We start from the raw sequence: 57,671 nt of genomic DNA, 5'->3' as shown, positions 1-57,671 counted from the left end.
AAATCGGCAACACAACTGCAAGAATTGTATCAAGCGGATGCATTTCGTTCATCCGATCATGATCCTGTGATTATCTCGTTTAAATTTGCTCCAGCAAATGCGTTACCTGTGGCCAGCTTTGAGCAACAATTAAATGGCAGTGTATTGCACGTTCAGTCAACTTCAACTGATAGTGACGGCCAAATTGTTCAGCATCAATGGGACTTTGGTGATGGCACTGTGGCATCTGGCGTGACGGCTTCGCATCAGTATTTGCAATCAGGCGATTACCAAGTGCAATTAACCGTTACCGATGACAAAGGTGATGTTGCGACGAGTGTTAGCAGCATAAGTATTGTCGAGCCTGTCAACATGGCCCCCATTGCGCAAATTCAGCGAGTAAATTTATGGTTTATGCAGTTATTTATTTCAACTAGCTATGACCAAGACGGTGTCATTAAGCGCCAGCAATGGGCCTTTAATAATGGCCGCAAAGCGCGCGGACCTGTGGCCTTTAGTTTCAGCCGTCGTGAACATACCGTTGAGTTAACTGTGGTTGATAATGACGGTGAAACAGGCTCAGCAACGATGCGCTTTAGATAATAAGATTTGACTGATTATCGATGAGTATCTATTTGAGTTAGTCTCAGTAAAAAGGCGCATAACGCGCCTTTTTTATTACGTAATTATGCCAAATGATTTGTGGCTGGCATGTAAAAATTCCCCTGCAGTTAATAAGAATGATAGGCAATAGGCAATCACTAGCAACATAGACGTCGAAATTGTAGTTAAATACAACTATTTGGCATTAAAAAGTCCAATAATGACTAGTAAAATGGTAGTCGCTAACGTAAAATTTCAGTCTTTATTTTTAACCTTAGTTTTAGCTCTTTGTGGCTTTTGACAAGAGTTAAACTACCGCGTCGTCACTATTGATTGTTAATAGTCGACCAGACGCCCAATCGCATTGATATGCACAAATGCAGTGGATGATAACATGCAGCAGTTAACCGAGATCGTAGAACAAGCCTTAGAGGTCATTGATAAGGCCAGTGATCTAAAGACATTGGATGATATCCGTGTCGATTACCTTGGTAAAAAAGGTAAAATCACTGACATGATGAAAATGATGGGGTCATTAAGCGCAGAAGAAAAACCTGCCTTTGGTGCCGCAGTCAATCAAGCAAAGCAAGCCGTTCAACAACAGTTGACTGAGCGTATCGACGGATTGAAAGCATCAGAATTAGAAGCTAAATTAATTGCTGAAAATATCGATGTCACTTTACCTGGTCGTACGTTAGATATTGGTGGCTTACATCCGGTTACGCGTACAATCGAACGTATCGAAACATTCTTTGGTGAACTTGGGTTTGTTGTCAAGCAAGGTCCCGAAATCGAAGATGATTTCCATAATTTCGATGCGTTAAATATTTCTGAGCATCATCCTGCTCGTGCCGATCATGACACGTTTTACTTTAATCCAAAAGTGATGTTGCGCACCCAAACTTCTGGCGTGCAAATTCGCACAATGGAACATGAAAAGCCACCGCTACGGATCATCTCTCCAGGCCGAGTTTATCGTAACGATTACGACCAAACACACACGCCAATGTTCCACCAAGTTGAAGGCTTAATGGTTGCAGAAAATGTTAACTTTGCTGAGCTTAAAGGTATCTTGCATGACTTTTTGCGTAACTTCTTTGAGCAAGATTTAGAAGTGCGTTTCCGCCCATCTTATTTCCCTTTCACAGAACCTTCTGCCGAAGTGGATGTGATGGGTAAAAACGGTAAGTGGTTAGAAGTATTAGGCTGTGGCATGGTACATCCAAACGTACTGCGCAGTGTGGGTATTGACCCTGAAAAATATTCTGGTTTTGCTTTTGGTATGGGCGTTGAGCGTTTAACCATGTTGCGCTACGGCGTAAATGATTTACGTGCCTTCTTCGAGAACGATTTACGTTTTCTTAAGCAATTCAAATAACGGAGCAAAAATTAGATGAAATTCAGTGAATCTTGGCTTCGTGAGTGGGTTAACCCATCAGTAAGTCGTGACGCATTATCACACCAAATTACCATGGCCGGCCTTGAAGTTGACGGTGTTGATGCTGTGGCTGGCGATTTTAGCGGCGTGATTATTGGTGAAGTGGTTGAATGTGGCCAGCATCCTGATGCCGATAAACTACGCGTTACCAAAATTAATGTTGGCGGCGATGAACTTATCGACATCGTTTGTGGCGCACCAAACTGCCGTTTAGGCTTAAAAGTTGCGGTAGCCATGGTCGGCGCAATATTGCCTGGCGATTTTAAAATCAAAAAAGCCAAATTACGTGGTCAACCATCAATGGGCATGTTGTGCTCGTATGGCGAGTTAGGTATGGACATCGAAAGTGATGGCATTATCGAATTACCACTAGATGCGCCTTTAGGCGTAAATGTGCGTGAATACTTGCAATTAGATGACGCCATTATTGATGTTGATTTAACAGCTAACCGTGCTGATTGTTTAGGCATGGCAGGGCTTGCGCGCGAAGTGGGCGTATTAAATCGCCAAGCAGTGACCGAGCCTTCTTGGCAAGCCGTTACAGCGACTATTGACGCACCGTTTAGCATTAATGTTGTGGCGCCAGATTTGTGCCCTCGTTACTTAGGCCGTGTGGTTAAGAACATTAATGTTAAAGCTGCTACGCCATTATGGATGCAAGAAAAGCTACGTCGCAGCGGTATTCGTTCAATTGATCCAATTGTTGATATCACCAACTTTGTGTTGATCGAATTTGGTCAGCCAATGCATGCGTTTGATTTAGCTACCTTAAACGGCGGCATTACTGTGCGTTTGGCAGATGGTGTTGAAAAGTTAACTTTGCTAGATGGTAACGAAATTACTGTCCCCAACGACACCTTAGTGATTGCCGACGATAAACAAGCTGTTGCATTGGCAGGCGTGTTTGGTGGTGAGAGTACCGGTGTGAGTGAAAACACCCAAAACATCCTTTTGGAATGTGCTTTCTTCTCACCACTAGCCATTATGGGTAAATCACGTCGTTTAGGCTTACACACAGACGCGTCACACCGTTTCGAACGTGGTGTTGACCCTGAGCTACAACATAAGGTGATGGATCGTGCTACTCGCCTAGTATTAGATATCTGTGGTGGTGAAGCAGGGCAAGTGATTGAAGCTTTGTCTGCGGAGCATTTACCAACAGCGGCTAATATCACTTTGCGTCGTAGCAAGTTAGATAAAACCTTAGGTCACTTTATTCCTGACTCTGACGTGGTTGAAATACTAGAACGTTTAGGTTTTAGCGTGCAAACCAACGCTGATGTATGGAATGTGACCACTGCGACTTATCGTTTTGATATGGCGATTGAAGAAGATTTGATCGAAGAAGTGGCGCGTATTTACGGCTACAACAACATTCCTAACGTTGCCCCTATGGCTGCGTTAAGCATGTCTGATCACCAAGAAGCTGATATCTCGCTTAAGCGTGTGCGCAGTATGTTTGTTGCACGAGGTTTCCAAGAAGCGGTGACCTACAGCTTTGTTGATCCAAAAATGCAGAATATTGTGCACCCAGGCGAAGAAGCCATGGTGTTGCCAAACCCGATTTCAGTTGAAATGTCAGCCATGCGTTTGTCGATGTTTACTGGATTATTGACTGCTGTAGGTTACAACCAAAGCCGTCAGCAAAATAGAGTACGTTTATTTGAGACCGGTTTACGCTTTGTTCCTGATGCACAAGCAGATTCTGGTGTTCGTCAACAAGCTATGCTGGGCGCGGTTATTTCTGGTGTTCAAAATGACGAACATTGGTCAATGGAATCGAAAACTGTCGACTTCTTTGATTTAAAAGGTGATTTAGAAGCAATAATCGGCTTGACAGTTGCCTCTACAGAATTTAGTTTTAAAGGGGCAACACATCCTGCGCTGCATCCAGGTCAATGTGCTGAAATATTGAGAAATAATCGAGTCATTGGTTACATCGGTGCTATCCATCCTAGTTTGGAAAAGCCGTTTGGCCTCAATGGTAAAACAATTGTTTTTGAGTTAGAACTGGATGCATTATTGCACGCCCGTTTGCCGCTAGCCCAAGCTGTATCTAAGTTTCCTGCCAATCGTCGCGACATCGCGGTAGTAGTAGATGAAACTGTTTCTGCAACTGATGTTATGAATTTGATAAGAAAAGTTGGCGAAAATCAGTTGGTTGGCTTAAACTTGTTCGATGTATACCAAGGTAAAGGTGTTGAGCCTGGCAAAAAGAGCCTAGCCATCGCACTTACGTTACAAGACACTACTCGCACACTTGAAGATAAAGATATTACTGAGGCTATGGAATCAGTGGTATTGGCTCTAAAGACCGAGTTCAACGCATCGTTGAGGGATTAAAGTATGGCACTTACCAAAGCCGAAATGGCAGAACATCTTTTTGAAACATTAGGCATTAACAAACGTGTGGCTAAAGAGATGGTCGAGTCTTTTTTTGAAGAAATTCGTGAAGCACTCGAAAGTGGTGAGCAGGTCAAGTTATCTGGCTTTGGCAACTTTGACCTTAGGGACAAGAATCAAAGACCGGGAAGGAACCCGAAAACTGGTGAAGATATTCCGATTTCCGCACGTCGTGTTGTTACCTTCCGTCCTGGACAGAAGCTAAAATCACGAGTTGAAGCGGCAAACTCGGGTAAAAAATAATTCACTAGTTAATACGCCAATCCGATCGGATCTGTATTACGAAGAGCCACTCTTAATTGAGTGGCTCTTTTGTTTTTGAGTTTGACGAATACCGTTTATCGTCTGTATTGATTATGGATATTATACCCATTCCAATATTTATCTGGTCATTCAGTGGGAGTGTTGTGCCTTTTAGGCAAGTAATAGGATTGTAGGCATAGTTGTTCTTCGTCAAAATCATATTAAGTCGTGCTGATGGTACAAAACCCGCCCTTGGGACTCACTTAAGCTTTCCATTTTTTGTGGCATTGTTTTATGAGGGACAAGCATTAATTCAACAATGCGCCTCAAACTGAAAAAATCCAGTGACTCTGATTGAGCACGTAATTAATGGAATTGGTATTTCAAATTGTTATATCGGATAATCTTATTGACGCTGTCTTATGCGTCAGAGCGATGCTATAGGTGATACTGTCGTTTTGTTATTGTTGATTATAATGTTGGTTTGCACTCCTTAATCACGAGTATAATGACATTGTTAGCATATTATTTTTTGCCGTGGCTCACGGTCAGTTTATTTGGAGATTCTTTTGGCACGACAAGCAAAATATTTTGACACTCGTTTTAAGCAATCATTACTGCATCCTCGTTACTGGGGAACATGGTTAGCCATCGCCGTGTTGTTTCTGTTTGGTGTTCTTCCCGCAACTGTAAGAGATCCTATTGCGAAATTATTGGCCCGCGTGGTGATGAAAGTAGCTAGCAAACCAATACGAATCGCAAAGGTTAATATTACGCATTGTTTCCCTGATAAGTCGCCTGACGAAGTCGATGAGTTAATTAAACAAAATGTTGAGACTTTTGTGATTACCTTATTGTCACAAGCTGAGTTGCTTATTCGGTCTAAAGCCTACTTAAAACGCCGTATTCAACTTAATGGCTTTGAAAATGTGCAAGCTGCTCGAGATGCTAAGCAACCGATCATTTTTATTATGCCGCATGTCTGGCCGATGGAATACGCGGGCCTGAGAATCAACTTAGAAATTCCGTTAGTGACTATGGTTAAAGCACATCGAAATGGATTATTTAATTGGTTTAGTAATCGAATGCGTAGCAGTCAAGGTGGACGTGTGTATATGCGTGAAGCAGGGATCAGAGCCTTGTTAGCCGAATTAAAAAACGATAATAGTTTTTTCTATTTGCCTGATGAAGATCTCGGACCTGATAAAAGTATATTTGCGCCTTTTATGGGCACAGTGAAAGCCACATTACCGGTCGTAGGGCGCTTAGCTCAAGCAGGTAATGCCCAAGTCATGCCAGTTAAGATTGGTTACGATCAACAAGCTAAGCAATTTATTATGACTGTGATGCCAGCGATAAATCCCCAAGAGATGGTTGGTAAAGAGAACGAAGCTATTGCATTAAATAAAGTGGTTGAGCAAGTGATTAATGCTTATCCAGAACAATACATGTGGTTTTTAAAACTACTTAAAACTCGCCCTCCGGGTGAAAAAGAGTTTTATTAATCATATACGATTTGAATGCATTATTATCGGTTATGATCTTCTACTCATTCGTTGTAGTGTGTATCAGTTGTTTAACGACAATCATGACTTTGATAATATTACTAAAAAAGACGCCTCGGCGTCTTTTTAATAAAATGGGCTAAAACGTTACTGACCGGTGGCAGACTTGCTGGCTTTGGTATGGCGCTCTAGTAAGTTTTGATTAATATCGGCCATCGACAAACCTTGATCTTCTAGCAACACGATTAAGTGATACATCAAATCTGATGCTTCATTAACAAGCTCTTCTTTGTCATGAGTGGCTGCGGCAAGGGCTGTTTCAAGGCCTTCTTCACCGACTTTTTGGGCAATGCGTTTAGTACCACGTTCAAATAGTGAGGCAGTATAGCTTGAATCAGCACTTTGGCCTTTACGGGAAATAATCAGTTTAGTCAGATTATCGATAAAAGGATGCGCGTTACCATCTTTCCAGCAGCTTTCTGTTCCTGTATGACAGGTTGGGCCGTTAGGGATCACTTGCACTAAAAAGCTGTCGTTGTCGCAGTCTTTGTCGATAGCGATGAGATCAAGCGTGTTACCAGAGGTTTCGCCTTTGGTCCATAAACGTTGTTTAGAGCGACTAAAAAAGGTCACTTGTTTAGTGGCTAAGGTTTTCTCTAATGCCGCTTGATCCATATAACCTAGCATAAGTACTTTGCCCGTTAGGTGGTGCTGCACCACTGCTGGTATCAAGCCTTGTTGCTTGTCCCAATCTACGCCTGTGCTATCAAATTTGATGTCTGTCATTTGTAATCTCTTTTTGGGTGAGGCTATGTTTAGTCTCGTAAAAATCTAAGCTTATAAACGAATCGCGATGTTATTGGCGTGCAAGTATCGTTTTAACTCACCAATATCAATGATGCCTTTATGGAACACACTTGCTGCTAATGCGGCGTCAACTTTGGCAAGTTCAAACACTTGTTTAAAGTGCTCCATAGTGCCTGCACCACCAGAAGCAATTAACGGCACATCGCAAATAGCGCGTACCATGCTAAGTTGTTTGATGTCATAACCACCGCGCACGCCATCTTGGTTCATGACGTTCAATACAATCTCGCCACAACCGCGCTTTTGCACTTCTTCAACCCAATCCTGAGTATACCATTGAGTGTCTTTGGTCGCTGCTTCATCGCCGGTAAACTGTTTTACTTTGTAACTGTCAGTTGCAGCATCATAAAATGAGTCAATGCCGATAACGATACACTGGCGGCCAAACTCATCTTGTAGGCGTGATATCAAACTCGGGTCGCTTAATGCAGGCGAGTTAATTGATATTTTATCCGCACCAAAAGCAAGTTTTTCGCGTGCTTGCTCGATGGTTTTAATTCCACCGGCGACGCAAAACGGAATATCAATTTGTTCAGCAACGCGGCTTACCCAAGATTTATCGATAACCCGGTCGTGTGCACTGGCGGTAATGTCATAAAACACTAACTCATCAGCGCCTTCTTCGGCATAACGCGCGGCGAGGGGAACGATATCACCGACAATTTCGTGGTTGCGAAACTGTATACCTTTAACCACTTTGCCTTCGCGAACGTCAAGACACGGAACTATGCGTTTGGCCAGCATTGTATTGCCTCCTCGACGGTAAATTGATTAATTAATAAAGCTTTGCCGATAATAATACCCGATGCTTTACTGTCGCGAACTGCGGCAACGTTATCGAGCGTAGCAATGCCACCAGAGGCTTGCCAAAGGAGAGTAGGGTAAGTCGCGGCAAGTTCAGTGTAGAGCTGCGTATTGGCGCCATTTAAGGTGCCATCACGGCTGATATCAGTCACCAAAGCATGCTTAAGGCCGACGGTTTCAAATTCTGCCACTAACGACTCTAATGACTTACCACCACCCGATTGCCAACCCGATACCGCGACAATTTTTTCGCCGTTATCGTTGATGTTAACGTCCAGAGCCAAACAAATGGCTTCACTGCCGTATTTTACAAACCAGCTTTTTACCAGCTCAGGCTCTTTAACCGCAAGAGATCCAATGACTACACGCTTAACACCGATAGCTAATAATTCTGCGACTTGCGCTTCAGTTCGAATACCGCCGCCGACTTGAATATCAACATCAAGCCCTGCAGCAAGTTCAGCGATTAATTGGGTTTGGCGTTTATTAGGATCTTTTGCACCGGTTAAGTCGACGATATGCAGCAGTTTTGCCCCTTGGGCTTGATAAGACTGCAATTGTGCCAGAGGGCTTAAGTCAAAGGTGGTTTGCTTGTCATAGTCACCTTGGTACAAACGCACAACTTGGCCGTCAATTAGATCAATGGCAGGAATAATCACTGTGGTGTCCCCATGTTTAAGAAGTTCTGCAAAATTTGTGCGCCTACTTTGGCACTTTTTTCTGGGTGGAATTGCACCCCAAAAAAATTACCTTTGCCAATGGCGGCACTGAATGACTCGCCATAAGTGCTACTGGCTAGGGTATATTCACTGATTGGCGCACGGTAGCTGTGAACAAAATACACGTAGCTGCCATTTTCAATGCCGACAAATAATGGATGATCGCTCACCTCAATTTGATTCCAGCCCATGTGCGGCAAGGGCAGACCTTTGCTGTCTAAGTCACCAATATCAGTCGGCACTAGGCCTAAACAGGTGATATTTCGTTCGCTACGACCACCATGTTCATTAGACAATGATGCCAGCATTTGCATGCCTAAACATACGCCCATAACGGGTTGCGTTAAGCTTTTAATCAGCTCAATTAGGTGTTTTTGTTTTAAGGCGTCCATGGCCGCACCAGCGGTGCCAACACCTGGCAATACCACTCTTGCTGCGCTGCGGATCACATCAAAGTCAGCGCTGACTAAGACATTGGCGTTAAGGCGCTCAAAAGCAAACCGTACAGAGCTTAAATTGGCACAGCCGGTATCAATAATCACGGTAAGATCATTGGTAGCGTTTGAAGCGTTCGATACTTGTGTCACATGAACTCCTTACAGCACACCTTTGCTTGATGGCAGTATGTCACCTTCTACTTTCACCGCTTGGCGAAGCGTACGGCCTAACACTTTAAACAGTGCTTCTACTTTGTGGTGATCGTTATCGCCTTGCGAACCAATGTGTAAGGTGCAACGTAGGCCATCAGCGAATGAGCGGAAAAAGTGTGGCACCATCTCGATAGCCATTTCACCGACCATTTCACGATCAAAGTCAGCATTGAACTTTATGAATGGGCGACCAGAAATGTCCATTAGGCACTCGCCGCTGGCTTCATCCATGGGTAAGCTGAAACCAAAACGAGCGATACCGCGCTTGTCGCCAAGGGCCTGACGAATCGCGTCGCCAATGGCCAGTGCGGTGTCTTCTACACTGTGGTGGTCGTCAATTTCTAGGTCGCCGTCAACATGCACGTCCATTTTAAAGTTACCGTGGGTTTGAATTTGATCCAGCATGTGGTCAAAAAAGCCAATTCCGGTTTCAATCTTTCCCTTGCTTTGATTATCTAAGTCTATGGTCACTTTGATGTTGGTTTCTTTGGTGGTACGCACTACTGTTGCCACGCGACCTTTACTTAATAAAGCACTGGTTATAGCGTCCCAGTCGAGTGTTTGACGATTATATTTAAAGCTTTTAATACCCATTGCATTGGCAAGTTCAACGTCGGTCTCACGATCGCCAATCACTGCTGAAGTGGTAAAATCTACTTTGCCTTGGGTTAAGTAGTCTTTTACTAAACCTAGTTTAGGTTTACGGCAGCTGCAGTTTTCATCATTAAAGTGTGGACAGATAACCACATCGTCAAATACTACACCTTGGCTTGCAAAAATTTGCATCATCATGTCGTGCGGGGCATCAAAGTCTTCTTTTGGAAACGAAGGTGTGCCTAAACCGTCTTGGTTGCTGACCATCACCAAGCGAAAACCGGCTTTTTGCAATTTAAGTAACGCTGGGATCACTTGTGGTTCAAACACTAGTTTTGCCAAACTATCGAGCTGCTTGTCGATGGCAGGCTCTTCCACTAATGTACCATCGCGATCGATGAATAATATGTTCTGTTTCATGTTCAATGCCTTAAATAGGGTGTAATTTTATTTGTTTTAATCTGTTGGTTTTATCTATTCAATTTGATTTATGTGTTTATCAATAGGTTAATCACAGTATCTATTGATACGGCTTTAACTTTTATGCTACTGACTCTGACACCGCTTTTTCAAACAAAGCGATAATCAAATTGGTTTGTTGTTCATTGGTAAAGCTAAAGCGAATTGCATCAGCAAGGCGTGGATCTTTGTATGCACGGGCAACCACGCCGGAATCACTTAATCGTTTGGCTGCAGCGCTAACATCGTCAAATTTTGCTAACACATAGTTACCATTAGCAGGCAGCACTGTAGCGCCATAGGCGGTTAACGCAACGCTTAAGCGTTGGCCTTGTTCAATTAAACTGGCGACTTGAGTTCGCATAGTATCGATGCCAGCAGGACTTAAGGCTCTTACCGCAAGTTCAGATACTGGCAAAGGTACTGGATACGGTGCGATAACTCGCATCACTAAATCGATAATGGCATCACTCGCAAGCATAAAGCCACATCGAGCACCAGCTAAGGCAAATGCTTTTGATAAGGTACGCAACACCACAAGGTTAGGGTACTGATCAAGTAAATCAGCCACGCTGTAGTCTGGGCAAAATTCAATGTAAGCTTCGTCGACCACTACAATCGAGTTTGGCGCCGCTTGAATGGCTTGTTCAATCTTGTCTTTAGCAAGTACGGTGCCGGTTGGATTATTGGGATTACAAATAAACACTACTTTTGCATTGCCTATTTGGGTTGGCCACGCGTCCGGTAACTGATAGTTGTCGGTTAAACTTAGCGCTGTGACAGCCACATTAAAGGTTGCGGCACTAATTGAATACATGCCATAAGTCGGTCCAAAGCAAGCAATACTGTCGACGCCAGGGATACAAAAGGTGCGAATGAGTAATTCAATCGCTTCATCAGCGCCACGACTGGCAATTATGTTACTGGCTTTCACACCGGAATAACTGCTGTAAGCATTGATGAGTTCAGGTGGCTGGCATTCTGGATAACGGTTCACTTTATCAAGGTCGCTATTATTAAATGGCGATTCATTGGCATTGATCCAAATATCACCTCTACCGCCAATACGTCTGGCACTTTGATAAGGTGTTAACGTGAGTAATTCGGGTCTGGCCAAGGTGTTTGGATCAAAAGTCGCTACTTGGGTCTGGCTCATGGCTATGCTCTCTACTTTCAACTCTAATAAGGTGTTAACTGAACACGACAGATTTTGCTCTAGGCTTAACAGTTACATACTGGCTAAACGGATTGCGATAGCATTTTTATGCGCATCTAAAAGCTCATTCTCTGCTAATACCATGACACTTTGCCCCAAGGTTTGTAATCCCTGCTGACTGAGTTCTTGCACTGTAAAGCGGCGACTAAAATCGGCTAATGACAAGCTAGATACCGAACGGCTGTAACCATAGGTCGGTAACACGTGGTTGGTGCCACTGGCATAATCGCCAACCGATTCAGGGGTGAATGCGCCTAAAAACACAGAACCCGCACCGCGAATTTGCTGTAGTACTTCCCGAGGTGCAGCCGTTTGAATAATCAAATGCTCCGGGCCATACAAGTTAGACACTTTAGCGGCCGCATCCATATCACTGACAATAATACTTCTGCTGCATTTAAGCGCTTCTGCGGCGATGTCTTTACGGCTCAATGGTGCTAATTGCTCAATTAATGCTTGGTTGACTTGCTCTGCTAGTGCTAATGAATCGGTCACTAGCATCACTTGCGAGTCAACACCATGTTCTGCTTGCGACAATAAATCGGCTGCTACAAAAGCTGGATTAGCATCTTTGTCAGCAATCACGAGTACTTCAGAAGGACCCGCTGGCATATCAATTGATACGCTAATACGGCTGTCTTGTGACACTAAGCGTTTCGCCTCAGTCACGTAACGATTACCCGGACCAAATATTTTATCAACGTTTGGTACGGATTCTGTTCCAAAAGCCAGTGCGGCTATGGCTTGCGCGCCGCCGACTTGGAAAATATCGGTAATGCCGCAAACATTGGCTGCATAAATAATTGCATCATTAATTGGCGGAGGGCTGACTAATACGCGTTTGCCACAACCGGCTATTCTTGCCGGTAAGGCTAGCATCATGACCGTTGAGATTAATGGTGCCGTACCGCCTGGAATATATAAGCCAACACGCTCGATAGGCTCGCTTCTGAGTTCACAACGAATTCCTGCTTGAGTTTCAATATCTACACCCTGAAACACTTGCGCCTTATGAAAGGTTTCAATGTTGTTGACCGCTTGTGCAACTGCTTGCTTAACGTCGTCACCCACTCGTGCACACGCTGCAGCAATGGCGTCAGTTGATAACGCTAATTCTGTTAGCTCAACACCGTCAAATTTTTTGTTATAAGCCAATAATGCGCTATCACCTTGAGCGTTAACTTGCTCAATAATGTTGCGAACACCTTGCTCAACACTTGCGTCACCCACTAATGGAGAACGCGCTAAGGTTTGTCGTTGCTGTTCGGTAGATAAAGGAGCCCAATCGAGAATTTGCATTTGTGTTACCCCATCATTTTTTCAATAGGCATGACCAGAATTGAGCTTGCACCTAGCGCAGTTAATTCTTCCATTGTGTCCCAGAATAAATCTTCAGTACTTACAACGTGAATTGCCACCCGATTAGTGTCGTCATTTAGTGGTAATACGGTTGGGTTTTCAGCTCCAGGGAGTAGGGCAACGATTTGATCTAAGGTTTCAATTGGCGCGTGCAATAAGATGTATTTACTTTCGCGAGCACGGATAACGCCATTAACACGCGATAGGATTTTATTGATTAGTGCTTGTTTTTCAGTTGATTGAGTTGTATTAGATTGAATGATGCACGCCATTGAACGGTAAATCACTTCAGTTTCATACAAGCCATTCGCTTCAAGGGTGGCACCTGTAGAGACTAAATCACAAATACCGTCTGACAATCCTGCTCGTGGCGCTACTTCAACCGATCCCTTTAGCATACAATCGCTGTAGTTAATGCCTTTTTCTTGCATAAAACGGCGCAGTAAATTCGGGTAAGAGGTCGCAATGCGCAAGCCTTCAAGTGAGTTGGCATCTTTGTATTCAAACTCATTGGGTACAGCTAATGATAGACGGCATGAACCGAAATCTAACTCACGTAATTTAGTGCATTCAGCAGGCTTGTTTGCGAGTTGACGCTCAATTTGCTCTTCTTCAAGAACGTTCTCACCGATAATACCTAAGTCAACAACACCATCCATTACTAGGCCTGGAATATCATCATCACGAACGCGTAATAAATCGATTGGCATATTGTCTGCGTGTGCGATCAAGCGTTGCTCATTTACATTAAATTTAACCCCACAGCTTTTTAGTAACTGTTGAGACTCTTTTGATAAACGGCCTGATTTCTGGATGGCGATACGTAAACGTTTTGACTCACTCATGTGATACTTCCTTATGTATTAAATATAAAATTCTGTAAATTTAAAAGCTTAAATAAAAATATAAATTTAGAAAAACAAAAAACCCCTGAAATTCCTTCCAGGGGTTTATGTGAAATTTTGTTCACCACCAGAAGGATAACATCCTTCGGCAGTAAGCATCCGAAGGCTACCGCATATGGTGATGATGGTGGAATGTAGTCACTTGGATGTTCATATTAATTACTCTTTAAGTATGTTTGTTGTAATGGTTGTTGTTGACTATCTATTAACCATTACGTTTACATTAATTATTCGCTAAAAACTATACGATTAAACTTAACCGTATTTATAACAGTTTGCAATAGTCGATAAACATAAAATGCGATTTACAGGTCAAAATTTTTGCATAAGTTATAAGTTTAATGTCAAGTTACCTAAATAAGCCAATAACAAGATATTTATTGGTTATTAATAAAGCGATATGAGTTTATTGGTTCACCGTTAGGACAGCAGTCAGCAAAATTTACAGAATGGTGTTATCTGTGAGTTAACTTTTTTTGTAACCATTGAGTCGTTGATTATCTAATGATAGTAAATACTATGTTGTATTAATTTTACTCATTCAATACATCGGAAAGGTCATAAGCTGATGATAAAATAGGTCGAAATTGGAGTGAAAAGTGAATATTGTTAATGGTTTATTTGTTTTTTATTGAATCGATACACTATACTTTGTTGCTAATATGGCTTCAGACCTTACACTTCTTTAATGGATGTCATTAAAGGATGTTCATTAAAGTCATTGAGTATATTTAACTAAGCTCATAATATTATATATTGCTTTATTAGTGATAAAACAACGTTCTCGGGGTATGCATTGTATGAAGACCATTGACCTAGCTGCGCTTAGGGAAGTTATGGATTTAATGCTTGATGCTGTTTGTGTAGTGGATAAAAGTGGTTGTTTTGTATTTGTGAGTGCAGCGTTTGAAGATATATTTGGTTATGCACCAGCTGAAGTCATCAATAAACCAATGATTGATTTTGTTTATCCTGATGATGGACTAAAAACACTTAAAGTTGTTGAAACACTAATGAGCGGAGTGCATCAGCGGCGTTTTGAAAATCGTTGGGTCCGCAAAGATGGCAACATAGTTGATATTCTGTGGTCTGCAAGGTGGTCAGAAGATCATCAGTTTAGGATTGCGATTGCTCACGACATCACTGATCGCAAAAAAATGGAACAACAACTTCATTACATTGCAGGACATGATCCATTAACAGAATTGCCCAATAGAGCATTGTTATTTGAACGCTTGCAAACGTCATTAGGGTTAGCGCGTCGTGAGGGAGCATCTTTATCATTACTGTTTATTGATATTGATGGATTTAAGCATATCAATGACAGTTATGGCCATTTGGTTGGTGACAAACTGTTAAAGAGTATAGCTCAACGTTTACGCCATTGTGTTCGTAAATCTGATACGGTTGGGCGCTTTGGCGGCGATGAGTTTTTAGTTGTACTAAACTGTATTAATTCCCTAGAAAAAGTGCTTGTTATTGCTGAAAACATTCGTTCTGAACTCGATAAACCTTATCGGTTTGATGATCTCGTTCTGCAGCTATCCCCTAGTATTGGTATGGCACGTTATCCTGATGATGGTGATGATGAACAGCAATTGATTCAATATGCAGATAAGGCTATGTACAGTGCTAAAAATGCGGGTGGAAATAGAGTCAATGTCAGTTGATATAGTGCTAACTCTGCTGGTTACTTAGCCTATATCGTCAGTTTGAATCATACCCTTTTTAAGCAAAAAAACCGCATCTAACCCGCATCCTCTCTCAGCACACCTAGTGTTTAATCTGTTTTGTTTATCATGAATTGATAACAGCATACTGATATTGTTAAATTATCACATAGAGTCACTCAGCAAGTCATTGAGGCAATCTCATAATGGGCATTTATGGATAAATAATATTTGACGATGTCAGCTGTAATTGTATTTGAGTGCTGATTTCACCTTTTTGACTGGCCGTTAGTTGGCTTGAGTTATCAATGGCAGCCAGCGCCGATCGCTTATCAAATCCACTCCACACAGTAATAGTATTTATAATCGATTCTAGTCTTGTTGCGGGGTCATTAATGAGTTCGGCTACATTAAACGCTTGCTGAGGATCTGTTTGATTCAGCTGAGCTGAACGTTGATTTAATGCAATATCTTTGTTGTTATCAGACAATGGATTAATCAATTGTAAAAAATCGTTTTCAGAATATTCTACCAGGGCATAGCTAGCGTTAATAATAATATCGCGTTGCACTCTAGCCTCGTAGTTATCAAGTCTGGCTAACATCATGTTAGGTTCAACACTGGCGATTTCTGCTAGGGCGCTATTGAAATAGTCTTGGTTTAAATTGTAGCTTTGTTTTTGATTATTTAAAAAAATCAACGCGGCCTCTGGATCGGTTTCTGCCATTTTGCGTGAAATAATGAAAACGCCACTGGCGCGTTGTTCAACGGCAATGCCATCCAACCAATCAACAGCTTCTTGAATATTCTTTTCAACTAGCTGATATACCATCGAGGTAATCAGATAATTTGTCGACTCATTCAATGGTAACGATGCAATAAGATTTGCAGCCTCATTAGGTGATTGTTCAATGTAATAATACATAGTATTTAAGTACATTTTTAAGGTCGATTGCGTTTCAGGTTGTAACTTTAACCATTCAAATGCCCCTATTGCATCTGAGCTTGCCCATGAATCGACAATCGACATCATTATCGATGACTTCATCGGCTCTACTGCTAATAAATCAATCTCGTTTAACGCCTGCTGTGGATTAACGGTCGCTAGACCGCGCAAATAACTGTCGAGTAATGATTCGTATAGCTCAGTGGATTTTTGGTGTTCTAACCATGAGATCACGTTCGAAAATTGCATTTTTCCAGCGATTTCTAAAATTAAACCGTATAAGTCTTCGTGTTGCGTTTCTTGGGCAACGAGCAATGCTTCAAGGGGATCTTGTTCAGCCAATTGCATGATACGAAAAATCGACATGTAAGGTGTTTCATCGCTGTTTAATGACGCCTTAAAGGCATCGCGGTCTAGAGAGTTTTGCGAAGGATAATTTACTGAATGCAAAGCTAGTTTGTCTGCCGATAGCGAATTTAGCGTGTTGGTTTGTTGAGTTTGAGTCAACTCCTCTGGGGTTTTAGTTGTGTCTATGACGTCGCTCGGCCAGATCAGTGGATAACTGATAAACCCGATACACCAACTTATTACCACCACGATTAACCATTTCATTACTGCTTTTCCTTAAGCTTACTGTGTTTGCTCGATTCACTCTCATTTAGGTTACGTTATTATGATGCTGTTAATATTGCAATAAATTGTTCCGCCACAGATATGATAGAATGACTGTTAACTGACTAACTTTTATATTGAATTAATCATTAGTATCTAGACTATGTGGCCCCAAGCGAGTATTAATGCGTAAAAATGACAAAAAAAGAGACAATCAAATAAGGCTAGGGTTAACGGCCGTATGCGAACATGCATTAAATGCCTATCCTGGTTTTGCGTGGATTACCCATATTGTTGACTATGATTTGTATCCTAAGAGCCTTCAGATAGTGTGTATATTTGATACTGAAACACAACTAAGACAATGTAGCCAAAATGGTGATAAAGCCGCATTATTAGACTTAATTAAGTGTACTTTAGCTAAAGATGGCATTGAGTTTAAAAATATTAATCAACATGTTAGCTTCGATACAGAAACCGCCTGTGAGCAGCAACATAAGGGAAACTGGGCATTGCGATTAAATGAAAGAAAGCATAGTGCTAGCTTACACTAATTGATTGTGTCTGCTGCTTTTTATCTGTTAGCACACCTTATAAGATGATGTTGCATATCATTCATTGATTGAATTAAGATTTTCCATTTCAACATTTCCCGTACTAGCTTGTTTAAGTTTATTTCTACTATCCGCAAAAGCGAGATCTAGCGCTTATATCGCCTGAGTAAAAGCCGTTATCCTAATACCAAGTAAATTTGGGGTTACCGACTTATGTTTCAGGTCTTTTCAGATTTTGCCTCTTGGCTTGTTTACAGTGTATTGGGATTGTCTCCAGAGACAAAACTCGGCGATGCCCTGCATTTTTTTGCTGAAGATGTGACTAAAATTTTTGCTTTGTTATTGGTGATGATTTATCTCATTGCTTTAATGCGAGCATCGTTAAATGTTGAGCGAGTCAGAGATTATTTAGCCGGCAAGCACAGAGGGCTAGGTTACCTAATGGGATCGGGTTTTGGTGTGGTAACGCCATTTTGTTCTTGCTCGAGTATTCCGGTATTTTTAGGCTTTACCTCTGCGGGGATCCCATTGGGGATCACCATGAGCTTTTTGATTACCTCACCCTTAATCAACGAAGTGGCGATATTGCTGTTAATGAGCCTCTTAGGGCTTAAGTTTACCTTGTTATATATCGCCGTTGGCATGAGTGTCGGTATGCTGGGCGGCTTGTTTCTTGACAGCATTAAGGCTGAGCGTTGGTTACAATCATTTGCAGCAGAAGCGTTAAAACGTGGTCAGCAGAAGGCTGGCAATACAGTTGATGATAGTGCCAATGTGCAAGCCATGTCGTTAAGGCAAAGGCATCAATTTGCCAAAACTGAGATGCTAGATATATTTGGCCGAGTGTGGAAATGGGTCATTATTGGTGTGGGCTTGGGCGCCGCATTACACGGCTTTGTCCCAGACGGTTGGATTGCCGCGCATTTGGGTGACGGACAATGGTGGTCTGTTCCTGCTGCTGTGTTACTCGGTATTCCGCTATATTCGAATGCGACCGGAGTTATTCCGGTCATGGAAAGCCTGATTGTTAATGGTTTGCCAATTGGTACTACATTGGCATTTTGTATGAGCACGGTGGCTGCCAGTTTTCCTGAGTTTATTTTGCTAAAGCAAGTCATGCAATGGCGATTGCTCGTCATCCTATTTTGTTTACTGTTGGTTGCATTCACCTTAGTGGGGTGGATATTTAATGGGGTTGCACCGTTTCTATTGTCTGCTAATTAATTAGGCTAGTCGCAAGGAGTAAAAAATGAAAATCATTAAAGTCTTAGGTTCTGGTTGTAAAAAATGCCTTGAAACTGCGGAACTTGTTCAAGCGGTTGCGGATGAAAAAGGGGTCACGATAACAATCGAAAAAGTCACCGATATGGCACAAATTATGGCTTATGAGGTGATGAGTACACCAGCAGTGGTGATTGATGAAAAAGTAGTCCACAAAGGCAGTAAACCCACCAAGGAGCAAGTGGCAACGTGGATATAGAAGATATGTTTTACGGATGATTTTGTGATGCCTGATATATTGTCATTTGACTTATTCGGTCAAAATCGGCAAAAAAAGTCACGAGCATAAGTGTTAAACGCAAGGTTACCAATGAAAAAGTAGTATTTGAATTCACCCCTGAACACCACATTCAAAACCAGTTCTCTGAATTACTAAAAAATAAACTTTTGATTATATTTTATACGAGTCAAGAAATGCTGAGTCACGCTGGTGGCCAGCATTTTTGTTTCTGGTCTAAATTTAGTCAAATCATCGATATTGTTTATACAACTGCCTTTACAACTTTTGGTGATAAACAGTTGGAACATGATGCCGTTATAAGCATAATAGCCCAAATCACACTACATCAGCATTAGCGCGATAATTTGAGGATGCTTTGAGCTCTACATTGACCCAATCTGTAATCCATGAGTTTAGCGAGCGTGGTGCGTTAGCCAAACATGTACACAATTATCATAATCGCCAAACTCAAACTGATATGGCTGTTGCGGTAAGCGATGCTATTGCTAAAAAGCATAATCTCATTTTAGAAGCGGGCACAGGCGTAGGAAAAACCTTCGCGTATTTAATTCCAGCCTTGCTCAGTGGCAAACAAGTGGTGGTGAGTACTGGCAGTAAAAATCTACAAGAACAGTTATTCCTCAAAGATTTACCAGCATTGTTAACCATGCTCGATATCCATGTGCCTGTTGCATTACTTAAGGGGCGTAATAATTACTTATGCCATTTACGCCTTGAAAAACAGATGCAAATGGCCAGCCAATTAAGCGAATATTATATTGATGATTTGCTTAAGATTAACCAATGGGCACATTTAAGCAAAGATGGTGACATAGGCAATTTAACCTCGGTGGCAGAGCATTCTAACGTTATTCCTAGTGTTGTTAGCACCAAAGAAACCTGTACGGGTAAAAAATGTGACCATTATGACGTGTGCTTTACCCGTAAAGCGCGGATTAGGGCGATGGAGGCCAAAGTGGTGGTGGTCAATCATCATTTATTTTTTGCCGACCGATTACTCAAAGACACCGGATTTGCCGAGTTACTGCCAGATCCTGATGTGGTCATTTTTGATGAAGCCCATTTGGTGCCGGATATTTGCATCAACTATTTTGGTAGTCATATATCCAGCCGCGAAATTGATCTGTTATTAAATGGCATCATCAAAATTCACAAAGAGGTGATCCGCGACAGCATTCAACTAGAGCAATTGTCGCAACGTGGTTTGTTAGCGTTAAGTGATTGGCATAATGCCATGTACGACAGTCAAGTATCTGATTGGCGAAAAGTACTTGCCAATAAACACTTAGCGACAGTGTCGTGGGCATTACAGCAAGCGTTGACTGATCTGGCCAATTCTATGCGCCATCATCTTGGTCGCGATGATCAACTCGATTTAGCGTTCGAGCAATTGTATGAATTGTCTCAAAAGCTGCAAGATTATTTTGAATGTAAAGATATTCAAGCAGCTTACAGTGTTGAACTAGGTCCGCGTTTTATCATGTTAAGACTTAGTCCTATCAATGTCGCTAAACAATGCCAACAATTATTTGATGCCAATACTCGGTGGATTTTTACCTCGGCAACCTTGCAGGTGAACCGCAGCCTGGCTCATTTTGCGACTGAGCTAGGATTATCATCGGCACAACAAATTATTTTAGATAGCCCGTTTGATTATCCTAATCAGGCAGTATTTTGTGTGCCACGTCATTTAGGTAAAGTGGGGCAGTCGCAGCATACGGTTAAACAACTGGTTGATGTATGTGTTCAAGCAATCAATGCTGCGCAAGGCCGCACGTTTATCTTGTTTACTAGCCATCAAATGCTCGAGCAAGTTGCATCGGCATTGCAAGGTAAAGTGGCTTATCCTTTATTGGTACAAGGCCAAGCGAGTAAACAAAGTTTGTTAAATAAATTTAGACAGTTAGGTAATGCCGTTTTGCTCGGTACCAGCAGCTTTTGGGAAGGGGTCGATGTTCGAGGTAAATTATTAAGCTGCGTGATTATTGATAAGCTGCCGTTTGTGTCACCAGATGATGCCTTATACAAAGCCCGTGCCGCCAATGCCGAGCGTCAGGGACTTGACCCCTTTAGTCATATTTCTTTGCCGCAAGCAGTCATTAGTTTAAAGCAGGGCGTCGGGCGGCTTATTCGCGATGAAAAAGATCGCGGAGTACTTATCTTGTGCGATAACCGCATTGTTAATCGGGCTTACGGGCAAGCTTTTATTAATTCTCTGCCGCCAATGCAGCGTACACGTGACTTAGACCGTGCATTGCAATTTTTAAAACAAATTCCTTAAGCTTTTTAAAACGGTGCGCATCAGTTATCATATTAAGTCTAATTTGATGCTTTTTTACTGGGTAACCCATCATAATGCCAAAGCCGTTAACCATCCTCGCTCTTGATACTTGCACCGAAACTTGCTCTGCTGCGTTAACCACCAATGGTAAGGTGTTTGCACTTATTGCCGATGCTCCTCGTGAACACAGCCAACGTTTATTGCCTATGGTTGATGATGTATTGGCCCAAGCCCAAGTGACATTGGCCGATGTGGACATGATTGCCTATGGCCGTGGCCCTGGTAGTTTTACCGGTATTCGTATTTGTACCAGTATGACGCAAGGTTTAGCGTTAGGCCTTGATTTACCCGTTATTGGTATTTCAACGTTAGCCGCAATGGCTCAGTTAGCAATATCACAACACAATGCCTGCCAAGTTCTATGTTGTATTGATGCCCGCATGAACGAAGTCTATTGGGGCCAATACATTGCCAAAGACGGCATAGCGACATTAGTGGGTGAAGAACACGTTAGCGTACCAGAGGTAATTGAATTAATACTCGATACCCAGCAAAGTATTAGTGTATGCGGTACCGGTTTTGAAGCTTATCCAGAGTTACTCAATATTGCGCCAAACATGACACCATGTGCAGAAGCGACTTATCCAGATGCGAAAGCCATGTTAATTCTGGCGCAGCACGGGTACCAACATGGATTACAGACCAGTGTTGATGAACTGGCACCAGTGTACCTTCGAGATACCGTTACATGGAAAAAACTTCCTGGTCGAGAATAGCCATTAAAGGTAATTTGACATAGAGTATAAGATACAAGTATAGGTAAATGGTGTCGTTAATGGCGATAAATGCTGCATTATCAATGGCAAATAATCAATCAGGTCCAATAACCCTGAGTCAAGCTGTTGCTGGTAATCGGCCTATTACGGCGGCCATTGAGCCTATTGTTGTTAATGTCTCTGCTTCCGAGCAACAAATTCAAGGCATTGAAGCGCGCAATATGGCCATAGTTGATGATTCAACTTTGTCGGCTAAACAGCAAGCTCGGGTTGAATATGACCGTGATACTTACAGTCAACGGGGGGCTATCGCGCAATATTTATCAACACAGCATTCTGCTAAAAGAGATGAAATTCAACAAATGGTTGGTATTGATTTATATGCCTAATGTTCCGTTGTCTGCAACACCCAGTCGCAGGCGTTTTATGATTGAATTACTGCTAGCTTTCCTACTGACTCGATTTCCTTATATCTCTATCCCTTTTAAATGGTTTGAAAGCTACTTTCACGAGTTATCTCATGGTATCGCAACGTTATTGACTGGTGGCTCTGTGAGTCATATTCAATTATTTCCAAATGGCGCGGGCTTTTGTTTTAGTCAAGGTGGTAGCAGTATACTTATTGCCTACGCTGGTTATTTTGGTGCGGCGCTATGGGGATACTCAATATTTCTGATGGCAACTCAAAAGCAAACGATTAGATTTACCTTAACCTTGTTAGCCCTCACTGTGGCTGCGTCATTACTTTTTTGGGCGCGTGATGTATTAACGATCATTATTCTTAGCGTATTAATAATACTTTTTTTGTTACCACTTAAATTAAAAAATAGTAGTCTGCTAAACACCTTACTGCGTATATTAGGCCTAATGATTATCCTTAATGCCATGGCTAGTCCTATGGTGTTATTGGGGTTAAGTGGTCAAGGCGATGCGGTGATGTTAGCTAAAATGACTTGGCTACCCGCATGGTTATGGGTGATGACATGGCTTGCATTCAGTGGGTTTATGTTATGGCTCTGTTGGCGTAAAGTTGATCGAAAAAAGGGAGTGTCAAAATGAAACGTAACATGATGTTAGGGGCCTTAATTGGCTTATCAAGTTTAGGTATGTCAACGGTAATATACGCTGCGGATAGTGTTGACGAGAAATCCGTTACTGCGCCGCAGGTCAATGCTGCGCTCGCCAAAGCTGTGGCCAGTGAGTTTCGGTCGACTAAAAATAAACTGCGCGATCAATATCGTCATCCAGCAGAAACATTAGCATTTTTTGGTGTAAAACCCGATCAGACTGTGATTGAGTTATGGCCTGGTGGGGGGTGGTATGCTGAAATTCTTGCGCCTTATGTAGCCGCTGATGGCCAATATGTTGCCGCCAATTTCGAAACAAAACCCACTGAAGATAATCGCCAAACAGCGTATTATAAATCTGCGGGGATGAAGTTTGAGCAATGGGTCAGTGAAAATAAAGCCAGTGTGGGCAATGTTCAGTTTGTTACTCTCGATCCACCGGCTAAATTGTCATTAGGTAAAGATAACTCGGCAGATTATGTATTAACGTTCCGTAATTTGCACAACTGGGCCATGAAAGGCGAGTTAGAAGGTGTGTTTAAAGCCGCCCATGATGTATTAAAGGTTGGTGGTACACTCGGCGTTGTTGAACACCGAGCCAATGTCGATATGGCTGCTGAAAGTGGTTATATGGAACAAAACCAGATGGTTGAACTTGCTAATAAATATGGTTTTAAATTAGCGGCTAGCTCTGAAATAAACGCTAATCCTAAAGATACAAAGGATTACGACAAAGGTGTGTGGACATTACCCCCAAGTTTGGCCAAGGGCGATCAAGATAAGCAAAAGTACCTTGATATTGGTGAAAGTGATCGCATGACACTTAAGTTTACCAAAACAGCAGCTCAATAATTTTTGCAAAGTGAGTCAACAATGTTGAATGTTAACGTAGAAGAAATTCAATTGCCGTTGGCTCATATTACGCTTGCTGCAAAACGTTATGGTCATGCTGACAAGCCAGTAATATTAGCTTTACATGGCTGGCTTGATAACGCTGACAGTTTTGTTCCGCTAGCGCATGCCTTTGCACAGCAAAAATTATTCGATAAATTTCAACTATTATGTATTGATTGGCCTGGGCATGGATTATCAGATCATCGCCCGGGTCGTTATCCATTACATTGGGTTGATTATATTTATGACCTGCAAGCCGTCATCCATACACTTTCACAAGATACAGGTCCTATTATTTTATTGGGGCATTCTCTTGGCGGCATAATTGCGTCGGCTTATAATGCCTGTCTTGCTGAAAATATTCATAAACTCATATTAATTGAAGCGCTTGCCCCTTTATCTGAGTCTGCTTCTAAAGCCAAAGATCGCCTGCGTAAAGGTTTGCTGCAACAACAACGTTTTAATCGCCAAGTAACCAGAGACTCTTCGACTTATTCTTCTATGGATTTGGCGGTACAAGCCCGCCATAAACTGACCGGATTAGCCATTCCATGGTGTGAGCTTATTACTAAGCGAAATATGGCAATAACAGATGGGCAGTATCATTGGCGAAGTGACCCTAGATTAAAATTAGACTCACTTAATCGATTTAGTTTTGAGCAGGTTGATGCACTGATGAGCACTAGTAATACGTCTACTTTACTCATGGTTGGTCAGGATGGATACAAACACCTAACCGCCTCAACAGAACAGGCTAATAAATGGTTTTCTAATATTGAAATCATTCAGTTAAGTGGAGATCATCACCTCCATATGGGTAATGCTTATACCGTCGCTGAATCGATTGGAGCATTTATTCTAAATAGGCAGTAGCACTGGCTGAAATCGCTGTTATTTTTGTTTTATTTATGTGACTATAGTCGAAAATTAAAACACTTGTATGATTTAGGTCACTACGAGCATCATAATAAAGCCTGCGATAACAATATTAATGATACGTGGGCAATAAAATATTTTACCACTGACGGGGAATGCACGTCTTAGCACAGTGGGTATTATTAGGAGACACCTGTGGACCAGCCTTGGATTAATAACTTACCTGAACATGTTCCGGCCGAAATCGACCCATCTCAATTCAGTTCTTTAGTCGATATGTTTGAAGATTCAGTAGCAAAATATGCTGATCAGCCTGCGTTTATTAATATGGGCGCGACCATTACGTACCGAAAACTCGAAGAACGAAGTCGAGCATTTGCAGCCTACTTACAAAATGAATTACATTTAAAAAAAGGCGACCGTGTCGCCCTTATGATGCCAAATTTACTGCAATATCCTATTGCTCTGTTTGGTATTTTGCGTGCTGGTATGGTGGTGGTTAATGTCAATCCACTTTATACCCCACGGGAATTAAAGCATCAATTGGTTGATTCTGGCTCTAAAGCTATCGTCGTGGTGTCAAACTTTGCTAACACCTTAGAAGAGATTGTGGATCAAACACCGATTGAGTCGGTGATTATTACCAATCTTGGCGATCAACTCAGTGCTCCGAAACGCACGCTAGTTAATTTTGTGGTTAAATACATCAAAAGATTGGTACCAAAATACCATTTACCACATGCATTATCGTTTCGTGATTCGCTCTCTAAAGGTCGACGCCTACAGTACATTAAGGCCGATATTGGTGGCGAGGATTTGGCTTTTTTACAGTATACCGGTGGCACGACTGGGGTCTCTAAAGGTGCTATGTTAAGCCATAAAAACGTGGTCAGTAACGTTTTGCAGGCCAGTGGTGCTTATTCTCCAGCCCTTGATGATGGTGCAGAGTTTGTCGTGACAGCATTGCCTCTGTACCATATTTTTGCCCTAACAGTGAATTGTTTACTGTTTTTACATAAAGGTAGCAAAAATTTATTGATCACCAATCCTCGTGACATTCCTGCTTTTGTTGCTGAGATGAAAAAGTACCCGTTTACTGTCTTAACCGGTGTTAATACCTTATTCAATGCTTTGGTTAATAATGAAGAATTTACTCAACTTGATTTTTCTGGTTTAAAATTGTCTATTGGCGGTGGTATGGCGGTTCAGCGTGCGGTCGCGGATAAATGGCAAAACCTTACTAAGACACGCTTACTCGAAGGTTATGGTTTAACTGAAGCTTCACCATTAGTTACATGCTGCCCATATAACCTCAGTGGGTATAATGGTTCTATTGGTTTTCCTGCACCATCGACCACGATTCAAATTAGAGATGAAGATTCAAGAGTATTAGCTCAGGGTGAAACCGGCGAGTTATTTGCTAAAGGTCCGCAAGTCATGCAGGGATATTGGCAACGTCCGGAAGAAACTGCCACTGTGATTGATAAAGATGGTTGGTTAGCGACTGGCGATATTGGCTATATGGATGAAAAAGGTTTCTTTTTCATTGTCGATCGCAAAAAAGACATGATTTTAGTGTCTGGTTTTAACGTGTTCCCAAATGAAGTGGAAGAGGTTGTCGCGTTACATCCCAAGGTTATTGAAGTCGCTGCGGTTGGCGTTCCTAATGATGCCAGCGGTGAATTAGTGAAGATTTTTGTGGTCGCAAAAGACAAGTCACTTACAGAAGAAGAGTTGATTAAGCATTGTCGTCATCATTTAACGGGATATAAAATTCCTAAACTGGTAGAATTTAGGGACGAATTACCGAAAACCAATGTGGGTAAAATTTTACGCCGACAACTTCGAGATGAAGTTAACAAAGCATAAAATGATAGCCGGCAACTGAGCCGGCTTTTTTATACTTGGCAATTCTCAGTTTATGACCATTACTCACATCCCTTTTTAGCGGAGCCTATTTTGTTAACGTTTGAATATATCAGCGATGATGCCAGTTTGTTGTCATTAGTTGAACAATACCAACACAGCGCCTTATTGGTGCTTGATACTGAGTTTGTCCGTACTCGAACCTATTATGCTAAATTAGGCCTCATCCAAGCTTATGATGGTAAAACCCTAGCATTAATTGATCCGGTTGCGATTAAAGACTTAAGCCCATTTTGGCAGCTATTAACTGACCCAAATATTGTTAAGTTAGTGCATTCATGTAGCGAAGATCTTGAGGTATTTGCTCATTATGGCGAATGCCAACCTAGCCCATTATTTGACAGCCAAATTGCGGCTAGTTTTGCGGGCCTAGGTCATGGTTTAGGTTATGCCAAACTTGTAGATGCATGCTTGCAAGTTGAAATTGATAAGGGTGAATCACGAACCGATTGGATGAATCGTCCATTGTCTGATTCACAATTGCAGTATGCTGCTAATGATGTATTTTATTTGTATAAATTATATCCTCAGTTACAACAGAAGCTTGTAGCAGAAAATCGTCTCGAATGGCTGTTTGAAGAAGGTCAGCGTATGACCGAGGGACGTTTGTCACTGCCAGAAGGTGACAGTGTTTACCTTAAAGTTAAAAATGCCTTTCAGTTATCAAGTCAGCAGTTAGCCTACTTAAAGGTATTGGCTAAGTGGCGATTGACTAAAGCGGTGAGCCGTAATCTTGCGCTTGGCTTTGTGGTCAAGGACCATGCATTAATTGCATTGGCCAAAAAGCAGCCCACAACATTGTCTGAGCTCAACAGTTTAAATGATTTAACTGATCAAGAAAAACGCATACACGGTAAAGATTTATTAGCGGTAATGGCGACTGCAGATTTAACAGATCTACCTGAAGAGGTAGATGTTGTGGCACTAAAGTCTGGTTATAAATCGGCTTTCAAAGAAGTTAAAACGATATTAACTGAGCTATGTGAGCGTGAAAACGTCGCATTAGAATTTGTTGGTTCGAAGCGCCATATTCACGAGTTTTTGCTCTGGTTGTATCACAATAAACAAACACCAACACCATTACTCTTTGTGGGGTGGCGCGGCCAATTGGTCGGTGATTTACTTGCGCAAGTTAAGTTTAATTAATTCAATAGCGTCATTAAACGAAAAAGGATACCGGCAGCAATGCCAGTATCCTTTTTGTTATATTAAGTCAGTCAATCTAAAAAGATGAGCGTTACTTAGTGTCCGGTAAGGTGACGTTAAGTTCTAGTACAGATAAGTTGTCATCATTTTGGTCTAACTGCACAGAGACTTGGTCATCTGATATTTGCACATATTTACGGATCACTTCGATGATTTCTTGTTTCATCTTTGGGAAGTAATCCGGTGCACCACGTTCTCCACGCTGATGAGCCACAATAATTTGTAATCGCTCTTTTGCCAATGACGCGGTATTGGGCTTTTTACTGCTTCTAAAATAATCAAGTATCGACATAATTAGCTCCCAAATATCCTTTTAAGGAATCCCTTTTTTTCTTCTGTAATAAATCGAATTGGTATATCGTCGCCTAATAAACGCGCAACGGTATCGCCGTAAGCCAAGCCTGCATCGCTTTCTTGGTCAATAATCACAGGTACACCTGAGTTTGACGCCTTCAATACCGACTGAGATTCAGGGATAACCCCCAGCAATTCAATAGCAAGAATATCCTGCACATCTTCAACACTGAGCATTTCACCTGTTTTAACTCTGGCCGGCGAGTAGCGAGTTAATAGTAAATATTCTTTGATAGGTTCCAAAGTCAATTCAGCTCGACGCGAGCGACTCTGCAGCATGCCCAAAATACGGTCTGAATCACGTACTGAGCTTACTTCTGGATTGGTGGTGACAATGGCAATATCGGCAAAGTAAAGTGCCATCATTGCACCTTGTTCAATACCCGCTGGTGAATCACACACAATAAAGTCGAAATCTTTGGCTAAATTTTCAAGGACTCGGCCGACGCCTTCTTTGGTCAGCGCGTCTTTATCCCGTGTTTGAGAAGCGGGTAAGATAAATAATTTGTCGCAGCGTTTATCTTTAATTAATGCTTGATTCAAATTGGCTTCACCATTGATGACATTAACAAAATCGTATACGACCCTGCGCTCACAACCCATAATCAGATCAAGATTGCGTAAACCAATGTCAAAGTCGATAACGACTGTTTTGTGTCCTTTTAAAGCCAATCCGGTGGCAATTGCTGCACTGGATGTTGTTTTTCCCACACCACCTTTACCTGATGTGACAACAATAATTTGCGCCATTTATATTTATATCCTTGTGTTTGCCGATTATTGGGGCAATGTTTCAACAGTAAGGGATGCGCCCTCAAGGCGAATACAACCTCTTTGGCTTAAGTCGTATTGTTGCAAGTGTTCAGTCAACCAATACTGTCCAGCAATCGATACTAATTCTGCTTCTAACGAGTTAGCGATAATCACACTTTGATTATCTCCCGCGGCACCCGCCATGGCTTTACCACGAAGAGCACCATATATATGAATGCTACCATCAGCAATGACTTCAGCGCCATTACCAACTGCACCAAAAATGATTAAATCAGCGTTTTGTGCGTATATTTGTTGTCCAGAACGCACATTTTGCTTAACAATTTTAGTTGCTCGTTCGGGAAGTTCTGCTTTACGGGCTTGTTTGCCAGACTTTACCACTGCAATCCCCATGTGTTTTGCTTGTTCAATTTGCTCTGGGGTGGCGTCGGTAATGCCGACAATAATAAGGTTACGGTCAATCAATAATTGTTTTAGGGCATTAAAATCAATTTGGATATGCTGAATGGCTGATAAATTTAATACCAATGGTGCGCCCAAAAAAAACTGCGGCGCTTGTGCCAGCTTGTTGTCTAATTCAGCAGCAATAATATCGAGATCGTGATGATTAATATGCAGCACTGATAATGTAAAAGACGTAGCCTTTAATTCGAGATTTTGTTTAGCCATCCCGGCGTGATTCTCCATACTTCAGCGATAAACTGATTTACAATTATTTTTTGTGTCACCATGTTATAGTGTGCTTAGTTGACTATCAAGTTTGAACCTTTGGAAATTTACACTAAAATGATATGTGCAGTATATAAAAGCGGTCGAAGAGCGGATACTTACCTTTTTGTCAAAAAACGTGATGTATTTGATGACGTTCCTGAGCCTTTAATGGCAATGTTTGGTACTCCGTCATTAATCATGATTGTCCCACTATCTAAACGAGATCACTTGGGCATCGCAGATATTAATAAAGTGAAGTCTGCATTAGTTGAACAGGGTTATTACTTACAAATACCACCACCGCCGGTTAATTTACTCGAACAGCATAAACAAGAATTAGCGCTTAAGAAATAAGCATAATCTTAAAGGAGTAATCAACACGAATATGATCCCCAGAATCATTCTAAGCGTTTTTTTTTACTTCTTTTGCTCTCATGTTGTGATGGCTGAAGACAGCCATCACAATTTTGATGACTACCTATTATTGCTACAACAAAAAGCAATCGCTGCGGGCGTTAACCAAGCTATAGCAGAACGCAATATTGCAACGATTAAGATATTTAAGAAAGCCAATCTCAACCCCTCAGTCGTTCAACCTAAGACATTAGAAGACTTCATCCCACAAGCTGTACCCGAAATCACCGTCAGTACTGCAAGAGCAATGTTATTGCAGCATGAATCTAAACTCGAGCAGTTGAGTAACACGTATCAAGTGCAGTCGCGTTTTTTGATGGCATTATGGGGGATGAATTCTCGTTTTGGTGAGCAGCCAGGGCGTTTCCCTGGATTATCAGTTTTAGCCTCACTTGCCTACAAAGGCGATGAAGAAGCATTTTATATTGCTGAATTTATTGCTGCACTTAAGTTAATTGAGCAAAAAAATATCAGTGAAGATGCATTGCTGAGTTCTTCATCTGGGGCGATGGGGCAGATGCAAATGATGCCGAGCCAGTTGCTAAAGTATGCTATTGATGCTGATAAAGACGGCAGGATTGATGTTTGGAACAGTATGGATGATGCTTTTTCATCGCTGGCGAATATGTTGCATCAACAAGATTGGCAGTCCGGTTCTACATGGGGAAGGCAGGTGAAACCCACTATGGCACTCGATCCTGGTTTGCTTGGTTTAAGAGTCAATCACACATTTGTTCAGTGGCAGGCTTATGGTATTAGGCGTTTTAATGGCGCAGACTTACCGCAACGCAGTGACATGAAGGTGTCCTTAATTGCACCTGATGGATCGAAAGGGCGTTTTTATTTAGTCTACGATAACTTCCTTTTATTACATCAATTTAACCCGACTTTGCATGATACTTTGGCGATAACTTATTTGTCTGAAAAAATTAAGCAGTAAATTGCGGCCCATTGGGTGTAAAATGCAGGCAAATTTCGATAAAAGCTACATTAAATAACCAATGATGACTCAGTTTTGGACTACCACCCCCTTAGAAGACATGACCACCGAACAATGGGAATCGCTGTGTGACGGCTGCGGTAAGTGTTGTTTAAATAAAATCATCGACGATGAAACTGACGAGCTTTATTATACTAATGCTGCATGCCATCTACTGGATGACAGCAGTTGTGGTTGTCGTCGTTATCCTGAACGCTTCACCTATGTACCTGAATGTACAGCAATTACACCCGTTAATATCGCTGAGTTGACTTGGTTGCCTGATAGTTGTGCTTATCGGCGCGTATATGCTGGCAAAGGATTACCGAGTTGGCATCCGTTACTGACAGGAAATAAAGATGCCATGCATGCGGCGGGGATTTCGGTACAAGGGAAAACAGTTAACGAAACGAAAGTGAAATACTTAGAAGACTGTATTGTTTTGTGGCCTATGTTAGATGTTGAATAGTTAGCGTTGACTGTATAAGTGATTAATAATAAATGTATTAAGATATTGCATTATCGGTTAATGGAAAAGTAATGTGGTTCATATCCAATCTATAATGAATCAATTTATGGTTATGTTTTGCCACAATCTTATACAGTTTAAGCGTGTAAGATGGCTAACCCTGCTTGGCTTGATACATCGGACAAATAAGGCCAAGTAACCATACTTGTCCTTATTGGTATCAGATTTACCCTTTTTGGCTAATAAAAGCGGATTCTCGTATTACAAGCAGAGTCATGTGAGTCCATTACAGGTTAATTTAATAAGGTTAGCCAGACAAAAAATGATTTGATAATCACTTTTATCCCCAACTGAGCTATTTATCTTTGGGTAAATAAAACTCGGCCATGATGAGTTAATCATGAGTGATTAAGTTACTCTCGTCGCTAGGTGCTTGTGTTGCTATGTGACTATGATTTACTTAACTCATGTTGCGGAGCATGCTCAGCGGAGCAATACGTAATACCCAGTGTAAAATGGCCCAAGGATAACTAGGGACAAATGCATTGGCTTTTTCTTTCTGAATAGCCTTCACCATGGCTTTACAGCCCGTTTCAGTATCAACAATAAACGGTACCGTTTTTACCTTTTGGTTAATTTCACTGCGAATAAATCCTGGATGTACACAAGTAACCTTAATCGGTGTGTTCAGTACATCGATGCGGATACCTTCAGACAATGAAGTCACGGCGGCTTTTGTGGCAGCATAAACAGTCATTGCACGTCTAGATCCACGAACAGCACTGATAGACGAAATAGTCACTAGATGCCCACTATTTTGTTCTCGAAAAATTGTCATCGCCGCTTCACATTGGGCGATAGCGGCAATAAAGTTAGTTTGCGCAGTCTGCAAATTAGCAGCAAAAAAGCCAGTGCCTATAGATGCGCCTTTACCCATGCCTGCGTTTACAATGACTCGGTCCAGCTGTCCAAACTCTTGCTTAAATTGATTAAATACCTCAAAAACTTGTGGGTGATCATTTACATCAAGTGACTTAATTATCACCTTGATATTAGGATTAATGACGAGTAATTCTTGTTTTAATGTTTCAAGGCGGTCCATACGTCTGGCGCATAGTGCAAGGTTATGATGCTGTTTAGCAAACTCAATTGCCATGCCGCGCCCTAAACCTGAACTTGCCCCTGTTATAAGAATGTTTGTTCGTTTCATAATGTGCTCTTTTATTAATACGTTGTTTATAATAGAGATGAACAATGAACAATGAACAATGAACACTTACGCTGGCATCAAGCCTACATTAAGCGACGGAACCATCAAAAAGCCATGTTCATTAATGCTAAGTAAGCTTAAGCACTGTTACTTTCGCTGTAACTGAGTCAGGCAGAAACTGACTAATGATTTATTAAGACTAAATATTGGTTGGTCATTTATTGATGATATTTGTACATATAGCAGGTTTTTTTTTCCCGCAAGAGACGAATACCAATAGCGAGTCATGTGTTTGGTTTGAGCGATAAATTGTGCTAAGCCAGTCGTCATTCGATGGCTAAAATACTACCCAAATGCACTCTCAGTATCTGCGTTCGTAAAGTGAGAGTTTCGCCAGTGTTTATTTATCATTGTTTACCACTAAGTATTTATTGTTTTGCGATTTTTAAGTGAAAATATTGACAACTGTCCAGTAAGGCACAACAGTTACAAAACAGTAGCTTGATTCAATTGATTTTATACTATACATATTATTGCTGAGTCTGAGTTAATAATCATTTCAAAACCATTTTAATTATAATGTCATGGTGCCCGTATGAACCCAACAAATATGTTTTTTCGTAAAACCACTATTTCTAACCGTTTACTCGGCATGTTGGCACTAGCCATTATCGCTACTGTGATTGTTTTCTGGTTTTCATTAACGCGAGTTGAAAGTGTGTTAATTAATGAAAAAGAAGCCAAGTTAAATGCGTTAGTCGATGTTGCAATCGCAATAACTGATAAATATTATCAAGGTGTTCAGTCTGGAAGTATGGCTGAAGATGAGGCTAAAACTTTAGCATTAGCTGCAATAGATAAACTGCGCTATTCAGGTAACGAGTATTATTTCACTATTGATATTCAAGGCACCATGATCCAGCATGCTTTTGCAAAACAGTTAGTTAATACCAAGGTATTAGCAATGCAAGATCCAAATGGGGTAAAACTGTTTCAAAAAATGATCCAAGGTACGGAACAAAAAGATGTTGCTCGGGTTGATTACATGTGGAATAAACCCCAGCAGGAAAACCCAAGTCCGAAAATGTCTGTAGTTAAGCGATTTAAACCCTGGGGCTGGATCATCGGTACAGGTATTTATGTTGATGACATTCAAGCTGATAGAAACCAATTTATAACCCAATACCTATTATTACTGACACTGGTGTGGCTGCCGGTCATCTTATTATTATTTTTTATCATTCGCAGTATTTCAGGACCAATGGTTGAGACCATTGCAGCGTTTAAGAATATTGCTAAGGGTGAGGGGGATCTAACCCTACGGTTGTCCGAAGAGGGAAATGATGAGCTCAAACAAATTGCTCATCATTTCAATACTTTTATTGAAAAAGTCCAAAAAGTGATTATCTCTGTCAGCGACTCAGTCGATGAATCAAGCCGCTTGGCGAAGAATATGTCAACGATTACACAGCAGGCTAATCAAATTTCATCCAACGTGCAAGCCGAAACAACTAATGTTGCCACTGCCATTAACCAAATGTCGGTAACGGCATCTGAAGTGGCCTCTAACGCACAGTTGGCAGCCGAAAGTACCCATAATGCAGACACTGAAGCAGATAAATCCGCTGCCGTTGTCGATAATGCAATGCAAAAAATATCAGAGCTATCGACAGAATTAGCCGCGACAGAAGAGGTTGCTAAAAGCTTACAAGTGAGTTCGAGTAAAATCGGGCAAATTCTTGATGTTATTGTTGGGATTGCCGATCAAACTAATTTACTCGCATTGAATGCGGCGATTGAAGCTGCCAGAGCCGGTGAGGCTGGCCGTGGCTTTGCCGTCGTTGCTGATGAGGTTAGAACGCTGGCGAGTCGTACCCAAGCATCAACAAGTGAGATTAATCTTATTATCGATGCCATTAGAACTGCCATCGATAGCGTTAATTCCTCTGTTGAAAGAGCTAAAACTAAATCATCAGAAACCGTTAATGAAACTCAGCAAGTCGTTGGAGCACTCAATAACATTAAATCGTCCATTGATCAGATTTCGCAAATGAATATTCAAATTGCGGCGGCAACAGAGGAGCAAAGTACCGTTATTACAGAGCTTAATATGAATATTACCCGTATCAATGACATGTCATTAGATAACAGAACTCAAAATGAATTGATCAATAAAGGCAGTATGGATATTGAAAAAGGTGCGATCAAGTTGCATCAGCTTGTGGAGCAATTTAGAGTAAAATAATACATTGTCAATCGGGCTAATGTTTTTTAGTCCGATTGAACGTTTATATTTTACAACCAAAGCGAAAGAGGCAGAGCATCACTATTAACGTGGCAATTGCACCATAATATCGATGACATCTTGATATGAGATATTATATTTTCGAGATAGATTGATGATTTTTGTTTTATAGGTTTGGATATGTTCTTGTTTAAGCAGGTCTAATTTTTTTTGTTCAACAATTGAATTGACCGTGTCTTGCAATATTAATAAACGACGCAAACTAAAATCCAACGAATCAATATACGCTGTCATTTGTTGTTTATTACGTGCATTTTCAAGGTTTGTTGTTGTGCGTTGTTCGAAGTCTAGCTCGTCAAACGCATCCATCATTTTCTGTAAATTTAAATCGTCACTCATAAGTATGATTGTTTACGTTATTTTTCGGAAATTATATGCATTTTTATTGTATAAGTCACTCTTTAACTTGGTTTGTACAGCGCTTGATAGTCTGGACTAGCAGTACTTTTTAAAGTGAATAATATATCGTTAACAAAACTTGTTGAATTGCCTAATAATTAGTAATCTAAGATTCTGATTTTCAAGGAGGACTTATGCTAGATTTATTACCTGATCTATTCGATCATTACCCTGAGCAATTAGTTTTATTGCCTAATCCATGGCAGTCCTTTGGTGCTAAGCCGATATTTTACGGTGAAGTAGTGACGGTAAAATGCTTCGAAGATAATTCCAAAGTTAAATCTGAATTAGCCAAAAATGGTCAAGGAAAAGTATTGGTTGTGGACGGCGGCGGTTCGACTAGACGTGCGCTATTAGGTGACATGATAGCTCTCAATGCATATGACAATGGTTGGGAAGGTATCATTATTAATGGCTGTATTCGTGATGCAGGTACCATTAAAACTATGCAGATCGGTGTGCAAGCATTAGGTACAAATCCGATTAAAACGGATAAAAAAGATGTTGGTGATGTCAATGTAGCTATTGAGATTGCGGGTGTCAGCATCTTTCCTGGAATGATGATCTATGCTGATTTAAATGGTGTTGCCGTCAGTAAGCAGGCATTAGATCTTACTATTTTAGCGTAAACAATCAACAGACAAGGAAGCAACAATGAAAGTAGTAAAATGGTTATTAGCAATTGTGCTAACTCTAGTAGTAGGTGTGACCGTCTACTTAACAATGTTTTTCGACCTTAATAACTTTAAACCGCAAATAGTTGATGCCGTTAAAAAACAAACCGGTCGTGATTTACAAATTACCCAAGACTTAAGCTGGAGTGTGTTTCCCTCTTTAGGCATTAAGCTCGGTGGTATAACTCTTACTAATCCAGATGGCTTTACTCCTGCATCCATGCTCAATGTGAATGAGGCTGTTGCGAATGTGGCGTTAATGCCATTATTTAGCCAACAGATTGAAGTAGATTTATTAAAGCTTGATGGTTTAACGCTGAATCTGGTTACGCAAAAAGACGGTACAACCAGTTTTGATGGATTAGTATCAAAAAGTACGGCGGATAAACCACAAACTGCAGCAACCAATGATGCCAAACCTATGTCATTAGAGACATTGGATATAGGTGGTATTGAACTGACGAATACCAATATTAACCTCATTGATATGGCCAGCAATACGACGCAGACCTTTAATTTAAAAAGCTTCACCTTAGGTCAGTTTAGCCTGGGTCAGTTTGCTGATTTTGCTTATGAGTTTTCTGCGACATTGCCAGATATGCAGCTTGCATCATCTGGACAAGGTAAAGTCAAAATTGATCAAGCATTGAATCATGTCACTATTAATGATTTTGCTATGGTACATAACGCCAAAGGTGACAGCTTGCCGAATAAATCGGTTACCGCTGAGCTCACGACACAAATGACAATGGCACTGGATGCCAAAACTATCGATCTACAATTGACTAGAATGTCTGCTATGGACTTGGCTGCCACCGGGGACATTAAGGTTAACTATGCTAATAGCGTTCCTAAAATTGCGATGAGTTTAGACGTGGGTGATATTGATCTTGATGCGCTGTTCCCAAAGCAAGAAGGTAATACTGAAGAGTCTGCCACAAAGACCGACACAGTATCGACTCAAGAGCCTGATCTGTCAGCACTTAAATCAGTAGATCTCACCCTAAGTTTAACGGCTAAATCAATTAAAGTCAGCAATATGCTCACGCAAAACTGGCAAATGAAAATGGCTATCAATAAAGGTATCTTGAACTTGTCGTCGCTTACCGCTGACTTATACCAAGGCAAGTTAGCACTAAGTGCAAAATTGGATGCTCGCAAGGCAGTGCCAACATATCAATTTGATAAGAAATTGATTGGTGTGCAAATTCGTCCACTTTTAACCGATGCGGCTGAAGTGGATTTAATTTCAGGTACTGCAAGCTTTGAAGTTAAAGGCAGCGGCTCGAGTTTAATTGCTGATAATCTGAAAAAGAACCTTGATGCCGTTGGTAAATTTGAAGTCGCTGATGGTTCGCTTTATGGGGTTAACATTCCACAGATGATCCGTAGTGCTCAGCAAAAATTAAAAGGCGACTTGTCTGAATCCAGTAAAGAAGAGTTAAAAACTGACTTTACCAGCCTGACTGGCAGTTTCACCATGAAAGATGCCGTTGTGACTAATCCTGATTTGGCCATGGCTGCCCCCTTAATTCGTTTAGCGGGTAAAGGGACGGCAAACATCGCGTTAGAAGCCTTAGATTATGCATTAACAACGAGTGTCGTTGGGTCGTTGTCAGGACAGGGTGACGCTAATGATGAGTCGCTTAAAGGTGTCGATATTCCTCTAACCATAAAAGGCACATTCCAAGAGCCTAAGTTTGGCATTGATACGAAGGCATTATTGGAAGGCAAGCTTAAAGGTGAAACCGATAAAGCTAAAGAAAAGCTAAAAGAGGGGTTATTTAAGAAGTTAGGGATTTAAATTCATTCTCGTTGAGAATAAAGGCTGTCGTCGCTTATTGTGACTACAGCCTTTATTTATAACGTTAGCTACAAGGTGCTTAGGTGGTGAAGTTTGTCTAGAATATCTGTTGCCACACAGATATAAGCGCCTAATAAGTTAGCATGGCTATTAATCTTAAAACATAAAAAAAGGACAAGTGCATACTTGTCCTTTTTTGTAATTCAAAATCAGTACTAAGGTGAAAACTGTTATATGATAATCATCTTAGAAGCAATGTTAGTTAGCTATTGGTCATAATCAATTTTAATATTTGACCAGGTTGAATTAACTTGCTGTTTTGCAAACTATTCCATTCAATTAACTCTGCCACCGTCACTTTATATTTTACTGCTATACGCGCCAATGAATCACCTGATTGAACACGGTAGTTAACCGTTTTTTCATTATTACTGGTGCTTGCTGTCATTTCATTTGGATAAATAACTAAGTTTTTACCTATTGATAACGTTGACTGTTTTGTCAGGTTATTCCACTTCATTAATTGTGCCACAGTCACTTGTTGTGACTGAGATATTTTCCATAATGAATCACCAGACTTTACCGTATAGCTTTGCTTGTTGGGGCTAGATTTCACAACCGCTTTACGAGCGAGAACTTGGTCTGCTGTCATAGTCGCTAAATCTGGGTCTTTCGCAGCAACCGGAATAATTAAAAATCGTCCAGCAATAATGTTATTGCCTTTAATACCGTTACTGCTTCTAATTAAAGATGCCGTCGTTTCAAATTGATCAGCAATTCGACTGATGCTGTCACCAAACTTAATTTTATAGCGAACCCAGTTAATACGAGAGTCTGGTTCTATAGTAGCTAATGCAAGTTTAAAGTTTGTTGCTTTATCACTGGGCAATATTAATTGATGTGGTCCTTGTGGTGCCGTTGCCCAACGCTTTAAACCCGGATTGAGCGCCTTTAAGTCAACTATATCAATTTGAGCTAAATCGGCTGCTAGGTTGATATCAAGTTGGCTCTCAATAGGAACAACTTCTATTTGCGGCACATTGTCGATAGGCGTTAACGTTATGCCATATTTATCGGCATGTTTAATGACATCAGCCAATGCTAATAATTGTGGGACGTAATGTGCCGTTTCTTTGGGTAACGATAACGACCAAAAATCTGTTGATTTGCCGCGAGCTTGGTTGTGCTTAATCGCATTTAAAATTCGACCTTCACCTGAATTGTATGCGCCAAGTGTATAAAGCCAATTTTGATCCATTTTAGGATAAAGGTACTGAATTAAGTCTAATGCACCTTTAGTTGACGAGGCCACATCGCGGCGACCGTCGTACCACCAGTTAGTTTTTACCCCAAAAGACGTTGCAGTTGGTGCGGTTAATTGCCAAAGGCCTGAGGCATGGCCACTGGAATAGGCTAGTGGATCAAAACCACTTTCAACTATCGGTAATAAGGCCAGTTCAATTGGCAAATGACGCTTTTCGAGTTGATCGACAATATAATACAAAAATGGGCTAGCGCGTTGAGTGATAATTTCTAAATGCTTGGGATTATCGATGTACCACTGTCGATAGCGAGCAACTAATTCGTTGTCTGTTATCGGTAGCGTCATTTCATTACCGATCCGCAGCCATAGATTATTGACTTCGGAAACTTGTACTTCTATTTCATCTAGTGTTACTGCCGACGACTTTTTGCTTTTAGCGTTTATGGCGACAGTCTGTTGATCTATATCTGTTTGCGGGCTAGTACTTTGAAGGGTCTGACACCCTGTTATTGCCAGTATGCTACCAGCAATAATAAATAAGTTTGCTTTCATTTGAAGATACACTTCCTCAAGTTCTCAGGGCGTTAAAATAAAGGCTCGAACATACCAAGTGCCTATGAGACTCTGTTGGTCATGCTTTAGTTCAGTTTGGCATTGTAGATTAAATTATTTAGCTTGTCTTATTAAAGTGTTTTCATGTTACTTTAGAATTGGTTTTTCCATTCTCTTATTAAAGTAAATGATTGAATTTCATTGATATTGTCGACCCCACTCTTAGCGGATATTGCGACTTGGGTCTCATTTAAATGGCAGCGAAGGAACGGATTTATGGCTTTTTCTGTCGCGATAGAACTCGGAATGGTCGGTTTGTTTTGTGAGCGTAATTGATCCACTTTATTGGCATAATCAATTAATTGTAAATTTTTTGGCGTGACATGTAAGGCAAAATCCAGATTGGACCGGGTATATTCATGAGCACAAAAAACCAGAGTTTTATCAGGTAAATTGGCTAACATACTTAACGAATGCAACATTTGCTCAGGCGTTCCTTCGAATAAACGTCCACACCCGCCACTGAATAGGGTGTCGCCACAAAATAATTTATCGTCAATATAATAAGCAATGTGGCCTAAAGTATGCCCTGGAACGGCCATGACTTGAGTTAGTCCTAAATGTGGAATATCGATACTCATTGTTGTCTCTAGGGTCAACGGCTGGGTTAATCCATCAATGCGCTCGTTACTGGGTCCGTAAACAGTCAAGTTATCATTGAAGTGTTGTTGCAGTTTTTCGATACCGCCAGTGTGATCACTATGATGATGAGTAATCAATATGCCAATGAGGTTTAGATCGGTAGTGGCTAAATAATCGATAACAGTTTGACCACAACCTGGATCAACCACATAAGCATTAAGGCTGTTTGTTTGATGGATTAACCAAATGTAGTTGTCATTAAAAGCTGCAATGGTATGAACGTTAAGCATAATCTGACTCGAGTGATGATTGACTATCTGTTAGGGTAACGGATATCGTTTAATAACTTCAAGTAAAGACAGATCGAAGTTTCAATTATGCTTAGCTGAAAATTAAATACCTTATGGTAGAGTGAATCTAATCAATACAACATTTTTGCACAATAAACCTTGGCGGGCTTCATGTTAAAACCCCTTATTTGGCAAGATTTACCTTTTGGTGAGTTATTGCAAACCGAGATAGAAGCTAAATTGGCTCCTTGGTGGCCCCGTATATTTGGCTATCATTTACTCAAGGTTGGGGCGTTAAGTGGTCAGCTAAATAGTTTATCTTGCAGTATTACTCGGCATTTTTCTGTTTATGACGCCACAAATGCAAGTATTCAGGCTGACCCACACCATTTACCCATACAGCAAAGTGCTATTGACACAGTATTAAGTTGTTTTTTACTCGAGTTCGAGTCAGATCCCTATCAAATTTTACGTGAGTTTGACCGGGTTCTCATTAGCAGTGGTTATATATTCATTGTCGGTTTTAACCCTATCAGTCCTGCTTTTATTGGTAAGATTTTACCAAAGTATCAAACTCAATTACCTTGGAGTGGGCAGTTTTTTATGCCATCTAGAGTGAAAGATTGGCTTGGGTTATTGGGCTATCAAGTCTTAGCGGATGAGCGTTTAATGTATCATTCGTTGTTAGGACAAGGTGCGGATAACCGTGGCCATCAAGCTAAAAAAAGCCCGCAAACTCCATTGTGGCAAAAAAGTATTGCTAACTGGTTACCTAGCACGGGCAGTGTCTATTTAATCGTGGCTCGAAAAATGACCACTCCGCTAACACCCATTAAAGATAAATCCAAAATAAAAGCGCCTACCTGGTCGCCGGCGCCAACGGCAGGTCGTTCAGGATTAACAAATACCCAAGGTGTTGAAAAAGGGTTGATAAAGCCCAAAAATTCCTAAGTATATGCAAATAATGAGCTTAACTCTTATTCGGGCTGATAACCAATATCAGTTTGTTGAGGTTTAGCTTCTGCGGCTTTTCGGGCTAATACGTCACAACGTTCATTTTCAATATGGCCCGCATGGCCTTTTACCCAGCGCCAGTCAATTTTGTGTAATTGACTTACTGCGTCTAAACGTTTCCATAAATCTACATTTTTAACTGGTTGCTTAGTTGAAGTCATCCAGCCCTTTTTTTTCCAGCCATGGATCCACGTCATAATACCCTGGCGCATGTACTGACTGTCACTGGTTAAAATGATATTACAGGGCTCATGTAAGGCTTCTAATGCGATAATTGGAGCCAAAAGCTCCATCCGATTATTGGTCGTTAATGAAAATCCGTCAGCCATTTCGTGCTGCTGATGTTTATATTTCATTACCACGCCATAACCACCCGGACCTGGGTTTCCTAAGCAAGAACCATCAGTAAAGATATACAGCTGTTTGAGTTCGGCCATCAAGTTGTTACCATAGCTAAATATTCGCGCCAGTATACTCAATTTATACAAACGCGAGGGCTGAATGAGTAAAAAATATGAACATTATTTCTAGTGCAAGTCGTCAAGTTATTCTCGATACCGAAACCACAGGTATGAACCAAGCTGGTGGCCCTATTTATGTGGGACATCGCATTATTGAAATTGGTTGTGTTGAGGTGATTAATCGCCGTTTAACCGGCAGGACTTATCATCAATATATTAATCCTGGTCAAGCCATTGATGAAGAAGCAATTCAAGTGCATGGCATTACCAATGATCGTGTTGCCAATGAGCCACGATTTCACCAAATCGCCAAAGATTTTATTGATTTTATTGATGGTGCTGAAATTGTCGCTCATAACGCTAACTTCGATGTTAGCTTTATGGATCATGAGTTTTCCAAACTCAATCCAATTGGTCCCAAAACCAAAGATATTTGCAGTATTTTAGACAGTTTAGCCATTGCCAAAAGGTTACATCCTGGCCAAAAAAATAACCTAGATGCACTGTGTCGACGTTATGGCATCGACAATGGACGTCGCACCTATCATGGGGCGTTACTTGATGCTGAAATTCTCGCTGATGTTTATTTAATCATGACCGGTGGACAAATTAAGTTTAATTTGTCTAATGTAAAAGCGGGTCAAGAGGGCGGCGGGATAAAAAATATCGATCCTGCAGCGTTTAATCTTAAAGTCGTTGGCGCGTCAGCCGATGAATTACTATTACACGAACAACGACTTGATCTCATTGAGAAGTCAGGTAAATGTCTCTGGAGAGGGTAAACCAACTTTTATGAGTGCCATTCGTGCCGGTTATCTAGCGATTTCTTATTTATTTTTGCTAAGTATCATCTTGGTTTGGCAATCTACTGCCCAAGCTTCAGTGGTAGCTGCATCGCAAGCAGCAGAATTAAAAAATCGTTTTCGCATTGATCATATGGTTGATCATCTCACATTAGTGATCCAACGGAGCTATGGTTCAGCCCCCGTTGTGGTGATTTTACCCGATGGCAGTAAATGGTATTCAAATCGTCATCCACAAACCGTCAAGTGGGTCGACGGTATTGCTGCCGACATGATTTATATTGAGAAGCCGATGCCTGGTCCTTGGCAGTTATTAGGCAGTGTGGTGGAAGGATCGACCATTCAAAAAATTTCTGCACTAGATATTGCTGTGGAACCTTTACCTCAGCCTCTTTATCAGGGCGAACGCTTGAAGGTGACGGCAAGGCTGTTAGGTGATGATTTAACCATGAGAATGCCGGGTTTAGACTATATGGTGGAATGGACCGCTCGTTTTACCAGTCAACACCTTGCTACTGACGATAATTTTGCTACTGGTACTGTTATTGTTGGCGAATATAAAGACAATGGTGAATTGTTTGATGAAGTTCCAGACGATGGCATCTTTACTGGCAGCCAAAATTTGCAACAACCTGCGGGTCATTATGTGCTTAATGTCACTGCGCGAAATAATGTGTTTGAGCGCGAATACACAATGCCTTTTGAGCTTTCAGCACAACCAATACAGGTTAAAATGGTGCCTAATAGCGACCCATTAAAAGAGATATGGCAGGTCCAATTAGCGGTTGATGAATCCGTGGTGATACTGGCGCAAACACATTTTGAATTTGAGTTAGTTGGTCCTGCCGGTTTATCGCTGCCTTTAACCGTTCAAACCGTGACCAGTGCAAATCAAATTCTCTTTTTACCGAAAGTGACCGAATATGGCAGTTATCGTGTTCAAGGGCATGCGTTCTCCACGACTGTCGATGGTCGTGAAATTGTCCTGAATTTGCCTGAAATGTTTTTTAATTTGATTGAGCCTCCAGCTCCGGCTCCATCGGTTGAAGAACTGGCTGAAAAAGCGGCTATTCAAGCTGGATTTGAAGAGCAAGAGGCTAAAGATAATGCAATGTTCTGGATTATTACCATCAACGGAATACTGTTTTTGCTCGGTGTTGTGGGCTTAGTGATATGGCGTAAAAAGCAGACCCTTGCCAAAGCGATGGCTGCAGCAGAAGAAAGGCTAAAGCAAAATCCTGAAAGTAATCAAAATTCCCAAGAGGGTCTGCTTGAAAGTGTTGATTTAGACGATATTGACCTGACTATGCCTGATGATAAAAACTAATATTTTGAGTGTTTTTTTAGTCACAAAATGCGCAATTGAGCAAATTTTGACTAATTGAGCTAAAACAATTAAAAAACAGTTGACGATTAATTATCACAACTTTATTATTCATCGCACTTGTGTGGAGCGGTAGTTCAGTTGGTTAGAATACCGGCCTGTCACGCCGGGGGTCGCGGGTTCGAGTCCCGTCCGCTCCGCCATTCAAGTACCTGTTTGCACTTAATAAAATAAACAGTAATTGGTTTAATATTGATAGTTTTATTAAGTGTATACAAACCGTTTTGGAGCGGTAGTTCAGTTGGTTAGAATACCGGCCTGTCACGCCGGGGGTCGCGGGTTCGAGTCCCGTCCGCTCCGCCAAATAAATAAAAAAGCCTCTACAGCAATGTAGAGGCTTTTTTATTTTAAGACGGGGCTGAATGCTTAAGCCAATCGAGATAACCACAGAGTGATTTCAGCATCAGATTGAGTAAATAGCCATTACGGCGCAAAGCAAAACATTATCCTTAGGGTAGGTGACATCTAAATCCTACCCATCAAGTAAGCCGCTTTATCGAGTTTATTTTGCATACAATTAACCGCAGTATGAATTGTAGCGTCTTGGCTGACGACTCCCTCTAAAAGCTAAATTTTATTTATTTAAACATAATTCATTAGAGGTTATATCGCATCTTGGCTGTTGCCATTATTGATAACTATCACCGCTGTTCAGCAGCACCCACTCAGTTCCGGCCATAGTGGGTGCTTTTAATACTGAAAATATATAGCTAAGCAGTGTGATCTCGACGGCTTAAGGTAATTGTAATCGATACTTTTTCGCTAGTATCTACCCAGCACTAGAATGCGTAATTAATATTCAATTCAAGCGATCGTCCAGCTCCGGCTATTTGTTCAAAGCCGTTACTGTTGTCTGTTTTGTATTGTGCAATACTGACCCCGCCTAAAGGCAGTTGATAATATTCATCGAGTAAGTTTTTCACGGCGACAGTCATTGTTGCACCTTGCCAATGGATACTGCTGCTTAAGTTAAGCAGAGAGTAACTGTTGGTTGTATTTTCTAAGCGCTGACTATCAACGCGATCTTTGCTCGCGACCCATTGCCAGCTGAGGCTATTTTTCCAATCACCAAGTTCTTGGTGAAGAGCAAGTTCAGTTTGTAATGGCTTTATTTGATACAGAGGCTCGTGACCGTTATCTCTTTCGCCGTGAGTGGCAGTGGCATTAGCAACCATGAGCCATTTACCGCTGCGGTTTTCTGCTAGTTGGTATTCTGCATCAATACGTGCACCAAACAGAGTCGCATTAACATTGGTAAACTGTAAAATATTGCGGCGAGTATTGGTCATGGGCGTTTTGTTAAAACTACCAACCTCATCGGCATCAATATAATCATTTATTTTGCTGTACCAAGCGGTAGCGCTGAAGGCTAAGTCATCTTGTACCAATTTATAGGCTGTACTTAAGGTATGTGCTGTTTCGGCATTGAGGTTTGGGTTACCTATATAGCCATTTCCATCACCAAACCAACCGATCATGGTTGTTGCCATGGTGCTTTGACCCCAACTGTAACGTTCATATAAATTTGGCGCTCGGCTTTTTCTCGCTAAACCAACCTCTATGACTTCAGTGTCACTCAATTGATATCGAGCCAGAAGAGTAGCGTCGATAATATTGTCATTACGCTTACGATAAAGGCTGTTAAATTCATCTGCGGCTATGGCATTGACATTGGTCATGCCCATCATCGCCATAGTGTTATAGGGTTGTACTTCAGCAGCGTTTGTTGACACGTATTCATATCGGACGCCAGCTGATAACCACCAACGACTATTTAGAGTGTGTTGCCATTCACCATAAAGAGCAGCACGTTGACGCTTGCCGTCATTAATATTGACATAATCATTAGGTCCCATCATAGATGAACCTTCGATAGCGGGCCAAGTATCGTCAAGTTGATAAACATAATATTCTTGTCCAATCAACAAGGTACTGTCTGAACTTATGGGTAATTGCCAATGCAACTGGTAGCTATAATCTTTTCCTTTGGTTTCCATCGGCATCTTGCCGGTTTTTTCGTCAGTAAAGAATCCCATTTCATGTTCGACGCTGTGCCAATTGGCTTGTGCTGTAAACTCGGCATCATTTTCTAGTGAACGCTGATAACGCACTAACGCTCCATAGCTGTCATTGTTAGTCATATCCATATATTGGTTAGCGAAACCCTGATAAGGAATATGTTGATGAGTGAGCTTAATGGCTACTTGTTGGGTCTCATCTTGCCAAGCTGCCGTTAGCGCATGGTTTTGAGATTGATATAGGGTGTCGAGTACTTTATCGCCATGACCATCGGTATAACTGTTGGCATCTTCAAATGACCCTTGATAGCTAAAACTTAACGTTTTACTGGCAACGGTGGCATTGACGCCAGCAAGAAAAGCATCATCGGTACTGCGATAACCACTAGAAACATTACCACTGTGCCATGTTACAGCGTCGCTATCAGTGAACAGTGGGTTTAAACTGCTGATTTTTATCACACCAGCAATATTATCACCGCCAGCACTTACCGGAGAGACTCCCGCGACGACTTGCGTTGAACTGATTTGATTTGCAGATACATATGAAAGCGGCGGGTTCATCTGGTTTGCACATGATGAAGTGATGTCACTACCATCGATAAGGATTTTTATCCGATCGCCCATCATGCCGTTTAAGATGGGTAAGGATGACACACCGCCAGCTTCAGAGAAATCGACGCCTTGCTTTTTTAAGAGGTTTTCAGCCGAACCTAGTAGGTCTTTATGTGTTGTTTGCTGTCCTTGTACTTTGACATGTTCAACACCTTGGCTGTTTTGTATGTCATACGATTCAGCTCTTACTTGCGGCGTTATGGCCAGTGTTACTGCCAATGCAATTGATGAGTAAGCCCATGGGGCGTTATTCGTTAATTTAATGGTTTGCATTACTTTGTGAGTCAAAGCTATCACCTTTATTGTTTTTTTATAAACCTTTGATGAGTTAATTTCAAAGGAGATTGTTCACCTTAATAAATTATAACCTGCTAATAAATATGAAGAGTGCGACATGATGTCGCACCTTTATAAATATATGCATCAAGTGTTGAGTGAATACGATAGATAAGGGATAAAGCTAAACTAATGCCGGCATGTTAACTCATAGATGTCATAGCAATAGATGATAGTTAGGGCTTGATATTTTGTTTAAAGCTTGCCTATACTGACGCACATCTTGTCGGAGTGCCATTATGGCTGAGACCGTTTATTCGGGATCCGTTGAACCTGATCAGGCTAGAACCTGCGAAGGAAACAAGCGTAATAATCATTATTATTGGGAAGATAATAACGTTTTAACAAGACAGTAAATGGACGTTTACCTCTGAGTTTTTTATCGGTTTATATGTCCAGTTAAGTTATTACTTTAGTATTTTTCTATGTGGTTATTGACGTAAGCGATAGTATTTTTATTGTTTACTTCTGCTATCAACACCTCTCCAGACAAGCAACTCTACTCTTAATAATGAGGTTGCTAATGTCAAATCCAAACCGTCGTCAAACTCGAGCTAATGCTCAACAATTTATTGATACCCTTAAACCGTTACAACATCCTAATTCTGAAAAAGTCTATTTAACGGGTAGTCGTGCAGACATCAACGTCGCTATGCGTCAGGTTAATCAAACTGAAACCGTCATTGGCGGTACCGATGCAAAGCCCATTAAACAAGCCAATCCACCTATCAGGGTCTATGACTGTGCTGGCGCTTATTCTGATCCCCTTGCCGATATTAATGTGCGTCAAGGTTTAGCTAAAATCCGTCAAGCATGGATTGATGAGCGACAAGATACCGAGCAATTAACCGGTGCAAGTTCAGGTTTTACTCAACAGCGACTTGCTGATGATGGCTTAGATCACTTGCGTTTTGATGCCCTAGTTGCGCCGAAACGAGCCAAGCCGGGCAAATGCGTGACCCAAATGCATTATGCTCGCCAAGGTATTGTTACCCCTGAAATGGAATACATTGCCATTCGTGAAAACATGGCTCGTGCTGAGGTAACTGACACCGTATTGACTCAAAAGGCACCAGGAGAGGCTTTTGGTGCGCATATTGGTCAGCTGATCACTCCTGAGTTTGTCCGCGATGAAGTCGCTCGAGGTCGAGCGATTATCCCACTCAATATTAACCATCCTGAAACCGAACCTATGATTATTGGGCGTAATTTTTTGGTGAAGGTGAATGCCAATATTGGTAATTCGGCGGTGACATCGTCAATTGAAGAAGAAGTGGAAAAACTGGTGTGGTCAACTCGTTGGGGGGCCGATACCGTCATGGACTTGTCGACCGGACGTTATATCCATGAAACCCGTGAGTGGCTTATCCGTAATTCGCCTGTGCCAATTGGTACTGTGCCGATTTATCAAGCATTAGAAAAGGTTAATGGCGTTGCCGAAGATCTCAGTTGGGCGGTATTTAGAGATACGCTAATAGAACAAGCCGAGCAGGGAGTAGATTATTTTACCATCCATGCTGGGGTGTTATTGCGTTATGTACCCATGACCGCCAAACGCCTTACCGGTATTGTGTCGCGTGGCGGTTCAATTATGGCTAAGTGGTGTTTAAGCCACCATCAAGAAAGTTTCTTATATGAGCATTTTCGCGATATTTGCCAGATTTGCGCCCAATACGATGTGTCCTTGTCGTTAGGCGATGGTATGCGCCCCGGTTCAATTGCCGATGCCAATGATGAAGCTCAATTTGCAGAATTAGAAACCCTAGGCGAATTGGTTAAAATTGCATGGGAATATGATGTGCAAACCATCATCGAAGGCCCTGGTCATGTGCCAATGCAGTTGATTAAAGTCAATATGGAAAAGCAATTAGCTCTTTGTGATGAAGCGCCTTTTTACACCTTAGGCCCACAAACTACCGATATCGCGCCGGGTTATGATCACTTCACCTCAGGGATTGGCGCTGCCATGATGGCTTGGTATGGCGTGGCGATGTTGTGTTACGTCACCCCCAAAGAACACTTAGGCTTACCTAACAAAGAAGATGTAAAACAAGGCTTAATTGCCTACAAGATTGCAGCTCATGCTGCTGATGTCGCTAAAGGTCATCCAGGTGCACAAGTGCGTGATAATGCGTTATCCAAAGCCCGCTTTGAATTCCGTTGGGAAGATCAATACAACCTAGGCCTTGATCCTGATACCGCTCGTGCTTACCACGACGAATCGTTACCACAAGAATCAGCAAAAGTGGCTCATTTTTGTTCAATGTGTGGGCCTAAATTTTGCTCGATGAAAATAACCCACGAAGTGCGTGAATATGCCGCGAATCTTCAACAAGCAGAAGCACTTAAGATTGAAGTCTCTGCTGCTAGTGCTTATCAAACTCAACCTATGGCTCAAGCCATAAATCCGTCCGAGGCTATGGCGCAAAAGTCGGCTGAGTTCAAAGCGTCGGGATCGGCGCTGTATCACGCCGTCAAACCAGCAGCACAAGTTGATACCGACTTAGCGGTAGAGGTTGAATAACTATCATGAATTCATCGACATTTGTCACTGAATCCATAACGCAAACCCCACCCATTGTCTGGACCATAGCCGGTTCAGACAGTGGTGGAGGTGCGGGGATTCAAGCTGATTTACTCACCATGCAAGACTTGTCATGTCACGGGTGTAGCGTAATAACCACATTAACTGCGCAAAACTCAGTCAGTGTAAGTCTTGTTGAAACTGTTTCTGAATCCATGTTACTGGCTCAGTTGACCAGCTTATGTGCAGATCTGCCGCCGGTAGCGATTAAAATTGGCCTGTTGGCATCCCAAGCACAGGTAAACATTTTGGCTGATTGGTTAACCCAGATACGATCTAGACTAAATATGGCTCCTTTTGTGGTGCTTGATCCTGTGATGGTCGCCAGTAGTGGTGCCAGCTTTAATCCTATGGATCTCGATTTTAGTCCTCTCATTGGCTTAATTGACTTATTAACCCCTAATCAGCATGAGTTAGGTCGCTTATGTCATCATTGCGTTTTAGCGCAACATCGAAATGATAACCTTAATCTCGAATCATCGCTTGAGATCGATCCCATGAGGACTCTGCAACTGCAGATGATTAATGACGCTAAGTGGTTATCAAATATATTTAAATGCCATGTACTCGCCAAAGGTGGTGATGCTCATTGGCAGCACGATGCGACAGATATTTATGTCAGTTCAAGCGTGCTAGGCGCCAGTGTTGCACACAGTAATGCAGTGTTTATGTTAAGCAGTCAGCGGATAGTCACTAATAACAATCATGGCAGTGGTTGCACTTTATCATCTGCAATAGCGTGTTTTATTGCCCATGACTTCGTGATCCATGATGCTATTGTGTTGGCAAAAGCTTATGTCAATAAGGGCTTAGCATTAGGTTTCAGTCTAGGGCAAGGTCCTGGGATTTTAGCCCGTACCGGTTGGCCCGATGATTTACAGGCTATGCCGTTAATCAACTTGATTACATCAGACGATCTCGCTCAAGCTTCATTTAAACACACAGCCCATAATGACTTTAAATCGCTGCTAAAACCACTCGGTATTTATCCTGTTGTTGATGATCTAAATATACTCAAACAGCTGCTATCAGCTGGCTGCAAAACCATTCAATATCGCACTAAACTCGATAGCGACACTTGTTCGGACAGTCTGCAGCGATTAACACTCGAAACTAATATTATTGAGGTGATTAAACTGGGTCGAGAGTTTCATGCTCAGTTATTTATCAATGATCATTGGCAACTGGCGGTTAAACACGGTGCGTTTGGGGTTCACTTAGGCCAAGAAGATTTGGCGACTGCAGATTTAACCGCGATAGCTGCAGCTGGAATGGCATTAGGGTTATCGAGCCACAGTTATTTTGAAGCCTTGTTAGCTCACCAATACTCACCTTCCTATATTGCCCTGGGGCATATTTTTGCTACCACCACGAAACAAATGCCATCAGCCCCCCAAGGGATCACTAAGCTTACACGTTATGTCAGCTTATTTTCGCGTCATTATCCAACGGTAGCGATTGGCGGAATTAATCTCAGTAATCTTGAGGTCATTGCCATGACTGGGGTGGGTGATGTTGCGGTTGTCAGGGCCGTGAGCGCTGCTGCAGATCCCGCTAAAGCTTATCAAGCGTTAAATCATAAGTGGTTACAGTTGACGCGATCATTATCGAAACCGAGTGTCTCTGCGGAGGTGAGATGAATATACTATCGGATCAGCAGTATATCCAGTACTCACGCACCATGTTACTCAGTGATATTGGCGAGACTGGCCAACTCGCCATTATGAATAGTTCGGTCGTCATTATTGGCATGGGCGGATTAGGGCATCTAGTCGCTCATTACCTCGCGGCGGCAGGTGTTCAGCATATGTTGTTGATTGACCATGATGTTATTGAACTATCTAACTTGCCACGGCAGCTATTATTTACTGCCACAGATATTGGCCAAACCAAAGTTGCTGTTACTAAAAGAGTGCTTAATCGTGCTTACCCTGAAATCAACATCAATACTATCGCGGAAAAAGTGACTGCCCAGCATTTTTATCAGCTTATCAAGCGAAAAGTAACCAAGCCTTTAGTATTTGACTGCACTGATAATTTCAAGACACGGCAGCTTATTAATCAACTCTGCGTTGAACAGAAATTGACTTTGGTTAGTGGCGCAATCAGTGGCTATCAAGGACAACTATTTTGTATTGATTTTTCAGACTCAGGCTCTAATTTACACCCAAATAGCGGCTGTTATCGTTGTTTATATCCACTTGATATGACGATTACGCAAAATTGTACTCGAGCAGGAGTTCTTGGGCCTGCTGCGGGCATTATTGCCAGTATGCAAGCGCTGGTGGGCATACAACATCTTAGTAATACCTTCACTCAATACGGTATTTTACATTGCTTTAATGCTAAAAACTTACATTGGCAGCATGCCCACATGAGCCAAGATCCTGAGTGTGCAGTATGTCATCAGCAGTCAGTCACTCAGCTTTCGGAGCAGCCCAATGACGCATATTAATTGCCACTCTCAGATTGCCTTGCAACTCAATGGGGTCGAACAAATCGTTCGGGCTAATTTGAATTTGGCCGAATTACTGATTTTAAGTGATCTACCCACTCAAGCGGTCGCCATAGTCGTCAACGATAGTGTTGTACCACGAAGCCGATGGGTGCACGTATTGTGTCAAGCGAACGATAATATTACGGTTTTTTCTGCCGTTGCTGGAGGTTAATAATGTTAACGATAGCCGATCATCAATTTTCGTCTCGATTATTCACCGGGACGGGAAAATTTTCAGATCACAACACTATGTTACAAGCTATAAACAGTTCGGGATCGCAGTTAGTTACCTTGGCGATGAAGCGGATTGATTTAACCCGCGGCCATGACAATTTACTCGGGCCGCTGCAAAGTATGGGGGTAAAGTTATTACCTAATACCGCGGGTGCGCGTAATGCCAAAGAAGCTATTTTTGCTGCCGAACTGGCTTATGAAATACTTGGCACTAAATGGATTAAACTTGAAATTCATCCAGATCCTAAATATCTCATGCCAGATCCTATTGAAACATTAATCGCGGCTCAACAATTATGCGAGCAAGGCTATATTGTCATGCCTTATGTGCATGCCGATCCTGTGTTATGTCGCCGATTAGAAGAAGTCGGCTGCGCCGCAGTGATGCCTCTTGGTAGCCCCATTGGCAGTAACCAAGGCCTGGCCACGGAAACCTTTTTACGCATTATCATCGAACAAGCCTGCATACCAGTGATCATTGATGCGGGAATTGGTGCACCCTCGCAAGCTTGCAGAGCAATGGAAATGGGGGCCGCAGCCGTATTGGTTAATACCGCGATTGCAAGTAGTGCTTATCCTCAGCAAATGGCGAAATGCTTTGCTGATGCGGTCGCGACAGGAAGACAAGCCTTTCTTGCAGGATTAGGGGCTGTGAATCATCACGCCGATGCAACCAGTCCATTAACCGGATTTCTGACAGAAGCATCAATCAATTCACTGACGCAGTCAGTGAACATCAAGGAGGGTTAGCATGTCATATTCAAGCGTATTTACGCAATTAGCCCCCGATGCATTATCGATGAAATTGTATTCGACTACCGCCAAAGACGTTGAATTGGCTTTGCAAAATCCAAACGGCAATCTTGATAGCTTGTTGGCACTATTATCTCCTGCCGCAATGCCATATATTGAACCGATGGCGCAGCAAGCAGTTCAGCTGACTCGAAAGCGATTCGGTGCCAATATCGGTCTTTTCTTACCCTTGTATTTATCAAATCTGTGCGCCAATGAATGTGATTATTGTGGCTTTAGCATGAGCAATAAGGTTAAGCGTAAAACCCTTAACAGTGATGAACTCACAGCAGAAATGGCTATTATCAAACAACGTGGCTTCGATTCGATATTGCTGGTGTCTGGTGAACACGAAACTAAAGTTGGAATGGGGTATTTTGAGTCGGTGTTACCGTTAGTTAGTAAGGCTTTTAATTACGTGGCAATGGAAGTTCAACCATTGGAAACAGAACAATATCAGCGTCTTGGTAAGTTAGGTGTTGATGCCGTTATGGTATACCAAGAAACTTACCGGCCTCAAACTTATTCAAAACATCATACTCGCGGTAAAAAACAAGATTTCGTTTATCGCTTAGATACCCCAGATCGAGTCGCAAAAGCAGGGATCGATAAAATAGGTTTAGGGGTATTACTTGGGTTAGATGATTGGCGACTCGATGCATTATTAATGGGGTATCATCTTGATTATCTAGAAAAAACCTACTGGCGTAATCGTTACAGTATTTCATTACCTCGCTTACGTCCATGCACTGGTGGTATTTCACCTAAGGTTGAATTAACCGATGCCGGATTAGTGCAATTGATCTGTGCATTTAGGTTGTTTAATCCGCAACTTGAAATCAGTTTATCAACACGTGAACTGCCGTCGTTAAGAGATAATTTACTGCCACTTGGAATTACTCACATGAGTGCCGGAAGTTCAACCCAACCAGGAGGCTACATGACACCTGACAGCCAACTTGATCAATTTGAGATCAGTGATAATCGCTCTGCAGAGCAAGTGATAATCCAAATGAGGCGACGAGGATTGAATCCGGTATGGAAAGATTGGGAGATGGGCTGGAATAATGATTAAAGTTTAAGATTGGTTTGCTTATAAACTGTACATATTAGTCGGTTTAGATCATACTAAATGAAAGTTTTTATGATCAGGAGTCGTCATTATGCAAGTTCAATCAGCGTATTCATCTGGTTTACAAGGTTTACAAAGTGCTCAGCAAGGTTTAGCGCAAGCAACAACATCTGTAGCAACGCCAGATCAGCAAAAGCCAGCAGTCGCTAATGCATCAACTCAAGATACTGTGACACTTAGTTCACGTGCAGTTGATCAAACTGACACCACAGCAGCTTTAGTCTCTGCAACTCAATCATCGAATCAAGCTCAAGCTTCAACACGAGTGATTGAAGAGGCTTCTGAAACAGTGGGTAGTTTGATTGATATAGAAGTGTAAACATGAGTGCGCCAATGGTTTCTGCTAACATTGGTTCATTCATTAATGCTGCCCATCACAATACAATATCCGCAGCAGCTATTCACACCAGTAGCGTTGCAAACAACAGTCTTAAAATCTCTGCTATTGAAACTACTAGTCATATTAAACCCACTAGTATTAATCCAATCAGTACCAAATCTATCAATACTGATGTCGGTCAAAACTTCACTTCTCAACAACACGCTTATCAGCCACAAACGGCTCAAGCTACAGCGAGTCAAACTGCTGCAGCAGACAAAACTCAATCTTATAAAATTGTCGGTTCTGATCCACTTAACAGTTATAACCTAAAGAGCGGTCCTGCGAATCTGGCTGGCGTATTGAATAATTCATCCGTGCCTGCAGTCACACTTGCTGAAAAATCAGTCAGTGCAGATGTTACAACTAATATTTCAAGTGATGCGGCAAATACGCAACAGCCAGTGGTTAGAACTATTGCGGCAACAAATGACACAGTAGCGGATCCCTTTGCTGCTGAGTCTGATTCACAATCAGCTCCTCAGGCATCAAATAATCAAGATGAAACAGCTACACAGCAAGTTGAGCAACAGATTGTAAAAAAGCAACAGCAAATAGAACAAGCTCAAACAAAGCAGATTGAACAACTTGTACAACGAGATACCGAGGTTAAAACTCACGAACAAGCTCATGCAGCAGTGGGCGGTAGTTTAACTCAGAGCCCTAGTTATCAATATGAAAAAGGGCCAGACGGCCGGCGTTATGCCGTAGAAGGTGAGGTGAGTATTGATGTGTCGCCTGTTTCAGGCGATCCTAAAGCAACATTAAGTAAAATGCAGAAGGTATATGCGGCAGCGATGGCGCCAGTGCAACCATCAATGGCAGATATTCGTGTGGCTGCGCAAGCGCTACAAAACATGAATGAAGCACATAAACAGTTGATACAAGACCGCCAGCAAGATACTGGATCAACACTGAATAATCAAACCTCAGCTGAGAGCGGCAATATTTTTACTCGCGCACAGAATCAACAGCCATTGACTCCAGCAACTAACTCAAACAACTCTATCGCGCCAAATAGTAGTGTTTTGAAAATAGACACAACACATGGTATTGATAACGCAAATATCAATTCATCGTCGTCTAAGCGTCCTGTATCTGCAGCACAGGGTAATGAGGCATTGGTTAATAATGGTCTTGCTAATAATACAGTTACAAATAATGCAGCGATAAATAATAACAGTAATGACGAACGAGACTCTAATCGTCAAATACAAACGTCTTTATCTTCATCAGAACGCGACCAATATCAATCGATTGAAATTTATGTGTAGTCCTTCAGCACCTCCTGCTGATTTAATCCATTCAACCTGTTCACGACCAACTCAAACATTGGCTCATCTGTTAATCGGAACGTGAAACTCGTATTATTAATTGTATTGTGAGTATCTTCAGCGACTTAACAAATAACCTCTGCTGCTCAGCATTAGCCATTAAAGGGTAAATCATGTTGTTTCAAAATGAGGCTTTCTAATAATTTACAGGCGGGTCCTTGTTGATCTCGATTGGGAATGACCAAGTTAAGCATTATTTTGCGCTGATAACTGCCACGTAAATGTAAGCGGATAAGCTGTTTATTGGCAATTTCTTGTTCAACTAAAAAGCTAGGTATCCAACAAAAGCCAATATTACGGGCCAGAATACTCTTTGCTTCGTGAAAGTTAGAGACGGTCCAACGTTGTTCTGCTTTTAACCACCCAATATCGTTACTGGCATTAATTCCGGTATCTTTAATGACAATTTGTAGGTGCTGGGCTAATTGCTTGTCATCTTCAATTAAAGTCAGTGTTGCCAGAGGATGATCTGGATGGCAAACCAGTTCAAAACTTAATTCACATAATGGTTCAGATATATGGCCTTTAGGTGCGGTGGCACAAATAGCAATATCAGCTTGATTATTATTGATAAGTTCGTGGGTTCCGGAAATAACAGAATCAATAATGGTTACCCGAGTACCACGGCTGTCCGGTAAAAATTCTCTCAATGATTCCACAAGATTGTCCATTGGGTAAACAATTTCTCTGGCAATAGTGAGGTTAGGTTCCCAACCTTGGCCTAAATTTGAGGCCAGTTGTTCAAGTTCTTCAACAGATTGAGTTAGGTGGCGAGAGCGACGCAATAACACTTCACCTTGCTCAGTTAAATATGCTTTTCGACCTTTGACTTCGAGTAGATTGATCCCCAATTGATGTTGTAACTTGGCCACGGCATGATTTAACGATGATTGGCTTTTGTTGAGTTTTTCTGCCGCTTGAGCATAGCCGCCAAAATCAACAACAGCTTGGACTATTCGCCATTGTTCTAAGGTTGATTTTGCTCTGCTCATTAAGTGCTCTCTTTATTGTTGGCTGAAAATGAAGGAAACTAGCGTATTTTTTATCATAAAAAAGGCAAATGCACTGCAGCATTTGCCTCAAATATATCTTGGCTAGTATTGAGTGTTATTTAGCATTGTTCAGAGAAGCTTTAGGCTTCACTAATTTTGGTAAGTACTTTTTAGTACTCGC

At 41.6% G+C, this 57,671-nt stretch carries 53 protein-coding genes, 2 tRNA genes and 1 riboswitch (1 of these 56 running past the window's edge); of the genes, 36 read left to right on the top strand and 19 right to left on the bottom strand.

Annotation, left to right across the window (positions count from 1 at the left end):
* The 5 genes from H5185_RS04020 to lpxM all read left to right on the top strand — a co-directional run.
* Positions 1–582 carry part of the coding region annotated (locus H5185_RS04020) for an ExeM/NucH family extracellular endonuclease (protein WP_182741406.1) on the top strand (this coding region is incomplete at its 5' end). The annotated region extends 1,687 nt beyond the left edge of the window, so 582 of the 2,269 annotated nt are shown.
* A gap of 394 nt (positions 583–976) precedes the next feature.
* Complete coding sequence (pheS, locus tag H5185_RS04015; protein WP_182698526.1) at positions 977–1,960, top strand: phenylalanine--tRNA ligase subunit alpha; 984 nt, start codon at positions 977–979, stop codon at positions 1,958–1,960.
* A 15-nt stretch (positions 1,961–1,975) separates the two neighbouring features.
* The gene (gene pheT / locus H5185_RS04010) at positions 1,976–4,363 is read left to right on the top strand and encodes a phenylalanine--tRNA ligase subunit beta (protein ID WP_182741405.1); all 2,388 of its coding nucleotides are present in this window, start codon (positions 1,976–1,978) and stop codon (positions 4,361–4,363) included.
* 3 nt (positions 4,364–4,366) lie between these two features.
* Positions 4,367–4,666, top strand: a complete 300-nt coding sequence (gene ihfA / locus H5185_RS04005) for an integration host factor subunit alpha (protein ID WP_011637176.1) — start codon at positions 4,367–4,369, stop codon at positions 4,664–4,666.
* A 569-nt stretch (positions 4,667–5,235) separates the two neighbouring features.
* Positions 5,236–6,171, top strand: coding sequence for a lauroyl-Kdo(2)-lipid IV(A) myristoyltransferase (gene lpxM / locus H5185_RS04000; protein ID WP_124018128.1), 936 nt, complete (start codon positions 5,236–5,238; stop codon positions 6,169–6,171).
* 147 nt (positions 6,172–6,318) lie between these two features.
* On the opposite strand, the gene hisIE is transcribed toward lpxM, so the two are convergent.
* The 8 genes from hisIE to hisG all read right to left on the bottom strand — a co-directional run bounded on the left by hisIE (position 6,319) and on the right by hisG (position 13,684).
* Positions 6,319–6,957 (bottom strand): bifunctional phosphoribosyl-AMP cyclohydrolase/phosphoribosyl-ATP diphosphatase HisIE, encoded by a 639-nt coding sequence (gene hisIE / locus H5185_RS03995; RefSeq protein WP_182723647.1) that lies wholly within the window; start codon positions 6,955–6,957, stop codon positions 6,319–6,321.
* Positions 6,958–7,008: 51 nt separating this feature from the next.
* Positions 7,009–7,782, bottom strand: a complete 774-nt coding sequence (hisF, locus tag H5185_RS03990) for an imidazole glycerol phosphate synthase subunit HisF (RefSeq protein WP_182698529.1) — start codon at positions 7,780–7,782, stop codon at positions 7,009–7,011.
* A complete protein-coding gene (hisA, locus tag H5185_RS03985) occupies positions 7,764–8,501 on the bottom strand; it encodes a 1-(5-phosphoribosyl)-5-[(5-phosphoribosylamino)methylideneamino]imidazole-4-carboxamide isomerase (RefSeq protein WP_182741404.1) in 738 nt (245 codons plus the stop codon). The genes hisF and hisA overlap by 19 nt, the downstream gene beginning before the upstream one ends.
* Complete coding sequence (hisH, locus tag H5185_RS03980; RefSeq protein ID WP_182741403.1) at positions 8,498–9,148, bottom strand: imidazole glycerol phosphate synthase subunit HisH; 651 nt, start codon at positions 9,146–9,148, stop codon at positions 8,498–8,500. The genes hisA and hisH overlap by 4 nt, the downstream gene beginning before the upstream one ends.
* A gap of 9 nt (positions 9,149–9,157) precedes the next feature.
* Positions 9,158–10,225, bottom strand: a complete 1,068-nt coding sequence (hisB, locus tag H5185_RS03975) for a bifunctional histidinol-phosphatase/imidazoleglycerol-phosphate dehydratase HisB (protein ID WP_124018133.1) — start codon at positions 10,223–10,225, stop codon at positions 9,158–9,160.
* Positions 10,226–10,346: 121 nt separating this feature from the next.
* Positions 10,347–11,420, bottom strand: coding sequence for a histidinol-phosphate transaminase (gene hisC / locus H5185_RS03970; protein WP_182741402.1), 1,074 nt, complete (start codon positions 11,418–11,420; stop codon positions 10,347–10,349).
* Positions 11,421–11,492: 72 nt separating this feature from the next.
* Positions 11,493–12,779 (bottom strand): histidinol dehydrogenase, encoded by a 1,287-nt coding sequence (gene hisD, locus H5185_RS03965; RefSeq protein ID WP_182741401.1) that lies wholly within the window; start codon positions 12,777–12,779, stop codon positions 11,493–11,495.
* A gap of 5 nt (positions 12,780–12,784) precedes the next feature.
* Positions 12,785–13,684 (bottom strand): ATP phosphoribosyltransferase, encoded by a 900-nt coding sequence (gene hisG, locus H5185_RS03960; protein ID WP_124018136.1) that lies wholly within the window; start codon positions 13,682–13,684, stop codon positions 12,785–12,787.
* An 860-nt stretch (positions 13,685–14,544) separates the two neighbouring features.
* Between hisG and H5185_RS03955 the strand changes: the two genes are divergently transcribed.
* Positions 14,545–15,414 (top strand): diguanylate cyclase domain-containing protein, encoded by an 870-nt coding sequence (locus H5185_RS03955; protein WP_182741400.1) that lies wholly within the window; start codon positions 14,545–14,547, stop codon positions 15,412–15,414.
* A gap of 214 nt (positions 15,415–15,628) precedes the next feature.
* Here H5185_RS03955 and H5185_RS03950 read toward each other — a convergent pair whose 3' ends face one another.
* Positions 15,629–16,972 (bottom strand): hypothetical protein, encoded by a 1,344-nt coding sequence (locus H5185_RS03950; protein WP_182741399.1) that lies wholly within the window; start codon positions 16,970–16,972, stop codon positions 15,629–15,631.
* Between the two features lie 185 nt (positions 16,973–17,157).
* Between H5185_RS03950 and H5185_RS03945 the strand changes: the two genes are divergently transcribed.
* The 11 genes from H5185_RS03945 (at position 17,158) to rnd (ending at position 28,014) form a co-directional block, all read left to right on the top strand.
* The gene (locus tag H5185_RS03945; RefSeq protein WP_182698535.1) at positions 17,158–17,526 is read left to right on the top strand and encodes a Fis family transcriptional regulator; all 369 of its coding nucleotides are present in this window, start codon (positions 17,158–17,160) and stop codon (positions 17,524–17,526) included.
* A 213-nt stretch (positions 17,527–17,739) separates the two neighbouring features.
* The gene (locus H5185_RS03940) at positions 17,740–18,750 is read left to right on the top strand and encodes a permease (RefSeq protein ID WP_124018140.1); all 1,011 of its coding nucleotides are present in this window, start codon (positions 17,740–17,742) and stop codon (positions 18,748–18,750) included.
* A 25-nt stretch (positions 18,751–18,775) separates the two neighbouring features.
* Complete coding sequence (locus H5185_RS03935; RefSeq protein WP_182698537.1) at positions 18,776–19,006, top strand: thioredoxin family protein; 231 nt, start codon at positions 18,776–18,778, stop codon at positions 19,004–19,006.
* Positions 19,007–19,403: 397 nt separating this feature from the next.
* Positions 19,404–21,329: an ATP-dependent DNA helicase gene (locus H5185_RS03930; protein WP_182741398.1), complete on the top strand. Its 1,926-nt coding sequence runs from the start codon at positions 19,404–19,406 to the stop codon at positions 21,327–21,329.
* 74 nt (positions 21,330–21,403) lie between these two features.
* Positions 21,404–22,105, top strand: coding sequence for a tRNA (adenosine(37)-N6)-threonylcarbamoyltransferase complex dimerization subunit type 1 TsaB (gene tsaB / locus H5185_RS03925; protein ID WP_182741397.1), 702 nt, complete (start codon positions 21,404–21,406; stop codon positions 22,103–22,105).
* 59 nt (positions 22,106–22,164) lie between these two features.
* Positions 22,165–22,494, top strand: coding sequence for a hypothetical protein (locus H5185_RS03920; RefSeq protein ID WP_124018144.1), 330 nt, complete (start codon positions 22,165–22,167; stop codon positions 22,492–22,494).
* Positions 22,487–23,164 (top strand): M50 family metallopeptidase, encoded by a 678-nt coding sequence (locus tag H5185_RS03915; protein WP_182741396.1) that lies wholly within the window; start codon positions 22,487–22,489, stop codon positions 23,162–23,164. The genes H5185_RS03920 and H5185_RS03915 overlap by 8 nt, the downstream gene beginning before the upstream one ends.
* Positions 23,161–24,024 (top strand): class I SAM-dependent methyltransferase, encoded by an 864-nt coding sequence (locus tag H5185_RS03910; protein WP_182741395.1) that lies wholly within the window; start codon positions 23,161–23,163, stop codon positions 24,022–24,024. The genes H5185_RS03915 and H5185_RS03910 overlap by 4 nt, the downstream gene beginning before the upstream one ends.
* 21 nt (positions 24,025–24,045) lie before the next feature.
* A complete protein-coding gene (locus tag H5185_RS03905) occupies positions 24,046–24,939 on the top strand; it encodes an alpha/beta fold hydrolase (RefSeq protein WP_182741394.1) in 894 nt (297 codons plus the stop codon).
* Between the two features lie 198 nt (positions 24,940–25,137).
* Positions 25,138–26,811, top strand: coding sequence for a long-chain-fatty-acid--CoA ligase FadD (gene fadD, locus H5185_RS03900; RefSeq protein WP_182741393.1), 1,674 nt, complete (start codon positions 25,138–25,140; stop codon positions 26,809–26,811).
* A 90-nt stretch (positions 26,812–26,901) separates the two neighbouring features.
* Positions 26,902–28,014 carry a ribonuclease D gene (gene rnd / locus H5185_RS03895; RefSeq protein ID WP_182723660.1) on the top strand — a complete coding sequence of 371 codons (1,113 nt, stop codon included), beginning with the start codon at positions 26,902–26,904 and terminating at the stop codon, positions 28,012–28,014.
* 91 nt (positions 28,015–28,105) lie between these two features.
* Here rnd and minE read toward each other — a convergent pair whose 3' ends face one another.
* From minE to minC, 3 genes are read right to left on the bottom strand one after another with little or no spacing between them, the layout of a single operon-like run.
* A complete protein-coding gene (gene minE / locus H5185_RS03890) occupies positions 28,106–28,366 on the bottom strand; it encodes a cell division topological specificity factor MinE (RefSeq protein WP_124018150.1) in 261 nt (86 codons plus the stop codon).
* Between the two features lie 2 nt (positions 28,367–28,368).
* Complete coding sequence (gene minD, locus H5185_RS03885) at positions 28,369–29,178, bottom strand: septum site-determining protein MinD (RefSeq protein ID WP_124018151.1); 810 nt, start codon at positions 29,176–29,178, stop codon at positions 28,369–28,371.
* 27 nt (positions 29,179–29,205) lie between these two features.
* The gene (gene minC / locus H5185_RS03880) at positions 29,206–29,871 is read right to left on the bottom strand and encodes a septum site-determining protein MinC (protein ID WP_182698543.1); all 666 of its coding nucleotides are present in this window, start codon (positions 29,869–29,871) and stop codon (positions 29,206–29,208) included.
* A gap of 117 nt (positions 29,872–29,988) precedes the next feature.
* Between minC and H5185_RS03875 the strand changes: the two genes are divergently transcribed.
* The 3 genes from H5185_RS03875 to H5185_RS03865 all read left to right on the top strand — a co-directional run bounded on the left by H5185_RS03875 (position 29,989) and on the right by H5185_RS03865 (position 31,775).
* Positions 29,989–30,267 carry a YcgL domain-containing protein gene (locus tag H5185_RS03875; RefSeq protein ID WP_124018153.1) on the top strand — a complete coding sequence of 93 codons (279 nt, stop codon included), beginning with the start codon at positions 29,989–29,991 and terminating at the stop codon, positions 30,265–30,267.
* 31 nt (positions 30,268–30,298) lie between these two features.
* Positions 30,299–31,267 carry a lytic transglycosylase domain-containing protein gene (locus H5185_RS03870; protein ID WP_182741392.1) on the top strand — a complete coding sequence of 323 codons (969 nt, stop codon included), beginning with the start codon at positions 30,299–30,301 and terminating at the stop codon, positions 31,265–31,267.
* Positions 31,268–31,328: 61 nt separating this feature from the next.
* Positions 31,329–31,775, top strand: coding sequence for a YcgN family cysteine cluster protein (locus tag H5185_RS03865; RefSeq protein ID WP_124018155.1), 447 nt, complete (start codon positions 31,329–31,331; stop codon positions 31,773–31,775).
* A 460-nt stretch (positions 31,776–32,235) separates the two neighbouring features.
* On the opposite strand, the gene H5185_RS03860 is transcribed toward H5185_RS03865, so the two are convergent.
* The gene (locus H5185_RS03860) at positions 32,236–32,985 is read right to left on the bottom strand and encodes an SDR family oxidoreductase (protein WP_182741391.1); all 750 of its coding nucleotides are present in this window, start codon (positions 32,983–32,985) and stop codon (positions 32,236–32,238) included.
* A 595-nt stretch (positions 32,986–33,580) separates the two neighbouring features.
* Between H5185_RS03860 and H5185_RS03855 the strand changes: the two genes are divergently transcribed.
* Positions 33,581–35,230, top strand: a complete 1,650-nt coding sequence (locus tag H5185_RS03855; RefSeq protein WP_182741390.1) for a methyl-accepting chemotaxis protein — start codon at positions 33,581–33,583, stop codon at positions 35,228–35,230.
* An 84-nt stretch (positions 35,231–35,314) separates the two neighbouring features.
* On the opposite strand, the gene H5185_RS03850 is transcribed toward H5185_RS03855, so the two are convergent.
* Positions 35,315–35,629 carry a hypothetical protein gene (locus H5185_RS03850; RefSeq protein ID WP_124018158.1) on the bottom strand — a complete coding sequence of 105 codons (315 nt, stop codon included), beginning with the start codon at positions 35,627–35,629 and terminating at the stop codon, positions 35,315–35,317.
* A 194-nt stretch (positions 35,630–35,823) separates the two neighbouring features.
* Between H5185_RS03850 and H5185_RS03845 the strand changes: the two genes are divergently transcribed.
* Together H5185_RS03845 and H5185_RS03840 are read left to right on the top strand one after the other, a co-directional pair.
* A complete protein-coding gene (locus tag H5185_RS03845; protein WP_182741389.1) occupies positions 35,824–36,318 on the top strand; it encodes a putative 4-hydroxy-4-methyl-2-oxoglutarate aldolase in 495 nt (164 codons plus the stop codon).
* 25 nt (positions 36,319–36,343) lie between these two features.
* The gene (locus tag H5185_RS03840) at positions 36,344–38,167 is read left to right on the top strand and encodes an AsmA family protein (protein ID WP_182741388.1); all 1,824 of its coding nucleotides are present in this window, start codon (positions 36,344–36,346) and stop codon (positions 38,165–38,167) included.
* Positions 38,168–38,429: 262 nt separating this feature from the next.
* Here H5185_RS03840 and H5185_RS03835 read toward each other — a convergent pair whose 3' ends face one another.
* Together H5185_RS03835 and gloB are read right to left on the bottom strand one after the other, a co-directional pair.
* Complete coding sequence (locus tag H5185_RS03835; RefSeq protein WP_124018161.1) at positions 38,430–39,983, bottom strand: LysM peptidoglycan-binding domain-containing protein; 1,554 nt, start codon at positions 39,981–39,983, stop codon at positions 38,430–38,432.
* Between the two features lie 152 nt (positions 39,984–40,135).
* Complete coding sequence (gloB, locus tag H5185_RS03830) at positions 40,136–40,915, bottom strand: hydroxyacylglutathione hydrolase (protein ID WP_182741387.1); 780 nt, start codon at positions 40,913–40,915, stop codon at positions 40,136–40,138.
* Between the two features lie 171 nt (positions 40,916–41,086).
* Between gloB and H5185_RS03825 the strand changes: the two genes are divergently transcribed.
* A complete protein-coding gene (locus H5185_RS03825; protein WP_182741386.1) occupies positions 41,087–41,866 on the top strand; it encodes a methyltransferase domain-containing protein in 780 nt (259 codons plus the stop codon).
* Positions 41,867–41,892: 26 nt separating this feature from the next.
* On the opposite strand, the gene rnhA is transcribed toward H5185_RS03825, so the two are convergent.
* Positions 41,893–42,366 carry a ribonuclease HI gene (gene rnhA, locus H5185_RS03820; RefSeq protein ID WP_182741385.1) on the bottom strand — a complete coding sequence of 158 codons (474 nt, stop codon included), beginning with the start codon at positions 42,364–42,366 and terminating at the stop codon, positions 41,893–41,895.
* 77 nt (positions 42,367–42,443) lie between these two features.
* On the opposite strand from rnhA, the gene dnaQ reads away from it, so the two are divergent.
* From dnaQ to H5185_RS03800, 4 genes are all read left to right on the top strand, one after another.
* Positions 42,444–43,172 carry a DNA polymerase III subunit epsilon gene (dnaQ, locus tag H5185_RS03815; RefSeq protein WP_182741384.1) on the top strand — a complete coding sequence of 243 codons (729 nt, stop codon included), beginning with the start codon at positions 42,444–42,446 and terminating at the stop codon, positions 43,170–43,172.
* A 10-nt stretch (positions 43,173–43,182) separates the two neighbouring features.
* Positions 43,183–44,520 carry a TIGR03503 family protein gene (locus tag H5185_RS03810; protein WP_182741383.1) on the top strand — a complete coding sequence of 446 codons (1,338 nt, stop codon included), beginning with the start codon at positions 43,183–43,185 and terminating at the stop codon, positions 44,518–44,520.
* Positions 44,521–44,643: 123 nt separating this feature from the next.
* A tRNA-Asp gene (locus tag H5185_RS03805) sits at positions 44,644–44,720 on the top strand.
* An 83-nt stretch (positions 44,721–44,803) separates the two neighbouring features.
* A tRNA-Asp gene (locus H5185_RS03800) sits at positions 44,804–44,880 on the top strand.
* 476 nt (positions 44,881–45,356) lie between these two features.
* Here the strand turns inward: H5185_RS03800 and H5185_RS03795 are convergent.
* On the bottom strand, positions 45,357–47,483 hold the full coding sequence (locus H5185_RS03795) for a TonB-dependent siderophore receptor (protein ID WP_182741407.1): 2,127 nt from the start codon (positions 47,481–47,483) through the stop codon (positions 45,357–45,359).
* A gap of 280 nt (positions 47,484–47,763) precedes the next feature.
* A riboswitch (TPP riboswitch) is annotated at positions 47,764–47,863 on the top strand.
* A gap of 206 nt (positions 47,864–48,069) precedes the next feature.
* Between H5185_RS03795 and thiC the strand changes: the two genes are divergently transcribed.
* The 8 genes from thiC to H5185_RS03755 all read left to right on the top strand — a co-directional run bounded on the left by thiC (position 48,070) and on the right by H5185_RS03755 (position 56,438).
* Entirely contained in the window at positions 48,070–50,070 is a 2,001-nt protein-coding gene (gene thiC, locus H5185_RS03790; RefSeq protein ID WP_182741382.1) for a phosphomethylpyrimidine synthase ThiC, read from the top strand.
* A 5-nt stretch (positions 50,071–50,075) separates the two neighbouring features.
* On the top strand, positions 50,076–51,770 hold the full coding sequence (locus H5185_RS03785; protein ID WP_182723668.1) for a bifunctional hydroxymethylpyrimidine kinase/phosphomethylpyrimidine kinase: 1,695 nt from the start codon (positions 50,076–50,078) through the stop codon (positions 51,768–51,770).
* Positions 51,767–52,585, top strand: a complete 819-nt coding sequence (locus tag H5185_RS03780; protein ID WP_182698556.1) for a HesA/MoeB/ThiF family protein — start codon at positions 51,767–51,769, stop codon at positions 52,583–52,585. Before H5185_RS03785 ends, H5185_RS03780 begins: the two co-directional genes overlap by 4 nt.
* Positions 52,572–52,799 carry a sulfur carrier protein ThiS gene (gene thiS / locus H5185_RS03775; RefSeq protein WP_182698557.1) on the top strand — a complete coding sequence of 76 codons (228 nt, stop codon included), beginning with the start codon at positions 52,572–52,574 and terminating at the stop codon, positions 52,797–52,799. The genes H5185_RS03780 and thiS overlap by 14 nt, the downstream gene beginning before the upstream one ends.
* Positions 52,800–52,801: 2 nt before the next feature.
* Positions 52,802–53,611, top strand: coding sequence for a thiazole synthase (locus H5185_RS03770; RefSeq protein WP_182723669.1), 810 nt, complete (start codon positions 52,802–52,804; stop codon positions 53,609–53,611).
* Position 53,612: 1 nt separating this feature from the next.
* Entirely contained in the window at positions 53,613–54,728 is a 1,116-nt protein-coding gene (gene thiH, locus H5185_RS03765) for a 2-iminoacetate synthase ThiH (RefSeq protein ID WP_182723670.1), read from the top strand.
* Between the two features lie 88 nt (positions 54,729–54,816).
* A complete protein-coding gene (locus H5185_RS03760; protein WP_124018173.1) occupies positions 54,817–55,104 on the top strand; it encodes a chemotaxis protein in 288 nt (95 codons plus the stop codon).
* Between the two features lie 2 nt (positions 55,105–55,106).
* Positions 55,107–56,438 (top strand): putative metalloprotease CJM1_0395 family protein, encoded by a 1,332-nt coding sequence (locus tag H5185_RS03755; RefSeq protein ID WP_182741381.1) that lies wholly within the window; start codon positions 55,107–55,109, stop codon positions 56,436–56,438.
* A gap of 152 nt (positions 56,439–56,590) precedes the next feature.
* Here H5185_RS03755 and H5185_RS03750 read toward each other — a convergent pair whose 3' ends face one another.
* Positions 56,591–57,490 (bottom strand): LysR family transcriptional regulator, encoded by a 900-nt coding sequence (locus tag H5185_RS03750; protein ID WP_124018175.1) that lies wholly within the window; start codon positions 57,488–57,490, stop codon positions 56,591–56,593.
* Between the last annotated feature and the right edge of the window lie 181 nt (positions 57,491–57,671).

It is taken from the genome of Shewanella sp. SG44-6 (assembly GCF_014164185.1).
Classification (GTDB): domain Bacteria; phylum Pseudomonadota; class Gammaproteobacteria; order Enterobacterales; family Shewanellaceae; genus Shewanella; species Shewanella vesiculosa.
This window is presented reverse-complemented; position numbering and strand designations above follow the sequence as displayed.

Excerpts from the sequence above, each read along its gene's own strand:
- H5185_RS03955 (WP_182741400.1), top strand. The coding sequence starts at position 14,545 with ATGAAGACCATTGACCTAGCTGCGCTTAGGGAAGTTATGGATTTAATG.
- rnhA (WP_182741385.1), bottom strand. The coding sequence starts at position 42,366 with ATGGCCGAACTCAAACAGCTGTATATCTTTACTGATGGTTCTTGCTTA.
- H5185_RS03845 (WP_182741389.1), top strand. The coding sequence starts at position 35,824 with ATGCTAGATTTATTACCTGATCTATTCGATCATTACCCTGAGCAATTA.
- H5185_RS03875 (WP_124018153.1), top strand. The coding sequence starts at position 29,989 with ATGATATGTGCAGTATATAAAAGCGGTCGAAGAGCGGATACTTACCTT.
- H5185_RS03780 (WP_182698556.1), top strand. The coding sequence starts at position 51,767 with ATGAATATACTATCGGATCAGCAGTATATCCAGTACTCACGCACCATG.
- pheT (WP_182741405.1), top strand. The coding sequence starts at position 1,976 with ATGAAATTCAGTGAATCTTGGCTTCGTGAGTGGGTTAACCCATCAGTA.
- thiS (WP_182698557.1), top strand. The coding sequence starts at position 52,572 with ATGACGCATATTAATTGCCACTCTCAGATTGCCTTGCAACTCAATGGG.
- H5185_RS03840 (WP_182741388.1), top strand. The coding sequence starts at position 36,344 with ATGAAAGTAGTAAAATGGTTATTAGCAATTGTGCTAACTCTAGTAGTA.
- H5185_RS03785 (WP_182723668.1), top strand. The coding sequence starts at position 50,076 with ATGAATTCATCGACATTTGTCACTGAATCCATAACGCAAACCCCACCC.
- H5185_RS03920 (WP_124018144.1), top strand. The coding sequence starts at position 22,165 with ATGGCGATAAATGCTGCATTATCAATGGCAAATAATCAATCAGGTCCA.
- dnaQ (WP_182741384.1), top strand. The coding sequence starts at position 42,444 with ATGAACATTATTTCTAGTGCAAGTCGTCAAGTTATTCTCGATACCGAA.
- H5185_RS03855 (WP_182741390.1), top strand. The coding sequence starts at position 33,581 with ATGAACCCAACAAATATGTTTTTTCGTAAAACCACTATTTCTAACCGT.
- hisIE (WP_182723647.1), bottom strand. The coding sequence starts at position 6,957 with ATGACAGACATCAAATTTGATAGCACAGGCGTAGATTGGGACAAGCAA.
- hisC (WP_182741402.1), bottom strand. The coding sequence starts at position 11,420 with ATGAGCCAGACCCAAGTAGCGACTTTTGATCCAAACACCTTGGCCAGA.
- H5185_RS03825 (WP_182741386.1), top strand. The coding sequence starts at position 41,087 with ATGTTAAAACCCCTTATTTGGCAAGATTTACCTTTTGGTGAGTTATTG.
- H5185_RS03905 (WP_182741394.1), top strand. The coding sequence starts at position 24,046 with ATGTTGAATGTTAACGTAGAAGAAATTCAATTGCCGTTGGCTCATATT.
- hisF (WP_182698529.1), bottom strand. The coding sequence starts at position 7,782 with ATGCTGGCCAAACGCATAGTTCCGTGTCTTGACGTTCGCGAAGGCAAA.
- hisG (WP_124018136.1), bottom strand. The coding sequence starts at position 13,684 with ATGAGTGAGTCAAAACGTTTACGTATCGCCATCCAGAAATCAGGCCGT.
- minE (WP_124018150.1), bottom strand. The coding sequence starts at position 28,366 with ATGTCGATACTTGATTATTTTAGAAGCAGTAAAAAGCCCAATACCGCG.
- H5185_RS03860 (WP_182741391.1), bottom strand. The coding sequence starts at position 32,985 with ATGAAACGAACAAACATTCTTATAACAGGGGCAAGTTCAGGTTTAGGG.
- H5185_RS03910 (WP_182741395.1), top strand. The coding sequence starts at position 23,161 with ATGAAACGTAACATGATGTTAGGGGCCTTAATTGGCTTATCAAGTTTA.
- H5185_RS03935 (WP_182698537.1), top strand. The coding sequence starts at position 18,776 with ATGAAAATCATTAAAGTCTTAGGTTCTGGTTGTAAAAAATGCCTTGAA.
- H5185_RS03795 (WP_182741407.1), bottom strand. The coding sequence starts at position 47,483 with ATGCAAACCATTAAATTAACGAATAACGCCCCATGGGCTTACTCATCA.
- ihfA (WP_011637176.1), top strand. The coding sequence starts at position 4,367 with ATGGCACTTACCAAAGCCGAAATGGCAGAACATCTTTTTGAAACATTA.
- H5185_RS03770 (WP_182723669.1), top strand. The coding sequence starts at position 52,802 with ATGTTAACGATAGCCGATCATCAATTTTCGTCTCGATTATTCACCGGG.
- H5185_RS03945 (WP_182698535.1), top strand. The coding sequence starts at position 17,158 with ATGCGTAAAAATGACAAAAAAAGAGACAATCAAATAAGGCTAGGGTTA.
- gloB (WP_182741387.1), bottom strand. The coding sequence starts at position 40,915 with ATGCTTAACGTTCATACCATTGCAGCTTTTAATGACAACTACATTTGG.
- H5185_RS03835 (WP_124018161.1), bottom strand. The coding sequence starts at position 39,983 with ATGAAAGCAAACTTATTTATTATTGCTGGTAGCATACTGGCAATAACA.
- H5185_RS03750 (WP_124018175.1), bottom strand. The coding sequence starts at position 57,490 with ATGAGCAGAGCAAAATCAACCTTAGAACAATGGCGAATAGTCCAAGCT.
- thiH (WP_182723670.1), top strand. The coding sequence starts at position 53,613 with ATGTCATATTCAAGCGTATTTACGCAATTAGCCCCCGATGCATTATCG.
- H5185_RS03810 (WP_182741383.1), top strand. The coding sequence starts at position 43,183 with ATGAGTGCCATTCGTGCCGGTTATCTAGCGATTTCTTATTTATTTTTG.
- H5185_RS03865 (WP_124018155.1), top strand. The coding sequence starts at position 31,329 with ATGATGACTCAGTTTTGGACTACCACCCCCTTAGAAGACATGACCACC.
- H5185_RS03760 (WP_124018173.1), top strand. The coding sequence starts at position 54,817 with ATGCAAGTTCAATCAGCGTATTCATCTGGTTTACAAGGTTTACAAAGT.
- H5185_RS03870 (WP_182741392.1), top strand. The coding sequence starts at position 30,299 with ATGATCCCCAGAATCATTCTAAGCGTTTTTTTTTACTTCTTTTGCTCT.
- H5185_RS03915 (WP_182741396.1), top strand. The coding sequence starts at position 22,487 with ATGCCTAATGTTCCGTTGTCTGCAACACCCAGTCGCAGGCGTTTTATG.
- hisD (WP_182741401.1), bottom strand. The coding sequence starts at position 12,779 with ATGCAAATTCTCGATTGGGCTCCTTTATCTACCGAACAGCAACGACAA.
- pheS (WP_182698526.1), top strand. The coding sequence starts at position 977 with ATGCAGCAGTTAACCGAGATCGTAGAACAAGCCTTAGAGGTCATTGAT.
- H5185_RS03950 (WP_182741399.1), bottom strand. The coding sequence starts at position 16,972 with ATGAAATGGTTAATCGTGGTGGTAATAAGTTGGTGTATCGGGTTTATC.
- hisB (WP_124018133.1), bottom strand. The coding sequence starts at position 10,225 with ATGAAACAGAACATATTATTCATCGATCGCGATGGTACATTAGTGGAA.
- H5185_RS03755 (WP_182741381.1), top strand. The coding sequence starts at position 55,107 with ATGAGTGCGCCAATGGTTTCTGCTAACATTGGTTCATTCATTAATGCT.
- minD (WP_124018151.1), bottom strand. The coding sequence starts at position 29,178 with ATGGCGCAAATTATTGTTGTCACATCAGGTAAAGGTGGTGTGGGAAAA.
- H5185_RS03940 (WP_124018140.1), top strand. The coding sequence starts at position 17,740 with ATGTTTCAGGTCTTTTCAGATTTTGCCTCTTGGCTTGTTTACAGTGTA.
- thiC (WP_182741382.1), top strand. The coding sequence starts at position 48,070 with ATGTCAAATCCAAACCGTCGTCAAACTCGAGCTAATGCTCAACAATTT.
- H5185_RS03850 (WP_124018158.1), bottom strand. The coding sequence starts at position 35,629 with ATGAGTGACGATTTAAATTTACAGAAAATGATGGATGCGTTTGACGAG.
- tsaB (WP_182741397.1), top strand. The coding sequence starts at position 21,404 with ATGCCAAAGCCGTTAACCATCCTCGCTCTTGATACTTGCACCGAAACT.
- minC (WP_182698543.1), bottom strand. The coding sequence starts at position 29,871 with ATGGCTAAACAAAATCTCGAATTAAAGGCTACGTCTTTTACATTATCA.